Origin of the sequence: Halorubrum sp. C191, assembly GCF_002727095.1 — an archaeon.
GTDB classification, from domain to species: Archaea; Halobacteriota; Halobacteria; order Halobacteriales; family Haloferacaceae; genus Halorubrum; species Halorubrum ezzemoulense.
Genome location: NZ_NHNZ01000133.1, coordinates 1 through 53,285 on the forward strand (window position 1 = coordinate 1; position 53,285 = coordinate 53,285).

Genomic DNA, 53,285 nt, shown 5'->3' on the forward strand with positions numbered 1-53,285 from the left:
GCGGCTTCCTCGCGTACGCCGGGCTCTCCTTCGCGGTGCTCGGCATCGGCGCGGTCGTCGGCGGGTTCGCCGGGCGGTTCGCCGTCGGCCCCTTCTACGCGGCGGACGCCGCAGGGGTCGAGGGGACGGCGCTGCTCGTCGGCGCGACGCTGGCGGGCGTCGCCGTCGGCGCGCTGTTCGGGTTCGTCCTCACCCGGACGACGCTCGTGGTCTCGACGGCGCTCATCGGCGCGGCGTTCGCCTCGCGGTCGCTGACGCCCGCGAGCTTCGAGACGGCCGCCGCGGAGACGACCGTCCAACCCCTCCTCTTCGACCTCTCGGCGCCCGCGTTCCTCGCGGTGTTCGTCCTCGGGGCGCTCTCGCAGCTGGGGCTGTTCCGGTTCGGCTACGTGACGAAGCTCGTCGGGCTGCTGCCCGGCGCGCGCCGGTGGACGGCGGACGACGACCGCGACGCGGACGCGGCCTGACCGCCTCTCAGACGCCCCGACGCGGTCACTCGTACTCGTAGAACCCGCGACCGGTCTTCTTGCCGAGGTCGCCCGCCTCCACCTTGCGCTTGAGGAGGTACGCCGGCTTGTAGCGGTCGCCGAGTTCGTCGTGGAGCGTCTCGCTTGCGTCGAGCGCCACGTCGAGGCCGATGTGGTCGGCGAGTTCGAGCGGCCCCATCGGGACGTTCGTGCCGAGCTTCATCCCGCGGTCGATGTCGGCCTTGTCGGCGACGCCCTCGTCGTACGCGCGGATCCCCTCGTTTATCCACGGCATCAGGATCCGGTTGGTGACGAACCCGGGCTTGTCGTCGGACTCCCACGTCTCCTTGCCCAAGTCCTCGGCGAAGGCGTGCGCGAAGTCGACGACCGCCGGGTCGGTGCGCTCGCCCACCACGACCTCGACGCCGTCCATGATCGGGACGGGGTTCATGAAGTGGAGGCCGACCACGTCGCTCGCGCGCTCCGTCGCGCTCGCGATGGTCGTGATAGACAGCGTGGAGGTGTTCGTCGCGAGGACGACGTCGTCGTCGGTGACGCGGTCGAGGTCGCCGAACACGTCGCGTTTTACCTCGAGGTCCTCGATCACGGCCTCGACGACGAGGTCGGCGTCCGCGAGGTCGTCGAGGGCCGTCGTCCCCGTGATCCGGTCGCGGACCGCTTCGGGGTCCTCGTCGAGCGCGCCCTTTCCGGCCAGCCGGTCGAGGCTGTCCTCGACGCTGTCGAGGCCGCGCTCGACGTACTCGCGCTCCACGTCCCGCATCACCACGTCGTATCCCGCCGACGCCGCGACCTGCGCGATCCCGTTGCCCATCGTCCCGGCGCCGACGACGCCGACGACCTCGATTTCGGAAAGCGTTCGCATGTGACTCGCTGCCGCGCCGCGGCTGGTAAGTATTGCGAAAGCCGGTCCCGAACGCGTTCGCACCGGAGAAATTAACAATTCGAGTAGTAACGCGTTTCGAAGCCGATCGCGCAAAAACGACCCGAGGCGCCGCTCAATCGGCCGCTAAGTTTCTTTACGTCCGCCGACTTCACCACAGCCCTTTTTACGTATGTAACGGAACTACGAACTGATGCTTCCTCACGCCGCCGACGACATTTCGCGCGACGGTAAGTCGCTCATCCTCGCGTACGACCACGGGCTCGAACACGGGCCGGTCGACTTCGAGCCGAACCCGGACACGGCGGACCCGGAACGGATCTTCGAGCTCGCCACCCACGAGGCGGTCACCTCGCTCGCCGTCCAGAAGGGGCTCGCCGAGGCGTACTACCCCGACTACGAGGACGAGGTCAACCTCCTGTTGAAGCTCAACGGGACCTCCAACCTCTGGCGGGGAGAGCCGAACAGCGCCGTCAACTGTACGGCCGAGTACGCGGCCGAACTGGGGGCCGACGCGGTCGGGTTCACGGTCTACGGCGGGTCGAACCACGAGGTAGAGATGGCCGAGGAATTCCGCGACGCGCAGGAGGGCGCCCGCGAACACGACATGGCCGTCGTCATGTGGTCGTACCCGCGCGGGCAGGGGCTCCGCAACGACGCGAGCCCGGACGTCATCTCGTACGGCGCGCGGCTCGGCCTGGAGCTCGGCGCCGACGTGGTGAAGGTGAAGTACCCCGGCTCCGCCGAGGCGATGGGCGACGCCGTCGAGATGGCCGGCCCCGCCGACGTCGTCATGTCCGGCGGGACGATGCGCGACGACGAGGCGTTCCTCCGGAACGTCTCGAACGCCATCGACGCGGGGGCCACCGGCATCGCCGTCGGCCGAAACGTCTTCCAGCGCGACGAGCCCGAGCGCATCCTCGACGCCTTGGAGGCCGTGATCTTCCAAGAGTCCGACCCGGCCGAGGCGCTGGCCGTCGCCGAGAGCGACGACTGATGTCCTCACCGGACTCGACCGTCGACGCGGTGTTCGACGCGGTCGCGGCGACGGCCCCCGAGATCCGCGCCGCGCTCCCCGGCCGCCGCGTCGAGAGCGGGACGGAGAACGAATCCGGCGAGTCGGTGCTCGCGGGCGACCTGTACGCCGACGAGCTCCTCGGCGACGCGATAACCGCGGTCGACGGCGTCGGCTCGTTCGTCAGCGAGGAGCGTGAATCGGCGGTCGACGCGGGCGGCGCCGTCGGGAGCGGCGCGGGCGACGCGCTCGCCGTCGCGATCGACCCCCTCGACGGCTCCTCGAACCTCCGGTCGAACAACGCGATGGGCACCGTCGTCGGCGTGTACGACGCGCCGCTGCCCGCGAGCGGCCGCGACCTCGTCGCCGCCGGCTACGTCCTCTACGGCCCGATCACGACGATGGTCGTCGCCGACGAGACGGGCGTCCGCGAGGAAGTGGTCACCGCCGACGGCGACGGCGTCGAGAGGTCCGTCGTCGAGGCCGACCTCTCGCTGCCGGCGACCCCGACTGTCTACGGGTTCGGCGGCCGGGTCCCCGACTGGCCCGCGGACTTCCGCGCGTACGCCCGATCGATCGAAGACGAGCTGAAGCTCCGGTACGGCGGCGCGATGGTCGGCGACGTGAACCAGGTGCTCACCTACGGCGGCGTGTTCGCCTACCCCGCCCTCCGGAGCGCGTCCGAGGGGAAGCTCCGGCTACAGTTCGAGGCGAACCCGATCGCCTACATCGTCGAGCGCGCGGGCGGCGCGTCCTCGGACGGAACCGGCTCGATCCTCGACGTGGAGCCCGAGGCGGTTCACCAGCGCACGCCGGTTTACGTGGGCAACGAGGCGCTGATCGAGCGGCTGGAAGCCGCCGTCGACGCGGAGTAGCAGCGGGGTACCGCTCCGGACGAGCGGCGCGCCGCCCCGGGCCGCCGGCCGACGCGGGCCCGTCGAATCCCGCATGGAAAACTGTTTAGGATCTACCGCAAATCTTGCGTCCATGAAAGTCCACGTCGGCGCGGCGGCGACGCCCGAGGAGGCTGCGGCGATCGCGAAGTCGCTCGCCGAACACCTCGGCGTCGACGTCGACGTCCACGTCGAGGGCGAGGAGACGCCGGTCGCCAGCGCCGAGCCGTCCGAGCCGAGCTACCCGCTCGACGACGACCTCGGACCGACCGACCGCGAGCGCGACCTCCGCGCCGAGATAGCCGACATCCGCGAGGGCGGCCCGGAGAAGTACCGCGACCGGCTCTCGGAGCAGGGGAAGCTGTTCGTCCGCGACCGCCTCGACCTCTGGTTCGGCGGCGAGGGCGGGACCCGCGGGACCGGCGACGCCGGCGCCGCGGACGGCGACCCCGCGGGGGTGAAGTTCGAGGACGGGAAGTTCGCCGCGTTCGACGACTGGCACCCCGACGCGCCCGCCGGCGAGGACGAAGCGGGGAACGAGCGCGGCGGCGACCGCCTCCCGGGCGACGGCCTGCTGACGGGCGCGGCCGAGTTCGAGGGGCGCGACGTCCACTTCATGGCCAACGACTTCACCGTGAAGGCGGGGTCGATGGCGTCGAAGGGCGTCGAGAAGTTCCTTCGGATGCAACAGCGGGCGCTGAAGACGGGGAACCCGGTGCTCTACCTGATGGACTCCTCCGGTGGTCGGATCGACCAGCAGACCGGCTTCTTCGCCAACCGCGAGGGGATCGGGAAGTACTACTACAACCACTCGATGCTCTCCGGCGCGGTGCCGCAGATCTGCGTCCTCTACGGCCCCTGTATCGCCGGGGCCGCCTACACGCCCGTCTTCGCGGACTTCACTGTGATGGTGGAGGACATGTCCGCGATGGCGATCGCCTCCCCGCGAATGGTGGAGATGGTCACCGGCGAGGAAATCGATCTGGACGATCTCGGCGGGCCCCGCGTCCACGCCGAGGAGTCGGGGTCGGCGGACCTGATCGCCCGCGACGAGGAGCACGCCCGCGAGCTGGTCGCCGACCTGATCGGCTACCTCCCCGACCGGGCCGGCGAGAAGCCCCCGCGGCGCGAGACGAAGCCGCCGAAGCTCTCGCCCGACGGGATCGACGAGCTGATCCCCGAGTCGCCGAACCGCCCGTACGACGCCCACGACCTGATCGACCGGATCGCCGACGCCGAGTCGGTGTTCGAGCTGAAGGAGGGGTACGGTCCGGAGATCGTCACGGCGTTCTGCCGGATCGACGGGCGGCCGGTCGGCGTCGTCGCCAACCAGCCGACGGAGCGGTCGGGCGCGATCTTCCCGGACGCCGCGGAGAAGGCCGCGGAGTTCATCTGGACCTGCGACGCCTACGAGATCCCCCTGCTGTACCTCTGTGACACGCCCGGCTTCATGGCGGGCTCGCAGGTGGAGAAGGACGCCATCTTAGAGAAGGGGAAGAAGATGATCTACGCCACCTCCTCGGCGACGGTGCCGAAACAGACCGTCGTCGTGCGGAAGGCGTACGGCGCGGGCATCTACGCGATGGGCGGGCCGGCCTACGACCCTGAGAGCGTCATCGGCCTTCCCTCCGGCGAGATCGGCATCATGGGCCCCGAGGCCGCGATCAACGCGGTCTACGCCCGGAAGCTCGCCGAGATCGACGACCCCGAGGAGCGCGCCGCCGAGGAGGAGCGCCTCCGCGAGGAGTACCGCGAGGGGATCGACGTCCACCGCATGGCGAGCGAGGTCGTCATCGACGAAATCGTGCCGCCCTCGGACCTCCGCGCCGAGCTCGCCGCGCGGTTCGACTTCTACGAGGACGTTCAGAAGGACCTGCCGGACAAGAAGCACGGGACGATCCTCTGACCGGGTGAAACGGGCGGAGCCGGGCTACAGCGCCGCGACGAGGTCGCCGCCGAACAGCTCGACTGCGCTCTCGACGCCGAGCGCGACGGCCAGCCCGATTCCCAGGAGCGCGCCGGCGTAGGCGGCCGACCCGAGTAGCGACGCGGCGGCGAACCGCGGCGCGGACACCGACGACGCGCTCGCGCTGGGCACCGCGAGCCACCCGCGCGTCCCGGGGACGGCGTTCGAGGCGGCGACCGCCGGGAGCCCCCACCGGTCGAGCCAGCGCGTCGCGCCGTCCAGTCGCCCCGCGTCGACCGGGACGGCCCTCGACGCCGTCGGATCCAGGTCGAACCGACGGACGACGACGAAGAGCAGCGACTGGCCGGTCGTCGCCCCGACGACGGCCGCCGCGAACACCGGGACGACCGCCACAGCGTCGACCCCCGCGGCGACCACCGCTGCGACAAAGAGCGTCCGCGCTGGCAGCACCTTCCCGACGAGGGCGCCTTCGAGCGCGAAGACGACGAAGACCGCGACGGCGCCGTAGGTGCCGACGAGGGCGAGCGCCGTCTCAGCGTGGGCTCCGATCACGACCGCCCTCCGGGCCCCACAGCTAAAACACCCCCCGAGCCGGCTGTTCGCACGCGTCAGGCCGCTCCGCGGACCCGGTCGCGGTCGCCGCCCCCGCCTCGGGTGGCTATTTATCGGCCGCGGGCCTCGTGGACGCATGGTCACCGTCGGCGACACCGCCCCCGACTTCGCCGCGCCCGCGGTCGGCGGGGCTCCGGACGGCGACGCGGAGCGCACCGCAACCGAACTGGCGCTGTTCCGGTTGGTCGAGGCGCACGACGCCGTCGCTCTCTGTCTCGCGCCCGCGACGTTCGTGCCGCCCTGTACCGCGGCGCTCGCCGCGGTCCGCGACGCCGGCTGGTACGACCGCGACGGCCTCGCCGTCGTTGCGCTCACGGGCGACTCGCTGTACGCGGCGTTCGCGTACGCCGACCGGTTCGGACTCCCCTTCCCGGTCGTCGCCGACTTCCACGGCGGCGTCGCCGAGTCGTACGACCTGCTCGCCGACTCGTGGGAGGGGCATTCAGGCATCCCGCGGCGCGCGACGGTCGTGATCGACGGGGACTGGACGGTCCGGTTCGCCGAGGCGACCGACGATCCCCTCGACCGCGCCGACCCGGCGCCGGTCCGGCGCGCGGCCGAGACGCTCCGCGAGATCGGGATCGACGTGGACCGGCCGCGGGTGAACTACGACGGGCCGTGGTGAGCGCGGCGCGGACGAGCGCGACGGCGGCGCGGTCCGTGACTCGCCCGGTCGCGTCACGCGTCGGCGTCGCCGTGGTTATTTGACGCCCCCGCGCGGAGGGGGCGACATGGACGCCGCCTTCGCGGAGTACCTCGACGAGTTCACGCGCCGCGACTGGGAGACGCTCGACCCGGCCGCCGTCGCCGACCCAGTCAGGGTCGCGGTCGTCGGCCTCGGCTGGTTCGCCCGGGAGTGGGCGCTGCCCGGCATCGCGCGGTCGGCGTACACCGAGGCCACCGTCGTCAGCGACGTCGACCCCGCGGCGGTCGAAGCGGTCGCCGCCCAGCGCGACCTGACGGGCCTCACGCCCGAGGAACTGCGATCGGGGGCCGCCGCGGACGCGTACGACGCCGTCTACGTCGCGACGCCGAACGCGACCCACCTGGAGTACGTCGAGGCCGCCGCACAGCAGGGGAAGGCGGTCCTCTGCGAGAAGCCGCTGGAGGTGACGCCGGAGCGCGCGCGGAAGCTGGTGGCGGCCTGCCGCGACGCCGGGGTGCCCCTGATGGTCGGCTACCGGATGCAGACCGACCCCGCCGTCCGGCGGCTCCGCGACCTCCTCGACGCGGGCGTCGCCGGCAAGGTGATCCACGTCCACGCGACGATGTCGCAGACGATGCTCGGCGAACTCGGAAGCGACACGGACCAGTGGCGGCTCGACCCCTCGCTGTCGGGCGGCTGCGCGGTGATGGATCTGGGCGTCTACCCGCTCAACACGACGCGGTTCGCACTCGGCGAGGACCCGGTCCGGGTGTCCGGCCGGACCCGGTCGGAGCACGAGGCGTTCGCCGACGTGGACGAGCACGCCTCGTTCCGACTCGAGTTCCCGGACGACGTCGACGCGTTCTGTACGGTGAGCCAGAACGCCCAGCACGCGAGCCGGCTGGAGGTCACCGGGACAGACGCCAGACTCGTCCTCGACCCGGCGTTCTACGAGCGCGAGGACCGCGGATTCGCCGTGGTTCGCGGCGGGACGCGGGTCGATGTCGACTTCGAGCAGGTCCACCAGATCGAAGAGGAGTTCGCCTACTTCGGTCACCAGCTGCTGGCCGACGAACCGTTCCACCCCGACGGCGAGCACGCGCTCACGGACATGCGCGCGCTCGCCGGCGTCTACGAGTCGGCCGAGACCGGGCGGCCGGTCGAACTCGGAGACTGAGCCGCGACCGCGGCTGCGAGCCCACTACTGTTCGATCCCGTACACGTCGCTCGTCCAGTCGCGGGCCGGGGTGTCGTACACCGGGGCGTCGCGGTCGCACCCGTCGAGCCGTCGCCGATCGGCCTCGTCGAGCTCCCAGTCGAGGTCGGCGTTGGCCCGGACGTGCTCCGGGGTCGACGAGCGCGGTAGCGGGACGACGCCGCGGTCGATCGCCCACCGGATGATCACCTGCGCCGGGTGCTTGTCGTACTGCTCCGCCAGCTCGGCGACGACCTCGTCGCCGAACACGTCGGTCCGCGCGAGCGGGGCCGCGGCCTCGATCACGGTGTCGGTCTCGCGGCAGTAGTCGACGAGGTCGGGCCGCTGGAACCACGGGTGAAACTCGATCTGGTTGACCGCGATCGGCACGTCGGAAATGTGGTGCGCGCAGCTGAGCTGGTACGCGCTGAAGTTCGAGACGCCGATATCGCGGACGAGCCCCCGCTCGCGCAGCTCCGCCATCGCCTGGAGCGTCTCGCGCAGAGAGATGGCGGGGTTCGGCCAGTGGATCAGGTACAAGTCGAGGTAGTCGGTGCCGAGCCGGTCGAGCGACGCCTCGCACGATTCGATCACCGACTCGTAGTTGAGGTTCTTCGCGAGCACCTTCGAGGTGAGGAAGACGTCGTCGCGGTCGACGTCGCTCGCCGCGAGCGCCTCCCCGATGACCGCCTCGTTGCGGTACCCCTCCGCGGTGTCGATGTGCGCGTAATCGGCGTCGAGCGCCGCCCGAACGCTGTCGGCCGTCTCGTCGTCGTCGAGGTCGTACGTGCCCAGCCCGAGCGCCGGCAGCTCCGCGCCGCTCGGGAGCGTCTTCGTTGGTACGGTCACGCGAGGGGGGTTCGCCGGATCACCGATTGAAACTACCGGTCGGGGAATCTCGTGCGGCGGCGCGTGCCTGCGAGGCCGCCACGCGGCCGAGCAGCACGCGCGAGGGAGTCGCGAGCGAAGCGAGCGGAAGTCAGGCCGGTACATGACCGCAGGGAGTACACCGGCCGAGATTCGAACTCAGAATCAGACGTGCCCGCTCACGGCTCGCTCTGCTCGCCGTTCGCTGCGCGCGACTGATAGCGCTCAAGTCTCTCTCGGTCATTCTGCTCACTTCGTTCGCAAGTCCGCTGAGCGGAGTGAAGCGGACGCTGGCTGGCGCAGTCAGTCGGAAAATGCACCGGCCGAGACTCCCGCAAGCAGAGCGAGCGGGAGTCAGGTCGGGGCACGACCGCAGGGAGTGCACCGGCCGAGATTTGAACTCGGGTTGCAACCATGGCAAGGTTGCGTGATACCACTACACTACCGGTGCGTGCTTCGCATCCGATCGTAGCCCGGGTCGGAGATATAAGGGTTCCGAACGACGGTCGGCGGAAGGGTCATCGGTGCCGCGCCCCCACACGGATCCGTACCCGAACGATGACCGACCTGCCCGACCGCGCCGACCGACGCACCGTCCTCCGCGCGACCGCCGGGCTCGCCGGCATCGCCGCGTTTCCCGCCGTCGCCGGCTGTCTCGGGGGCGGCGGCTCTCCCGGCGGCGACGAGGCCGGAGGCTCCGGCGACGACGGCGGCGACGCCCCGCCGGACGACGGCGCGGGCGTCGCGTACGACGTCGAGACCGTCGCGGAGGGGTTCGAGAACCCGTGGGCGCTCGCCTTCCTACCCGACGACGGTCGCCTGCTGGTCACAGAGCGACCGGGACGGCTCTCGCTTGTCGACCCCGCGGACGGGGCCGTCGAGGCGGTCGCGGGCGCGCCAGAAGTGTTCGCGGAGGGGCAGGGCGGCCTGCTCGACGTTGCGGTCCACCCGGACTACCCGGCCGACCCGCGCGTCTACCTCACGTACGCGGCGGCGAACGACGCGGGCGAGGCGACGACGCACGTCGGGACCGGACGGCTCTCACTCGACGGCGGCGACGCGCCGGTGCTCGACGAGTTCGAGCCAATCCGGGTCGCCGAGCCGTTCCGCGGCGGCGCGAACCACTTCGGCTCCCGGGCGACGTTCGGCCCCGAGGGGTCGCTGTTCGTCACGGTCGGCGACCGGCGCGACACGGACTTCGGACCCGACCACGTCTCGCAGGACCGTTCGAACGAGCTGGGCGCGACGCTGCGGCTGACCCCGGACGGCAACGCCCACCCCGACAACCCGTTCGTCGACGACCCGGACGCGGCCGACGCGCTGTACAGCTACGGGCACCGGAACCCGCAGGCGATGGCGGTGCGGTCCGAGACGGGCCGGATCTGGCAGTGCGAGCACGGCGAAGAAGACGGCGACGAGATCAACGTGATCGAGCGCGGCGGCGACTACGGCTGGCCGGTCGCCAGCGAGGCGTGCCGCTACGGGACCGACGACCCCTTCGCGCCGGGCCACGAGGACCGCGACGGCGTGATCGCGCCGGTCCACCACTGGCCGTGCGGGTCCGGCGGCTTCCCGCCGAGCGGCGCGGTCTTCTACGACGGCGACGCGTTCCCCGAGTGGCGGGGCGACCTGTTCGCGGGCACGCTCGCGGCGCGGTACCTCGGGCGGTTCACGGTCGACGGCGACGGCCTCGACGCGACCGTGACCGAGCGCGAGCCCCTGCTCGCCGACCGCGGGTGGCGCATGCGCGCGGTCGCGGTCGAACCGGACACGGGGAACCTCTACGTCGCGGTCGATGACGGCGACGCGCCGGTGGCGCGGGTCGTTCCGGCGTGAGGGGTTGCCTCCGCGGCGACGCGGATCCGTGTGACGAGTTGGCTCGGATTCGCGGGCGGAATCCCCGCGCAGACCCCGTGTGAACGCGGCACAGCCGGATATCGGGACCGCTATCCTTTTACCGTGCCGTCCGGAATCGAAGGTTACAGTCTCGCCACGATGCGTACCGAAGACGGACTCACGATCTGTGTTCCGTCTTCGCTCGTCCGGGAAGCCGAGGACGACCGCGAGGCGACTCGCAAACTCGGCTACGTCGCCCGTGCGGCGGCGGTGTTCCGGGCGGATCGGCTCGTGGTCTTCCCCGACCGGGAAGGCGACGGGCGACGGGGCGGGGAGTACGTCCGCACCGTGCTGGGGTACGCCGCGACGCCGCCGGAGCTCCGAAAGGACCTCTGGGGGCAGCGCGACGAACTCCGGTACGTCGGTGTGCTTCCCCCGCTCCGCGTGCCGTGGCGGACCGGCTCGACCCCTAGCGGGGAAGAGTCGAAAACACAGGGACTCGTGACCGAGGTCGGACCTGAAGGCCGCGTCCGGGTCAATTCCCCGCTGCGGGAACACCCGATCTCCCTGCTCGTCCCCTCCGGAATGGAGGTCGAGCGGGGGGAGCGCGTCACCATCAGGGTCTCTTCGAGAGAACCGGTCCGCGCCCGCATCACCGGGAAGCCGGAGGTCGGCTTCCAGGTCGCGGCCGCGGACCTGTCGGAAGCGCTCGCCGGCGACGGACTGGCCGTCGCGACGTCGCGACACGGAGCGGAACTCTCCGTCTCGCGGCTCGGCGACCTCGTCTCGGACGCCCGCGAGGCCGGCGGTTACACCGTCGCCTTCGGCGCGCCCGAGCGGGGGCTTCCGGAGATGCTCGGGCTTTCGCCCGACCGCATTCGGGCGGCCGTCGCCGACGGCCGCTCGGTCGAACCCGATCCGGGGTTCGACCTCTGGCTGAACACGATCCCGGCACAGGCGAGCGAGGTCGTCCGGACGGAGGAGGCTCTGTTCGCGACCCTCGGCTCGCTCACACTCACGGAGTAAACACATGCCACAACCAAGCCGACCACGAAAAGGCTCGCTGGGCTACGGCCCGCGCACCCGCGCAGACAGCGAGGTGCCGCGCATCCGTTCGTGGCCAGAAGACGACGGGGCCCCTGCGCTGCAGGGATTCGCCGGCTACAAGGCCGGGATGACCCACGTCATGATGGTCAACGACGAGGCGAACTCGCCGCGTGAAGGGATGGAAGAGGCCGTCCCCGTCACCGTCGTCGAGACGCCGCAGATGCACGCCGTCGCCGTGCGCGCCTACGAGAACACGCCGTACGGACAGAAGCCGGTCGAAGAGGTCTGGGCGACCGAGTTCCACGAGGAACTCGACCGCGCGCTCGACCTCCCGGCGGAAGACACCTTCGAGGAAGACGCCGACGAGCTCCGCGCGCTGCTCGACGACGACGTCGTCGACGACGTGCGCGTCATCACGCACACGGCGCCCTCGGAGCTCTCGAACGTCCCGAAGAAGAAGCCCGACATCATGGAGACGCGCGTCGGCGGCGGCTCCCTCGAGGAGCGCGCCGACTTCGCGCTGGACCTCGTCGCGGAGGGCGGCGCCCACGAGTTCGGCGACGTCTTCCGCGCGGGCCAGTACACCGACGTCTCCGGCATCACGAAGGGGAAGGGGACGCAGGGTCCCGTCAAACGCTGGGGCGTTCAGAAGCGGAAGGGCAAACACGCCCGCCAGGGATGGCGGCGTCGGATCGGCAACCTCGGTCCGTGGAACCCCTCCCGCGTCCGCTCCACCGTCCCCCAGCAGGGGCAGACCGGCTATCACCAGCGCACCGAGCTCAACAAGCGCCTCATCGACTTCGGCGAGGGCGACGACGCCTCCGTCGACGGCGGCTTCGTCAACTACGGCGAGGTCGACGGTGAGTACGCGCTCATCAAGGGCTCGCTGCCCGGTCCGGACCAGCGCCTGCTGCGGTTCCGCCCGGCCATCCGGCCGAACGACCAGCCGCGCCTCGACCCCGAGGTCCGGTACGTTTCCACCGAATCCAACCAGGGATAACCAATGAACGCAACAGTACACGACCTGGACGGCGAGGAGGCGGGCAGCGTCGAGCTGCCGGCCGTCTTCGAGACCGCGTTCCGACCGGACCTCATCGGTCGCGCGGTCGACGCCGCTCAGGCCAACCGGAAGCAGGCCTACGGGGCCGACGAGTTCGCCGGGCTGCGGACGCCCGCAGAATCGTTCGGCTCCGGCCGCGGGCTCGCGCACGTGCCACGTTCCGAGAACGTCGCCCGTCGCGTCCCGCACGCCGTGTCGGGGCGCGCCGCGCACCCGCCGAAGGCCGAGAAGGACCAGTCGAAGCAACTGAACGACAAGGAGCGACAGCTCGCGATCCGGTCGGCCATCGCGGCCACGACCGACGCCGAGCTCGTCGCCGAGCGCGGCCACGCGTTCGACGAGGACCTCGACCTCCCGCTCGTCGTGAGCGACGAGTTCGAGGACCTCGAGAAGACGCAGGACGCCCTTGGCGTGCTCGAAGCCGTCGGCGCCGACGCCGACATCGAGCGCGCCGAGGAGGGTCGCTCCGTCCGCGCCGGACAGGGCAAGGCCCGCGGCCGCAAGTACCGCCAGCCCAAGTCCGTCCTCGTCGTCACCAGCGAGGAGCCGTCCCGCGCCGCCCGCAACCTCGCGGGCGTCGACGTCGCGACCGCTCGCGAGGTCAACGCGGAGGACCTCGCGCCCGGCGCGCACCCGGGCCGACTCACGCTGTGGACCGAGAGCGCCGTCTCGGAGGTGGCCGACCGATGAACTCGATCATCGAGCATCCGATCGTCACCGAGCAGGCGATGAACGAGATGGACTTCAACAACAAGCTGCTGTTCCTCGTCGACGTGGACGCGACCAAACCGGAGATCGAGTCCGAGGTCGCCGAGCGCTACGACGTGGGCGTCGTCAACGTGAACACGCAGGTGACGCCGCAGGGCGAGAAGAAGGCGGTCGTCACCCTGTCCGCGGACGACGACGCGACCGAAATCGCCTCGCGTATCGGGGTGTTCTGAGATGGGACGACGAATCCAAGGACAACGGCGCGGACGCGGCGGCCCGACGTTCCGGGCCCCCTCCCACCGTTACAAGGCGGAACTGTCGCACAAGAAGCTCGAAGACGTGGACACGGTCACCGGCGAGATCGTCGGGATCGAACACGACCCGGCCCGCTCGGCCCCCCTCGCGGAGGTCGAGTTCGAGGACGACGACCGTCGGCTCGTGCTCGCGCCGGAAGGCGTACGCGTGGGCGAGACGATTCAGGTCGGCGTCTCGGCCGAGATCAAGCCGGGCAACACGCTCCCGCTGGCGGAGATCCCCGAGGGCGTCCCGGTGTGTAACGTCGAGAGCAACCGCGGGGACGGCGGGAAGTTCGCGCGCGCCTCTGGCGTGTCGGCGACACTCCTCACCCACGACCGCGACGTCGCGGTCGTCCAGCTCCCCAGCGGCGAAGTGAAGCGACTCGACCCGCAGTGCCGCGCCACGATCGGCGTGGTCGCGGGCGGCGGCCGGACGGAGAAACCCTTCGTCAAGGCCGGCAACAAACACCACAAGATGAAGGCGCGCGGCACGAAATACCCGCGCGTCCGCGGCGTCGCGATGAACGCCGTCGACCACCCCTTCGGTGGCGGTGGTCGCCAACACCCCGGCCAGCCGAAGTCCGTCTCGCGGGACGCCCCGCCGGGACGCAAGGTCGGTGACATCGCATCCAAGCGCACCGGACGAGGTGGCAACAAATGAGTTCAGACTACCGAACCGGCCGCGAGGGCGAGGAGTTCGCCTACCGCGGTCACTCGCTCGACGAGCTGCAGGAGATGGACGTAGACGAGGTCGCGGAACTGCTCCCCGCACGCCAGCGGCGAAGCATCGTTCGCGGACTCGGCACCGAACAGCAGAAGCTGCTGGAGACGGTCCGGAGCCGCGACAAGGAGACGACGGCGGACGACCCGATCCGGACGCACCTGCGCGACATGCCGATCCTGCCGGAGTTCGTCGGCGTCACCTTCGCCGTGTACAACGGCCACAGCTTCGAGCGCGTTCAGGTTGAGCCCGAGATGATCGGGCACTACCTCGGTGAGTTCCACCTCACGCGAAGCACCGTCGAACACGGTCAGGCCGGCATCGGCGCGACCCGGTCCTCGAAGTTCGTGCCCCTCAAGTAACCCATGGGAATCAACTACAGCGTCGAGGCCGACCCGGAGACCACCGCCAAGGGGATGCTCCGCGACCGGCCCATCAGCGTGAAGGACAGCAAGGAGATCTCCCGAGAGATCAAAGGCGAGACGGTCGCCGACGCGGAGGAGTTCCTCCAGGAGGTCATCGACGAGGAGACGTCGGTGCCGATGCGCCAGCACAACGCCGGCGCGGGCCACCGCTCCGACATCGACGGCTGGGACGCGGGACGGTACCCCGAGAAGGCCGCCAAGGACTTCCTCAAGCTCTTGGAGAACGTCAAGAACAACGCCGACGAGCAGGGGTTCGACGGCGAGGCGATGGTCATCAAACACGTCGCCCCTCACAAGGTCGGCGAGCGACCCGGTCGGAACCCCCGCGCCGCGGGCGCGACCGAGTGGAACACCACGCTCGCGGACGTCGAACTGATCATCGAGGAGCTGGAGGCTGACAACTAATGGCTGACGAACACCAATTCATCGAGGACGGCCTGCGCCGTTCCCAGATCAACGAGTTCTTCGCGGACGAGCTCGGCCGCGCCGGCTACGGCGGGATGGACGTCGCCCAGACGCCGATGGGCACGCAGATCGTCCTGAAGGCCGAAAAGCCCGGGATGGTGATCGGGAAGGGCGGGAAGAACATCCGCAAGATCACCACCGAGCTCGAGGACCGCTTCGACATGGACGACCCGCAGATCGACGTTCAGGAGGTCGACGAGCCCGACCTGAACGCACAGATCGTCGCGGACCGTCTGGCGAACGCCCTCGAACGCGGCTGGTACTTCCGGAAGGCCGGTCACACGACGATCGACCGCATCATGGACGCGGGCGCGCTGGGCGCCGAGATCGTCCTGTCCGGCAAGGTCACCGGCGCGCGCTCGCGCGTCGAGAAGTTCAACCGCGGCTACATCAAGCACAACGGCGAACCCGCCGAGGAGGTCGTCGACCACGGCCAGGGCGTCGCCGTCATGAAGCTCGGGACGATCGGCGTCAACGTGAAGATCATTCCGCCGGGGGCGACGCTCCCGGACGACTTCCAGATCCGCGAGGACGCCGAGGTCCCCGAGGTCGAGCAGGCGGCCGCCGGCGCCGGCGACGACGAGGGCGTCGAGGCGCTGCTCGAAGAGGATCCGGAGGAGGTTCCCGACGTGGGCGCCGACGAGGATGTCGATGTCCCCGACGAGGACCCCGCGGATGTCATCGACGAGGAGGTCGTCGAGGAGGTCGTCGAGGAGACGCAGGACACGGCCACCGAGGCGACCGACGTCGCCGCGGAGGAGCCGGTCGGCGACGCGGACGCCGACGAGCTCGACGAACTGGACGAAGAGATCGAGTCCGAGGCGGCCGACCTCGTCGCGGAGATGGAGGCGGCCGACGAGGAGGAGGAGGACGAATAATGGCGATCCTCTACACCGACGAGATCCGCGACATGACCGCGGCGGAGCGCCAGGTCGAACTCGAGGAGCTCGAGACCGAGCTGCTCAACTCGAAGGCGCAGCGGGCGGCCGGCGGCATGCCGGAGAGCCCGGGCCGCGTCAACGAGCTCAAGAAGACGATCGCCCGGATCAAGACGATCCAGGCGGAAGAAGGCGACTTCGACGAGGACGAAGCGTAAGATGATCTCCCCCGACACACTCGTCCGGCACGAGCTCGTCGGCCTCCCGGTTCGGGTGGCCGACGCCGACAGCGACGCCCACGTGGGTATCGCCGGTCGCGTGCTCGACGAGACGTTCGGTACCCTCGTGGTCCGAACGGCGTCGGGGGACAAACGCGTGCCCAAGTCGGGCGCGACGTTCGAGTTCGGCGTCGCCGAGACGCCGACCGCTCGCACAGATGAAGCCGCCGGCGACGGACAGTCGCCGGGGTCCGCGTCCCAACTCGGGTCGGATACTACGGGGGTCCGCCCCCGTCAGTCTGGCCCGTCCGGATCCGCAAGCGTCGTCGACGGTGACGGCGCGGGTCCGGCGAGCCGCCGAGGCGAGTGCAAAGACGCGGTCTACGCGACGGTGGATGGCGATCGGTTGCGATATCGGCCCGCCGAACGCACCGAACGAGGTGCCACACAATGGCGATAGGAATCGACGTACCCACGCCTCCGGAGCCAGACAACCCGGAGGATTACGACTACGAGAAATGCCCGTTCTACGGGCAGCTCTCCGTCCGCGGCCAGACCCGCGAGGGGACGGTCGTGTCGACGGATATGGAAAAGACCGTCATCGTCGAGCGAGAGTACGACGTGTTCGTACCGAAATACGATCGGTACATGAAGCGTCGCTCGCGCATCCCGGCCCACGTGCCGGGCGTGCTCGACTCGCTCGAAGTCGGTGACGAAGTGACGATCGCGGAGACGCGACCGCTCTCGAAGACGAAGTCCCACGTCGTCGTCGAGATCCGCTCGGGTGATCAGTGATGGAGGCGCTCAAGGCCGACGTCACGCAGGGGCTCTCGAAGGGCTCGCTGATCACGTGCGCCGACAACACCGGCGCCCGTGAGCTGAAGGTCATCTCCGTGTCGGGCTACTCCGGCACGAAGAACCGCCACCCGAAGGCGGGGATCGGCGACAAGGTGACCGTCTCGGTCACCAAAGGGACCCCGGAGATGCGGCGGCAGGTGCTGGAGGCGGTCGTCGTCCGCCAGCGCAAGCCGATCCGCCGTCCGGACGGCACGCGCGTGAAGTTCGAGGACAACGCGGCCGTCATCATCGACGACCTCGAGGAGCCGCGGGGCACGGAGATCAAAGGCCCCGTCGCCCGCGAGGTCGCCGAACGGTTCGGGAGCATCGCCTCGACCGCGACGATGATCGTCTAACTATGACGAAACAGCCACGCAAACAACGAAAACGGTCGGAGACCGCGCCGCTCCACGAGCGGCAGAATCAGGTCCGGGCCACCCTCACCGACGAGCTCCGCGAGGAGTACGGACAGCGCAACGTCCGCGTCAACGCCGGCGACACCGTCGAGGTGCTTCGCGGCGACGCGGCCGGCACGGAGGCGGAGGTCGTCTCCGTCGACCTGTCCGCCGAGCGGATCACGGTCGAGGACGTCACCGTCGAGAAGGCGGACGGGGAGGAGGTTCCCCGCCCGATTCCGGCGAGCAACGTCCGGGTGACCGAGCTGGACCTCGAGGACGAGCGCCGCGAGGCGCGGCTCCAGGAGGATAACGAATGACGCGACACCAGAAGCGACTGTCAGTACCGAACTCCTGGCCGGTCGAGCGCAAGACGAACACGTTCACCGTGAAGGCGGGCGCGGGCCCGCACGGCGAGGCGGGCGTTCCGCTCGTCGTCCTGCTGCGGGACGTGCTCGGCTACGTCGACTCGACGAAGGAGGCGCGCTACGCGCTGAACAACGACTCGATCCTCGTCAACGGGGACGCCGTCTCGGACGAACAGCGTCCGATCGGGATGTTCGACATCCTGGCGTTCCCCGAGCGCGGGGAGTACTTCCGCGTCTTCCCCGACGAGGGCGGTCGGCTCGCGCTGACTCCCGTCGACGAGGACGCCGCGGGCAGCCGGCTCGGGAAGATCACGAACAAGACCGTCGTCCCCGGCGGCGTCACGCAGCTGACGCTCCACGACGGGACGAACGTCCGCGTCGACGACGACGCGGACTACGAGACGAACGACTCGATCGTCGTCGACAACGAGACGAAGGAGATCGTCGCCCACTTCGAGTACGAGGAGGGCGCCTTGGTGACCGCCGTCGCCGGCCAGCACGCCGGCCAGATCGGCGAGATCGAGGACATCGACGTGACCCTCGGCTCCGGCGACAACACCGTGACCGTCGCCAGCGAGGACGGCGGCTACGAGACGGTCGAGGAGTACGTCGTCGTCATCGACGAGAACTTCACCGACGACGAGGGTGATGCGGATGAGTGAAGCCGAGAGCGCCGACCACGAGATGCGCGAGCCGTCCCTCGAGAAGGTCGTCGTCCACATGGGCGTCGGGCAGGGCGGTGAGCCGCTCGCGGACGCCGAGGAGATCATCGAGGAGATCACGGGCCAGCAGTCGGTCCGGACCACCTCGAAGCGCACCATCGCCGAGTTCGGGATCCGCAAGGGCGACCCGATCGGCGTCAAGGTGACGCTGCGGGGCGAGGACGCGCACGCGTTCCTCGAGACCGCGCTCGATCTCGTCGATGTCTCGCGGAGCCAGTTCGACGACACGGGTAACCTCAGCTTCGGGGTCGAGGACCACACCGACTTTCCGAGCCAGGAGTACGACCCCAACATCGGGATCTACGGCCTCGACGTGACGACGACGATCGTCCGTCCCGGCTACCGCGTCTCGAAACGCGACAAGGCGACGGGGACCATTCCCTCCCGCCACCGGATGACAGCCGAGGACGCGGCCGCGTTCCTCGAAACGAACTTCGACGTCGAGGTAACCGAATGAGCGAAGCGAACAACGACACGGGCGAGCACGCCGCGAAGCGCACCGACTCCCGGCACACGTGCCGGCGGTGCGACCGCGAGCAGGGACTCGTCGGCAAGTACGACATCAACCTCTGCCGGCAGTGCTTCCGCGAGGTCGCCCGAGACATGGGATTCGAGAAGTACAGCTGATCATGACGGGAAACGATCCATTCACCAACGCGCTCGCCGGCATGGACAACGCCGAGAGCGTTGGCCACCTGTCGTACACGGTAGAGCCCGCTTCGAACATCATCGGCTCCGTCCTCGAGGTCCTCTACGACCGCGGGTACGTCGACGGCTTCGAGTACGTCGACGACGGGAAAGCCGGGAAGTTCGAGGTCGAACTGAAAGGCGCGATCAACGAGTGTGGCGCCGTCAAGCCCCGCTACTCCGCGGGTGCGGACGAGTTCGAGAAGTGGGAGAAGCGGTACCTCCCCGCCCGTGACTACGGGACGCTCATCGTCACGACGAGCCACGGCGTCATGAGCCACTACGAGGCCCGCGAGGAGGGCATCGGCGGCCAAGTGATCGCATACGTCTACTAACAATGAACAGAGTCGAAATCGAGATTCCGGACGACGTCTCCGCCGAGACCGACCACCTCGAACTCACCGTCGAAGGACCCAACGGGAGCGTCACGCGACGCCTCTGGTACCCCGACGTCGACGTGACGATCGAGGACGGCGCGGTGGTCATCGCGACCGAGAACGAGGACGCGAAGACCAACGCCACCGTCGGCACCTTCGAGAGCCACGTCGCCAACATGATCCACGGCGTCACCGAGGGCTGGGAGTACGCCATGGAAGTGTACTACGCCCACTTCCCGATGCAGGTGAACGTGGAGGGCGACGAGGTCGTCATCGAGAACTTCCTCGGAGAGAGCGCCGCGCGGCGCACCCCCATCCGCGGAGACACGGACGTACAGATCGACGGCGAGACGGTCACGCTCTCGGGCTCCGACAAGGAGGCCGTCGGCCAGACCGCCGCCGACATCGAACAGCTGACGAAGGTGACCGACAAGGACACGCGCGTCTTCCAGGACGGCGTGTACATCGTCGAGAAACCCACCGGAGGTGCCTAACCGATGGCAGACGAACTGGAAGACATCAGCGGTGTCGGTCCCTCGAAGGCGGACGCGCTTCGCGAGGCCGGCTACGAGACGGTCGAGGACGTGAAGGCCGCCTCCCAGTCGGAGCTCTCCGAGGTCGACGGCGTCGGCAACGCGCTCGCAGCGCGTGTCAAGGCCGACGTCGGCGGGCTGGAGGTCGACGAGGAGGCGGACGCGGAGATTGAAGACGAGACCGACGAGGAGGAGCCGGTCGACGAGGCCGAGGAGTCCGAGACGGTCGAGACGGAGCTTCGGCCCCGCGGTCACGCCGACAAGACGCCGGAACTGGACGACGAGACCGCTCGCGCGCTCGCACAGAAGCACCGCGAGGGGAAACCGCAGTTCAACCGGCAGGACTACCACAAGAAAAAGCGGATCCCGACGTCGTGGCGCAAGCCGCGCGGCGGGCTCTCCAAGCAGCGCCGCCGCATGAAGTCGAAGGGGCCGGTCGTCGAGGCCGGCTTCCGTTCGCCGACGGCGTCGCGCGACCTCCACCCGAGCGGCTTCGAGGAGGTCCGCGTCCACAACACGGACGACCTCGAGGGCGTCGACGGCGACACGCAGGCGGTGCGGATCGCTTCGAAGGTCGGCGGTCGCAAGCGCGAACGGATCGAAGACGAGGCGGAGGAGCGCGAGATCCGCGTGCTGAACCCGACCTACGTCGAAGTGGAGGTGGACGATGAGTGATCTGAAGGCGCAGAAACGGCTCGCAGCGGACGAGCTCGACGTCGGCAAGGGCCGCGTCTGGCTCGACCCCGAGGCACAGGAAGAGATCGAGGACGCCATCACCCGCGAGGACGTCCGCGAGCTCATCGAACAGGGAACGATCCGCGCGAAGGACGCGAAGACGAACTCGCGCGGTCGCGCCCGCGAGCGCGCCGACAAGCGCTCGTACGGGCATCAGTCGGGCGCCGGCTCCCGCAAGGGTCGCTCCGGCGCGCGACAGGACACGAAAGACGACTGGAAGGCGCGCATCCGCGCACAGCGGGCCCGCCTGAAGGAGCTTCGCGACGACGAAGACGTGCTCGACGCCTCCGAGTACCGCACGCTGTACAACAAAGCGAGCGGGGGAGACTTCGAGGACGTCGCCCGTCTCGAGGCGTTCATCGAGACGCAGTACGGTTACGAGGTGACGGACTAATGGCGACAGGACCACGATACAAGGTGCCGATGCGGCGCCGCCGCGAGGTCCGGACGGATTACCATCAGAGGTTGCGCCTGCTGAAATCGGGCAAGCCTCGCCTGGTCGCTCGGGTGAGCAACGCTCACGTCAGGGCGCAGCTGGTGACCCCCGGATCCGACGGCGACGAGACCCACGCGGCCGCCTCCAGCGAGGAGCTCGGCGAGTACGGCTGGGACGCCCCCACGGGCAACCTCCCCAGCGCGTACCTCACCGGGTACCTCGCGGGCGCTCGCGCCGTCGACGCCGGCCTCGACGAGGCCGTCCTCGACATCGGGCTCAACACGGCGACGCCCGGCAACAAGACGTTCGCGGTACAGGAAGGAGCGATTGACGCGGGCCTCGAGATCCCGCACAACGACGACGTGCTGGCCGACTGGTCGCGCACGCGCGGCGAACACATCGCCGACTACGCCGAGCAGCTCGACGAGCCGCTGTACAGCGGCGCGTTCGACGCCAGCGAGCTACCCGAGCACTTCGACGACGTGCTCGCGACAATCCAGGAGGACCATGAGTAGACACAACGACGGCTGGGAACCGCGGACGCGACTCGGCCGCAAGGTACAGGACGGCGACATCACGTCGATGGAACAGGCGCTCCAGTCCGGGCTCCCGCTGAAGGAGGCCGAGATCGTCGACCAGCTCCTCCCGGGGCTCGAAGACGAGGTGCTGGACATCAACATGGTCCAGCGCATGACCGACTCCGGCCGCCGCGTGAAGTTCCGTTGCGTGGTCGCCGTGGGCAACCGCGACGGCTACCTCGGCTACGCGCAGGCCCGCGACGACCAGGTCGGCGGCGCGATCCAGAAGGCGATCGACGTCGCGAAGCTGAATATCATCTCGGTGGACCGCGGCTCCGGGTCCTGGGAGGACCAGCCCGGCGGCACCAACTCCTTGACCCGCACGGCGAAGGGGAAGGCCGGCTCCGTCACCGTCGAGATCAAGCCCGCCCCGCAGGGGCTGGGCCTCGCGGCCGCGGAGACGGTCCGCAACATCCTAGAGCTCGCCGGCGTCGAGGACGCCTGGACGAACTCCGACGGCAACACGCGCACGACGGTGAACCTCGCGAAGGCGACGTTCAACGCGCTGGAGAACGCGGCGCAGTCCCGTACGCCCCAGCACGCGCGCGAAGTCCACTACGACGAGGTGAGCGAGTGATGCAGGCGATCGTTCAGCTCCGCGGCGAGGTTAATCTCGGGTCCGGCGTCGAGGACACGCTCGACATGCTGAACGTCGGGCGCGTCAACCACGCGACGCTCGTCCCCGAGACGGACTCGTACAGCGGCATGATCGCGAAGGTCAACGATGTCGTCGCGTTCGGGGAACCGAGCGTCGAGGCCGTCGCGCGAACGATCGCGCGGCGCGGCGAGCCGCTCGAAGGCTCGGCCGACGTCGACGACGAGTGGATCGACGACAACACCGACTACGCCGACCTGGAGGCGCTGGCCGAGGCGCTCGTCGACGAGGAGACCACGCTGCGCGAGCAGGGTCTCTCGCCGACGCTGCGACTCCACGCCCCCCGCGGCGGTCACGAGGGCATCAAACACCCCGTGATCGAGGGCGGCGAACTCGGGAAACACACCACCGAGGAGATCGACAGTCTCCTGGAGGCGATGCGATGACGAGCAAGAAACGACGACAGCGCGGCTCTCGGACGCACGGCGGCGGCACGCACAAGAACCGGCGCGGCGCCGGGCATCGCGGCGGTCGCGGCGCGGCCGGTCGCGCGAAACACGAGTACCACAACTACGGTCCGCTCGGCAAGCACGGGTTCAAGCGCCCCGAGGACGCTCAGACGGAGGTCCTCGAAGTGAAGATCCAGAAGCTCGACGAGGACGCGGCGCTGTACGCCGCGGACGGTCTCGCCGAGGAGGACGGCGACGCGTACGTCTTCGACGCGCGCGACGTCGTTGAGGACGGCCACGAGGCTGACGTGGTGAAGGTGCTCGGCGGCGGGCAGGTCCGCCGCGAGCTCCGCGTCACGGCCGACGCGTTCACCGTCGGTGCGGTCGAGCTCATCGAGGAGGCGGGCGGCGAGGCGACGCTCTCCGAGCGCGCCGAAGAGCCCGCTGACGAACCGGAAAACACTTCCGACGACGAGAACGACGAGGCGTAACATGAGCTGGAAGGAGGCCGCCGAACCGGTGCTCTCGCGGATGCCCGTCGTGGAGCGGCCCGCGGGACACGTCCCGTTCAGACGGAAGCTTACGTGGACGGCCGGAATCCTGATCGTCTACTTCTTCTTGACCAACATCAACCCGTTCGGGTTGGCGGTCGGGCAGGGGTCGGACTTCTTCGGGCAGTTCCGGTCGGTGCTCGCCGGGTCGTCCGGGTCGCTGCTACAGGTCGGTATCGGACCGATCGTCACGGCGTCCATCGTCCTCCAGCTGTTGGGCGGTGCGAACCTCCTCGGGCTCGACACCGAGAACGACCCGCGCGACCAGGTCCTCTATCAGGGCCTCCAGAAGCTGCTGGTGATCATCGTCTCCGCCCTCACGGCGGCGCCGATGGTGTTCACCGGGGGGTTCCTCCCCGCGGACGACGCGGTCGCGAGCGCGCTCGGCATCGGGACGTTCGGCGTTCAGGTGCTGATCTTCGCGCAGATCTTCGTCGGCGGCATCCTCATCCTGTTCATGGACGAGATCGTGAGCAAGTGGGGCGTCGGCTCCGGCGTCGGGCTGTTCATCATCGCGTCGGTGAGCCAGCAGATCGTCGGCGGCTTCTTCAGCTTCTCCGCACTCGGCGCCTCCGGCTTCTTCGCGAGCTGGTACGGCGTCATCTTCGGCGACGTACCGGTGTCGATGTCGCCGTTCACGGCGGAGGGGCTCCAGAATCTCCTCTTCGATCCGGGGAACATTCTGGCGCTTTTCACCACGGTGTTCATCTTCGGGATCGTCGTGTACGCGGAGTCGGTCCGCGTCGAGATCCCGCTGTCGCACGCCCGCGTGAAGGGCGCCCGTGGACGCTTCCCGGTGAAGCTCATCTACGCGTCCGTCCTCCCGATGATCCTCGTTCGCGCGCTACAGGCGAACATCCAGTTCCTCGGCCAGATCCTCTCCTCGCAGTGGGCGGGGATGCCGGCGATACTCGGGACCTACAGCGAGCAGGGGCAGCCTATCGGCGGGCTGTTCTACTACCTGAACCCGATTCAGAGCCGGGGGCAGTGGATGTGGTTCCTCGGTGAGATACCGGCGTCCGTCGAGCCGTGGATGATCGCGATCCGGCTCGCGATCGACCTCGCGTTCATGATCGTCGGCGGCGCTATCTTCGCGATCTTCTGGGTCGAGACTACCGGCATGGGGCCGGAGGCGACCGCGAAACAGATCCAGAACTCCGGGATGCAGATCCCCGGGTTCCGCCGGAACCCGCAGGTCGTCGAGAAGGTCATGGAGCGGTACATCCCGCAGGTGACCGTCATCGGCGGCGCCCTCGTCGGGCTGCTCGCCGTGATGGCGAACCTGCTCGGCACCATCGGGCAGGTCTCCGGCACCGGGCTACTGCTTGCGGTCTCTATCACGTACAAGCTGTACGAGGAGATCGCCGAAGAGCAGCTCATGGAGATGCACCCGATGATGCGCCAGATGTTCGGCAACGAGTAGCGAACATCCACTCCTTTCCGTTCTTCTTCGTCCCTGAGCGACTGCGTCGTACTCAGCAGTCTCCTACCGGTGGGAGTCGAAGTGACCGACTCGGACGGCTTCTTCGAGCAACTCGACGAGACCGAGGCGATCGCCGACGATTAACCGGAATCTATCGAAACACCGGTCGAACAGACGGAAGCGGACGCCCCCCGCGCGGATGCGGATACAACGGCCGGCTCAACGTTCACCGAGCCACGACGACGTACTGGTACCTCCGGTACATCGCCAGCTGTCGATTCCGTCGGTGTAAATTCAAACGACACAGTATCGCGCCGAGTCGGTTCCTGACGCTTCGCGTCGACAACGGATCGAGAACTCGGCATTAGGGGAGCGACCGGTCGGGTTCGGCCGCTATCGCCCGCGACTTCCGAGGTGTGACCAGATCGGGTTGTTCCGGCTGGTCGCCTTTCGCTCGGAGACGCACCGCTCGGCTCGATACCACCGAGGCCGCCGACCGCGGTCGCCCCGGCTATACGGCGTCGGACCGATCGCTCGCAGCGGCTTCGTCCGCCGCGCCCTCTTCGTCGTCGCTCATCTCCTCGGCAGCTTCTTCGACCTTTTCTTCGACGGTTTTCTCCACCGTCTCTTCGACCTTCTCGCCGACGGTTTCTTCGACGGTTTTCTCCACCGTCTCTTCGACTTTCTCGCCGACGGTCTCCTCGACGGTCTTCTCTACCGTCTCTTCGACTTTCTCGCCGACGGTCTCCTCGACGGTCTTCTCTACCGTCTCGCCCACGGTCTCTTCGACCTTGCCCGAGACCTCCTCGCTGACCGTGTCGCTGACGTCGTCGGCGACCTCGCCGACCTCCTTGTTGACGGTCTCGCCGACGCTCTTCTCGACCTCCTTGCTCACGGTCTCCTCCACCTTCTCGCCGACCGTCTCCTCGACGGTCTTCTCGACCTCCTTGCTCACCGTTTCGCCGACGGTCTTCTCGACCTCCTTGTTGACCGTCTCACCGACGGTCTTCTCGACCTCCTTGTCGACGGTCTCGCCGACGCTCTCTTCGACCTGTCTCCCGACCTGGTCGGCGACCTCGCGCGTCATCCAGTCCGGATCGAAGCGGGCCATCTTCCACACGACGTGGATCACGTACGACGCGAACACCCCGATCCCGAACGCGATCGCGACGTTGTTCACCTGCGTCGTCGCGATCAACACGATCGACAGGACGATCAGCGCGCCGTACGCGATGTCGGTCGCCGCGTCTACCCGCGCCGGGCTTACCATTCCCGGCCCTCCGTCTCCTCGTCGACCGCGCTCGCCCGCCGCGTGGGATATCCGTTCATACGGCTACCTTGCGAGCCCGCGGCGTAAAAGCCTCCCTCGTTGGGCGTCCGCGCCCCGCGCCCGGAGATCCGGAGCGCACCCCCGGACCCGGAGCGCGACCCTTTTAGGCCGGATGGTCGAATCGAGCGTATGGACATCGAAGAGGGCGGACTCACCGTCTCCGTCCCGGAGGCTCGCGACGGCGCCAGCAAGGGCACCGGCGGCGGCGTCTTCTTCAACCCGACACAGGAGCTGAACCGCGACGTGACGGTCGCGACGCTGCGCGCCTACCGCGACCGCGAACCGCGCGTCGCCTCGTACCTCGACGCGATGGCCGCCTCCGGGGTCAGGGGGGTCCGCGCCGCCGCGGAGGGGTATCGGGTCACCTGCGCCGACGTCGACGCGGACGCGGTCGAGCTCGCCGCCACGAACCTCGACGCCAACGGCCTCGACGGCGAGGCGGTCCACCGCGACGTCAACGCCCTCCTGTACGACGAGGGGCCGTTCGACGTCGTCGATCTGGACCCGTACGGCACACCGATCCCCTTCGCGGACGCCGCGTTCGCGAACGGGCGCAACCTGGTCTGCGTCACCGCCACCGACACCGCGCCGCTGTGCGGCGCCCACCTCAACAGCGGGATCCGGAAGTACGGCGCGGTCCCGCGCAACACCGACTATCACCCCGAGATGGGGCTCCGAACGCTGATATCCGCCTTGGTGCGGACTGCCGCGCGCTACGACAAGGCGGCGACGCCGATCCTCTCGCACGTCTCCCGTCACTACGCGCGGACCTACCTCGAACTGGAGTCGGGCGCCCGCGCGGCCGACGACTGCCTCGACGGCGTGGGGTACGTCGACCACTGCGAGGACTGCCTCTGGCGCTCGGCGACGCCGGGGCACGTCGCCGACCCGGTCGACGCCTGCCCGGAGTGCGGGAGCGACCGCGTCCTCACGGCCGGTCCGATCTGGCTCGGCCCGGTCGCGGACGCCGACTTCGCGCGCGCTGTCCGCCGCGAGGTGACGGACGACATGGGCGAGGCGAAGCGTGCGCGCAAGCTGCTCGGGACGGTCGCTCGCGAACTCGACACCCCCACGCACTACGACCAGCACCGGCTGTACAAGGAGTGGGGTGAGCCCGCGATCGGGATGGACGAGTTCGTCGAGCGCGTCCGCGGGGCCGGCCACGAGGCGAGCCGCGCGCACTACCGTGGCACGGCGGTGAAGAGCACGGCGTCGATCCCCGAGATGCGCGAGGCGGTCCTCGGCGACAACGCGGACTGACGGGGCCGCGGCCGCGTTCGCTCCCGCCGCGAATTCCACCCCACGAGCGCCCGCCCGCGCCGCGCCCGGCACCCTCCCGCTTTTGTCGCGGTCGGTCGAAACGCGTGACGTGTCTCGACACTCGCGCACCGCGTTCGGGACGGTTCGACGCGTCGCCGACCTCGCGGTCGACAGGCAGGTGACGTTCCTCGCGGCCGCCATCGCCTACTACGCGTTCGTCTCGCTCGTCCCCGCGCTCCTGCTGCTGGTCGTCGTCGCCACCGCCGTCTTCGGCGAGACCATCGCCGCCGAGCTGGTGGCGTCCACGGGCGAGTTCCTCACGCCGGCCGGCGAGGAGGCGGTCGTCGGGGCCGTCTCCTCGGCCGGCGGGCGGACCGGCGCGAGCCTGCTCGGGGTCGGGCTGCTGATCTGGTCGACGCTGAAGGTGTTCCGCGGGCTCGACACGGCGTTCGTCTCGCTGTACGGCGGCGAGGAGGCGCCCGGCCTCCTCAAGCAGGTCGCCGACGCCGCCTCGGTCGTCGTCGGCGTCGGCGTCGGCCTCGGCGTGATGGTCGCCGTGGGCGCGTTCGTCGCGGCCGCGGACGCGCTTCCCCTGATCGAGGCGGCGAGCGTCCTCGCCCTGCCCGCTCTCCTCGCGGTCGTGTTCCTCCCGATGTACTACCTCCTGCCGCAGCCGGCGATCGCCGTCCGCGAGGCGCTGCCGGGCGCGGCGTTCGCGGCGGTCTGCTGGACGCTGCTTCAGGCCGGGTTTCAGGTGTACGCCGCGGGCGCTGCGCAGTACGAGGTGTACGGCGTCATCGGCGGCATCCTCCTGCTGGTCACGTGGCTGTACCTCGCCGCCGTCGTCGTCGTCCTCGGTGGCGTGGTCAACGTGGTGCTCGCCGGGCGGGGGACTGGCGGCGACGACTTCGGGGAGGCCGGGGCCGGCGGTCCCGCCGCCGCGTTCGACGGCACCGACGACGCCGCGGACCGGCAGTTACAACAGGACCGCGACCGACCCACGGGTATGAACGGCGAGTCGGATCCCGAGGGGGACGACGGCGAACGGCCGCGCGGCGCGCCGGACGTCGCCGCCCTCGAAGCGGAGGTCCGGGAGCTGCGGTCGCAGCTCGACGAGTTCGAGGACGACGTGGAACGCCGGACGGTCGACAAACCGGAGGTCGAGTCGGAGCTGAAGCGGTACGTCCGCTCGCGGATGCGCCGCGGCCACGCCCGCGGCTGGGGCCCGTACCTCGTGCTGCTGTACGGGACCGTGCTGACGCTCGCCGCGTTGACCTCCCTCGACGGGATCTACGCGGTCGGCGCCATCGTCGTCCTCGGACTCTCGACGCTCGGCCTGTACACGATCTTCGTCGTCGTCGGTATCGGCCTCAACCTGATCGAAACGCCGGGGAAGGCGCTCGACTACGCCCGCCGCCGCGGCGATGACTGACCGGACGACGGACGCGTGACGGGACTCGTCGCCGCCGAGCGTGGGATCGGCGAGTTCGCCGTCGTCGACGCCCTCCCGGAGGCCGTTGTCGTGGTCTTCGCGGCAGTCACCCACCTCGCGGACCCGTGGCTGCTCTTCGCCATGCTCGCCGTCGGCTACTGGTTCGCGAGCGAGGGGGTCGCGGGCTCGCCGCGCCGCGCCGGCGCCACGGCCATCGCGGCCGTCACCTGCGCGTACGCCGCGACGGCGCTCGGCAAGGCGTGGTTCGCGGCTCCCCGCCCGCCCGGCGCGATGCCCCCGGCGGACGTGCCGACGTGGCTCCCCGCGCTCCTGTCGGGCTGGTACGAGGCGCAGGTACTCTCGGACGGGTTCGGCTTCCCGAGCGGGCACGCCACCGGCGGCGCGGCGGCGTACCTCGCGCTCGCGCTGCTGTACGACCGGCTCTGGACCGACCGCGCCCGCTACCTCGCGGCCGGGGCGGTCGCCGTCGCCGTCGCGGCCTCGCGGGTCGTCATCGAAGTCCACTACCTCGTCGACGTGCTCGCCGGCCTGCTCGTCGGCGCGGGGACCGTCGCCGTTGCCCTGCGGCTCGCCGGCGACCCGCGGGTCCGCGGCTCGCCCGGCACGGACGCGGCGGCCGGACCGACCGCCGATCTGAACCCCGCACCGGCGTTCGCCCTCGCGGCGGTCGTCTCCGCGGGCGCGCTGGCCGTCGCCGTCGCCGGCGGGCACACGGGGGAAGTCGTCGAGGCGGGGATCGGGATCGCCACCGGTGCCGGGGGCGCGATCGGCTGGCGGTTCGTCGACGGCGAGGAGCCGTCGGTCCCGCCCCGCGTCGCCGTCCCCGCGCTCGCGGTCACCGGCGGCCTCTGGGTCGGCGCGTACGCCCTCGCGGGGACGCTGCCGGTGACGCTGGTCGCGACGACCGCCGCCGTGGTCGCCGTCGTCGCGCTCCCGGCGCTGTCCGGGCGGATCGAGCGGTCGCTCGCCGAGTGACGCGGCGTCGGAAAAAGTCCCGTCGCGGACCGCGGTCAGGGGCTACTCGACTCGGACCGGGCTCAGAACGTCTCCAGGTAGCGGTCCTCCTCCCACTGCGACACCTGGGTGAGGTACTCGCTGAACTCCTGAGACTTCGCCTCGGCGAACTTCTCGGAGGTGTGCGGGCCGAGCGCCTCCTGGAGCACCTCGTCGGTCTCCAGCTCCTCGACCGCGGCGCCGAGGTTCGGGGGCAGCGTCTCGATGCCGTACTCCTCGCGCTTCGCGTCGTCGAACTCGTAGATGTCCTCGCGGACCGGGTCGCCCGGGTCGGCGCCGGTCTTGATCCCGTCGAGGCCGGCGGCGATGAGCGACGCCATGCCGAGGTAGGGGTTACAGGACGGGTCGGGGCTGCGGACCTCGAAGCGCGCGGAGACGCCCGCGGCGTCCGGGACGCGGACGAGCGCCGAGCGGTTCGTGTCGGACCACGCGACGTAGATCGGGGCCTCGTAGCCGGGCACCAGCCGCTTGTAGGAGTTCACGGTCGGGTTCGTGACCGCCGTGAACCCGGGGGCGTGGTTCAGGATGCCGCCCATGAACTGGTAGGCCGTCTCGCTCAGGTTGAACTCGTCGGAGTCGTCGGCGAAGGCGTTGCCGTCCTCGTCGAACAGCGAGATGTGGCTGTGCATGCCCGAGCCGTTGATGTCGGCGATGGGCTTGGGCATGAACGTCGCGTGGAGGTCGTGCTGCTCGGCGACCGCGCGAACGACGGCGCGGAACGTCGCGATGTTGTCCGCGGTCGTGAGCGCGTCGGCGTACTTGAAGTTGATCTCGTGTTGGCCCTCCGCGACCTCGTGGTGGGAGGCCTCGATCTCGAAGCCCATCTCCTCTAAGGTGAAGATGATCTCCTTGCGCACGTCGGACGCGAGGTCCTTCGGGGCGAGATCGAAGTAGCCGCCGTTGTCGTGCGGGATGGTCGTCGCGTTGCCGTCGTCGTCCTTCTCGAACAGGAAGAACTCCGGCTCCGGCCCGATCGAGACGGAGTAGCCCATCTCCTCGGCCTCGGCGAGGACCGACTTCAGGACCTGCCGCGGCCCGCCGACGAACGGCTCGCCGTCGGTGTCGACGATGTCACAGATGAGCCGCGCCGCGCCCGAGTCGCCGTCGTTGCGCCACGGGAGCACCGCGAACGTGTCGGGGTCGGGGACGAGCCGCATGTCCGACTCCTGGATGCGCACGAACCCCTCGATTGAGGAGCCGTCGAAGTAGATGCCTTCGGTGAACGCCTTCTCCGCCTGGTGGGCGGGGACGGAGACGTTCTTCACGACGCCGAGGATGTCAGTGAACTGAAGCCGCAGGAAATCGACGTTCTGCTCCTCGATCTCGTCGAGTACCGCCTGTTCCTCGGCCGTGAGGCCGCCGTCCGGTTTCGCGTGTTCGTCCGTCATGTTCTGGACGTTTGATTCGTTATCTGCCAGTATAAAGGCCTTATCGCTTGGCGCATGAACCGCCGGACAGGCAAAACTGCTGGACGTTCGTAAAATTCTAAACCCCCGAAAGCGTGGTTAGGTGTGATGACGTACGAAAACCTCGACGCGAAGCTCATCAACTCGCTGCTCAGCAACGGCCGCGCGAGTCTCCGGAGCTTGGGCGACGAACTCGACGTATCGGTGACGACCGTTTCGAACCACCTGCGCGACCTCGAAGAGGAAGGCGTCATTCGGGGGTACACGCCCGTCGTCGACTACGACAAGCTCGGCTACGACGTGACCGCCGTGCTCCAGCTCAAGGTCGAAGGGAGCGCGCTGCCGGACGTGACCGAGAAGCTGCGGCAGGAGAAACAGATGGTGAGCGTCTACGAGGTCACCGGGGATTACGACGTGATCGCCATCGGGAAGTTTACCGACACGGACGGGATGAACGACCAGATCAAGTCGATCCTCACGGACGCGGACATCAGGGAGTCGAACACGAGCGTCGTCCTCAACGCGGTCACGGAGAACGAGCAGTTCGACCTCGACGTCAAGGAGTAGTTCGGCCGCCGCCGGGGCCCTCTCCGCGCCGCCGACACCTCTCTTCGTACCGGCGCGAGCCGTCCCCGCGCTGCCCGCTGCCGGCTCAGTCTCTCCGCCGCTCCGCCGCCGCCTCCAGCGTCTCCACCGCCGGGAGCGGCTCGCCCGTCAGCGCGCGGATGTACGCGCCGCCCGCGATGGAGACGTGCGAGAAGTCCGCCTCGCTCAGCCCGTACATCTCGATGGCCCGCGAGGTGTCGCCCCCGCCGACGACCGAGAAGCAGTCCGTCTCCGCGATGGCGTCGAGGACGCCCACGGTGCCGTCGGCGAACCGCTCGTCCTCGAAGACGCCGAGCGCGCCCTTCACGAAGACCGCGTCGGACTCGCGGATCGCCGGCTCGTAGTCGGCGACCGTCGTCGCCCCCACGTCGAGGTACCCCGTCTCCTTCTCGCCGATGTCGTCGACGGGGACCTCAGCGCGCTCGCCGTCGGGACCCTCGTACGCAAGGTCGCTCGCGAGGCGGATCGCGTCGCCGCGCTCGTCGAGGACCGACTCGATCAGCTCGCGGTTCCGCTCCCACTGCTCGTCGAAGAGGTCCATCTCGCCCACGTCGCGGCCGACGGGGTGACCCGCGGCGCGGAGGAATAGCTCGCCGGCGACGCCGCCGAGGAGGAAGCGGTCGACGCGGTCGTCGAGGGCGTCCATTACGCCGATCACGTCGGTCGCCTTCGTCCCCCCGACGACCATCGTGACCGGGCCGTCGAACTCGCGGGTCGCGATCGCGGTGTTCGCCTCGTACTCCGTCTCCATCACGCGGCCCGCGTACGCGGGGAGGACGAGCGGGAAGCCGACGAGCGAGGCGTGCTTCCGGTGGGCCGCCGAGTAGGCGTCGTTGACGTACGCGTCGAACAGCGGCGCGAGCGTCCGGACGAACTCCGTCTCGGCCTTCTCTTCGGGCGACGCCTCCGGAAGCTCGTCGTCGCACATCCGCGTGTTCTCCAGCAGGAGGATCTCTCCCGCGTCGAGCGCGTCGATCGCCTCCAGCGCCTCGTCGCCGTACGTGTCGGCCACGAACCCAACGTCGCGGCCGACGCGGTCGGCGAGGATCTCGGCGTGGCCGCCGAGGGACGTGAAGTCGTCGCGACCGGGTCGGCCCTGATGGGCCAGCAGGACGACGCGGTGTCCCGCCTCGGCCAGCTCGCGGACGGTCTCCGCGTGGCGCTCGAAGCGGCGGTTGTCCTGCGGTGTTCCGTCCTCGATGGGCGAGTTGAGGTCCAGTCGGACGAGGACGCGCGAGTCTGCCGAGAGGTCGTCGAGGGTGTTGAACGCGGGCATGGGTGAGGAGTCGTCGATGAGCTCGTTAAGCGGTTGCGCTCCGGGGGAACGTTGCCGTCCGAAGGTCCGTCCCGTCGAACGGGCGGTGCGTGTCGAGCGCGTCGGTCCCGACGCGCCAGACGAACCAGCCGTCTACGCCTCGTCGTGGACGTACGCGGCCATGTCGAGCAGCCGGTTCGAGAAGCCGTACTCGTTGTCGTACCAGGTGAGGATCTTCAGCAGCTTCCCGCCGGCGATGACGTTCGTCGACTGGAGGTCGACGTAGCTGGAGAACGGGAGGCCGACGATGTCGGAGGAGACGACCTCGTCGTCGGTGTAGCCGAGAACGCCCGCGAGCGGACCGGAGTCGGCGGCTTCGCGGAAGGCGGCGTTGACCTCCTCCTCGGTGACGGTCTCGTCGAGGCTGACGACGAACTCGGTGAGGGAGCCGGTCGGGACCGGGACGCGCATCGCCATGCCGTCGATCTTCCCCTCCAGCTGCGGGAGGACCTTCTGCGCCGCGCCCGCGGCGCCCGTCGAGGTGGGAACGATGTTCTCGGCAGCCGCGCGGCCGCGGCGACGCTTGCTCATCGGGCCGTCGATGAGGCTCTGCGAGCCCGTGTAGGCGTGGACGGTGGTGAGGGTACCGGCGTCGATGCCGAACTCCGCGTCGAGCACCTTCGCGACCGGCGTGATGGAGTTCGTCGTACAGGAGGCGTTTGAGATCACGTCGTCGCCCTCGTACTCGTCGTGGTTGACGCCGTAGACGAGCTGTTTGACCGGCTTGTCGCCCTTCGGGGGCGCCGAGATGATCACGGTGTCGGCGCCGCCGTCGAGGTGCGCGCTCGCGTCGTCGCGGGTGCGGAAGACGCCCGTACACTCTAGGGCGACGTCGACGTCGAGCTCGTCCCACGGGAGGTCGGCGGGGTCCTGAACGTTGAACAGCGGGACGGCCGTGTCGCCGACCGTCAGCTCATCGCCGTCGCGCTCGACGCCGTCGAGACGACCCATGACGGTGTCGTACTTCGCGAGATACCCCATGTCGTCGAAGTCCATCACGTCGTTGATCCCGACGAGTTCGATCCGCGGGCTCTCTAACACCGCGCGGAACACGTTGCGCCCGATGCGACCGAAGCCGTTGAGCCCCACCCGCACGACCTCGTCGTCGCTCACGTCGTCACCGGCCGCCAGATTCGATTTACTCATATTCGAAAAAGCCGAGCCGCAACTACTTAAATCCGGCCCAGTCGCGGCGAGACCGTCATAATCGTTGGAATTTGTTACGGCCGGTGTCGCGTTTCGCGGCCGAGGGCCCGCGACGGCGGCCGCTCGTCGTCCGCCGGATCGCTGCTTTCCCGCGGCGGATAGCGGCCGATACGGCGACCGACAGAAGGCTTATCGGGGTCACCGACCTCACGGAAGGTATGGACAGAGACGACCGCGACGATCCGTTCGGAGACTTCTTCGAGGAGATCGAGCGGATGATGAACGAGATGGCCACCGGCGACGCTCCGTCGGCCGACGACGCCGGGTTCGGCTCCGACACCCACGTCGACGCGTACACCACCGAGGAGTCGGTGCGTCTCGTCGCCGACCTCCCCGCCGTCTCGAAGGAGGACCTCTCGCTCCGCTGTGACGGCGACGCGCTCACCATCTCCGCGGTCTCCGACCGGCGCGAGTACGACGAGACGGTCGACCTCCCCGCGCCCGTCGACGAGCACTCCGCCGACGCGACGTTCAACAACGGCGTCCTCGAGGTCTCGTTCGACCGCGACGAGGACAGCGCGTCGATCGACCTCGTCTGAGCCGGCCCGCCTCCCGGGGCTCGCTCGCTCTCCTCACTCCTCCTCGGCGGTCCGCCGGACGAGCGCCGCGAACCGGTCGTAGAAGCCGTCCTCGTACTTCGTCGCGGCGTCGACCGTCGGCCGCGCGTTCGTCTCGTTGACGACGAGCCGGTCGTCGGTCGCGAGCAGGTCGACGCCGAGGTAGTCGATCCCCAGCGCCGCGGCCGCGCGCTCCGCGAGGTCGCGCGCTCGCGGATCGAGGTCGACGCCGCGAGCGGTCGCACCGCGGTGGACGTTGTGTTTCCACCGGCCGGCCGCGAGCGCGTCGGCGTCGAGTTCGCGTTCCACCGCCCCGGCGTACGCGCCGTCGACGACCATCGCGCGGTAGTCGCGCGCGTCGGGAAGGTACTCCTGAAGCAGGAACGACTTGTCGCCGGTCGCGCGGTAGTCGTGGATCAGGTTCAGGTAGTCGACGACGCCCAGCAGCGAGTCGAGGTCGGTCGCGGTCGCGACGCCCACCCCGCGGGTCGCGGAGTTCGGCTTCACGACGACCGGGTAGGAGAACTCGCTCGCGGCGTCGACGACGACCGACTCGTCGACGGGGTTCGACACGAGCGTCGTCTTCGGCGTCGGGAGGCCGGCGGCGGAGAGCGTCGCCAGCACGCCAGCCTTGTTGCGCGAAGTCACGACCGCGTCGCGGCCGTTCACCCACGGCACGCCCAGCCGCTCGTCGACGACCGCGCCCTCCATGAGCCGGGTGGGGTAGACGAGGCCGACGTCGAAGTCGGCGAACTCGTCGGGGTCGCCCGCGCCGTCTCGCGCCGCCGCGTCGCCCGAGACGCGCAGCGCTCGCTCTTTCGCTCGGACGTGACCGACGTCGATGCCGCGGTCCGCGAGGGGCCCGCGCACGCGCTCGAACGTCTCCGCGTCGGTGGTCATCGCGAGCCGGAGCATAACCGTGTTGGGGGCCGTTCGGACTTAAAAACGGCGCGAGCGGAACGACGGCAGCGACGCGTTCCGACGGCCGGTAGCGCGTGCCTCGCGGCCGGGGACTCGGAGGCGTTCACCGTCGATTCGCAGTCTGATACGTACGAATAAGCGGTCGAGGTGTCGGCGAGGTCTCCCGTCGATACGCGCGAAGCGACCTATTGGAGGTGGCCTTCCTCGCGGAGCTGTTCGGCCTCGCTCTTCTCGTAGCGCCACGAGATGTCGGCCTTCTCGTCCTGCCAGTCCCACGGCTCGACGAGGACGATGTCGTCTTCGCGGATCCACACGCGCTTTTGCATCCGGCCGGGGATGCGCGCGGTCCGCTGTTTCCCGTCCGCGCAGCGCACCTTGACGCGGTTCGCGCCGAGCATCTCGACGACCTCCGCGAACACCTCGTCGTCGTCGGGCATCCGGAGGTCGTTCCGACCGCCGCCGTCTCCGTTGCTCATGCGTACGCGGTGATACGCGCTCGCGGAAATAAAAGGGCCGCTCTCCGCCGGGACCGAAACGGCCCTTTTACCTCCGGGGACCGCCGAGGCGACGACATGCGTGACACGCTCGGACTCGAAGGCATCGCCGGCGTCCTCGTCGTCCTCGTCGGTATCGGTATCCTGACCCTCCGCGATCCGGTCGTCGCCGGCGCCCTGATGGTCGTGCTCGCCGGTCTCGCGCTGATCGCGAAGGGGCTCGTCGACACCGCCATGCGATCGTTCGGGCTGAAGTGAACCCTCGGCGGCGGTCCGACCGACTCCGGACGAGCGGCCGTCCGCTCGACGCGGCGTTCACCGTGGTCCCGAAAGAGTCATAATCGCCGACCGTCCCTCACCGGGTATGGTCGAAGTACCTGCCGTCGCGGTCGAACTCGTCGAACTCCTCGCCGCTGCCGTCGGCGCCGGCGCGGCCGCCGCGGTCGGCGTCGTGCTCGAACAGTTCGGGCTCTCCGCCGTCTCCGGCGGCGATCTCGTCCTCGGCGCGTGGGCCGTCGGCATGGGACTGATCGCGCTGTACGTCGGCCTCGTCGGTCTCGGCTACGAGCAGGCGCTCCCGCGGCTGCGCCGCCTCGCGAGCGGCGAGTAACTCACAGGTCCCCATCCGCGGCGAGTTCGCGCACTCGGTCGGCGCGCTCGCGGATCGCCGCCCACTCCTCGTCGTCCTTCTTGTCGACGTGCGAGTACATCAGCCCCATTCGCCCGGTGCCGCGGAGCGTCTCCTCGTTCTCCTTCAGGAAGTCCCAGTAGAGCGCGTTGAACGGGCAGGCCCCGTCGCCCGTGGTCCGCGAGACGGCGTACGGGCAGTCGGCGCAGTGGTCGCTCATCCGGTTGACGTAGCTCCCCGAGGAGGCGTACGGCTTCGAGGAGAGCACGTCCGTGCCGAACGACCCCATCGCGACGACGTTCGGCGTCGTCACCCAGTGGTAGGCGTCGACGAAGCCGAGGTGGAACCACTCGTTCACGTCGGCGGGGTCGGCGCCGTACACGAGCGCGAAGTTCGACAGCACCATCAGCCGCTCGATGTGGTGGGCGTAGCCGAACTCGCGGACGTGCCCGACCGCCTCCGAGAGACACCGCATGTCCGTCTCGCCGTCCCAGTAGGCGGGGGGAAGCTCCCGGTCCTGTTCCAACTGATTCGCCTCCGCGAGCTCCGGCATCGCCTCGCGGTAGACGTGGCGCATGAACTCCCGCCAGCCGATCACCTGCCTCACGAACCCTTCTACGGCGTTGAGCGGGACGGGGGCGGGCTCGTTGCCCCCGGCCGCTCTGCCCCCGGTCGCTCCGTCCTCGCCGTCCGCCGCGTCCCCACCGAACTCGCTGAGCGAGGTCGCCGTCCCGCCCGCGTCGCCGTGGTCGTCTGGGTCGTACGCGCCGGGCTCGACCCCCCGCTCCTCGTAGGCGCGCTCGACCGCCCGCACCGGCTCGCGCGGGTCGAGCAGCCCGAGGTTGATCGCCGGCGACAGCAGCGAGTGCGAGAGGAACGGCTCGCCGCCGACCATCGCGTCCTCGTACCGTCCGAACGCGGGCAGCCCGTCGCGGACGAACCGGTCGAGCGCCTCGCGGGCCTCTGCCCGCGTGACCGGCCACGCGAACCCGTCGAGCGCGTCGTTCCCCCACGTGTCGAACCGGTCGCACACCCACGCGTGGGTCTCGCGGGTCAGCTCGTCCGGCTCGAACGTCGGCCGCCCCGGCGGTTCCCAGTCCTCCGGCGGCGTCTCCTGATTCAGGTCGTCGTAGTTCCACTCCCCGCCGACCGGCTCGCCGTCGTCCATCAGCACGCCCGTCTCGCGACGGACGTGCCGGTACCAGTGCTCCTGCCGGTAGGTGCGCTCCGCGGCCCCGTCGGCGCCGATCTCGGTCCCCTCGTCGCCGGCCCACTCGCGCCAGTCCGCCGGTGTCGTCCAGAACAGCTCGTTGTCGACGAGTTCGAGGGTGCCGCCGCGCTCGGCGACCAGCCCGCGGAGCCGCTCGCCGGCGCCGTGGCTCGCGGGGCGCATGAGCCGCAGGCGCGGCCCGTCGTCGTCCTCGCCGTCGTTCGCCTCGGCCGCCCGACCAGCGAAGAACTCGTCGAGCCCCTCGCCGAACGACTCCGCCTGAACGTACGTCACGTCGTGGCCGCGATCGCGGAGGTCGTCGCGGAAGTGCCGCATCGCCGAGAACACGAGCGTCAGCTTGTGGGCGTGGTACGGCTTCCGGTCGGCGAACCCGTGCGCTTCGATCAGGAGGACCTCGTCGGCCGCGTCGAGGGCGTCGAGGTCGGGGTTGAGCTGGTCACCGAGCAGCCAGCAGGTCGTCCGGTCGCTCACGGGACGAATAACGCTCCCGAGTCTCATAGCTCCGGCGGCGTCGCTCGACCGCGACCTCCCGGAACGACGCGTCACCCGCGGACTTTTGTCGGCCCCCCGTGTCGGGCGAGCCATGGACGAGATCCTCACGAACTGGCTGCTCGGCCTCATCGCCGCCCTCCTCGCCGTGCTGGTGCTCGACTCGACCGGACAGTCCTTCCTCGCGCCGCTCTCGCCGGTCGCGAACGTGCTCGCGCTCGTGACGTTCCTCGCGTTCGTCATCCTCACCGGGGCGTTCCTCGTGTACACGGCGTCGTTCCGGGACCTCTGATCCCCGCCTCGGGCCGAGCCCGTCGCTGCCGCCGCGCGTAGCTTTTTGTTCCGCCTCGAACTGGTGCGCGTATGGAGTACACCACGCTCGGCTCCACCGGCACCACCGTCTCGAAGATCTGTCTCGGCTGTATGAGCTTCGGCGACCCGGACTGGCGCGAGTGGGTGCTCGACGAGGAGGCGGGCCGCGAGCTCGTCGACCGCGCCGTCGAACTCGGCGTGAACTTCTTCGACACCGCCAACATGTACTCGAACGGCGCGAGCGAGCGCGTCCTCGGTGACGCCCTCGGCGAATACGACCGCGAGGAGTTCGTCGTGGCCACGAAGGGGTACTTCCAGATGGACGAGTCGAACCCGAACTCGGGCGGCCTCTCCCGGAAGGCCATCGAGCAGGAGCTGTCGAACTCCCTCGACCGGCTCGGCATGGAGACGGTCGACCTCTATCAGATCCACCGCTGGGACGACGACACGCCGATCGAGGAGACGCTCGCCGCGCTCGACGACGCGGTGCGACGGGGCGACGTGCGACACGTCGGCGCCTCCTCGATGTGGGCCCACCAGTTCGCCGAGGCGCTCCACGCGAGCGACCGCGAGGGGTACGAGCGGTTCGCCACGATGCAGAACCACTACAACCTCGCCTACCGCGAGGAGGAGCGCGAGATGCTCCCGCTGTGCGAGAAGGAGGGAATCGGCGTGATGCCGTGGAGCCCCCTCGCGCGCGGCTACCTGACGCGCCCGCACGAGGAGGTCGACGCCACCCGCCGCGGCGAGACCGAGGAGCACCTCTACGCGCACCCCTACCGCGAGGGCGGCGGGCGGGCGGTCAACGAGCGAGTCGAGGAACTCGCCGCGGAGGAGGGCGTGAAGATGGCGCAGATCGCGCTCGCGTGGCTGTTCCACAAGGAGTGGGTCGACACGCCCATCGTCGGCACGACGAGCGTCGAACACCTCGAAGACGCGGTCGAGGCGCTCGACGTCAACCTCTCCGATTCCGACGTGGAGTGGCTCGAAGAGCCGTACGAGCCGGTCCGCGTCTCCGGTCACGAGTGACGGCGGAGCGCGACTCCGGCTGCGCGCTCGGCGACCTAAATCGTGTTTTAGGAATATGTCGATAAGCCATTTGTATGCTAGTGAATGTCTCACTCATATGGCCGACGACACCGACCGAACCCCGACCCGGTCGAGGACGGAGTACGCTCGCACCCGGATCCGGTGTCCGAACTGCGGCGACCGCGTGCCTGCGGCCGGCCGGGACACGGACTCGGCGGAGTGCCCGAACTGCCACCGGCTGATTCGGACCTGACGCCGGCTCGGGGCCGCCGGCGGAGCGCCGGTCCGACACCGCCGCCCGCCGGCTATTTATAAACACACCGTCGCGGGCGCCACGACAACCCTTTTCGGCGGCGCCGCCGAACCGTGGCGCATGGCAGACGACGACGCCACCGACCCCGAGAACGGCGAGGGCGGCGAACAGAGCGACGGCGACGACGGCGAGGAGAAGTCGTTCCGCGAGCGCGTCGAGGAGATCCGGGAGCGACGCGAGCAGGAGCGCGAGGAGGGCGACCGGCCCGACCCGGAGGAGATGATGGGCGGCGGCGGCCCGCCGGGGATGGGCGGTGGCGGCGGCGGCAACCCCTTCGCGCAGATGATGTCCGGCATGATGGGCGGCGGCGGCCCCGGCGGCGCGGGCGGCCCGCCCGGCATGGGCGGCGGTCCAGGCGCGGGCGCAGAACAGGGCGCCCGCGGCGACGACGGCGGCAACGAGGAGCTCGTCCGCGAGGTGCGCCAGCTCCGCGACGAGGTCCGCGACGCCACCCGCCAGCTCCAGCGCATCGCGCAGGCGCTCGAAGACGACTGAGCCGACGGTAATCTCTTTTCGGTCCCGACCGCTTCACCTGACCCGAACAGCGTCACGCTCGTCTATCGACCGGTAGTGAACGCGCGCGGGAGCGTCAACGACCCGCAGAAAACCGCGCCGTCGACCGCCCGCTACCGACGTTCGCGCCGCCCGGCTAACACTCCGACCAGCCGCACGACTCGCACGTCTTACAGCCCTCGGAGTAGTAGAGGTTCATCCCGCCGCACTCGGGACACTCGGGCGACTCGCCCGCCGCGATGAGCTGCTGGGTCGAGTCGTCGGCGCCGGCCGCGTCGTCCTCGCCCGTCGGAGCGGTCCCGCTCGGGGCGCCGGTCGCCGCGCCGGCGTCGACCGCGCCGCCGTCGGTCTGGCTCGGCGGGCTCGCGCTCGACGCGGCCTCCTCGACGTCGTCGAGGCTCTGCTGTTGAGGGATCCCCTTGTCGACGTCGTCGTCGAGGTAGCGCCGCAGCGCGGTGCCGATGGCGTCCGGGATCGACTGGATCTGCTCGCCCTTGTCCCAGGCGACCTTCGGGCTCCGAGTGCCCTGGAGCTCGTCGACGATCTCCTCGGGGTCGACGCCGGAGCGCAGCGCCGTCGAGATGACCTTCGCGAGCGCCTCGGTGAAGGAGTTGGTGTAGCCGCCGGAGTGGCCGATGTTCGCGAACAGCTCGAACGGTCGACCGTTCTCGTCCTCGTTGATGGTGACGTACAGCTTGCCGTAGCCCGTCTCGACCCGCTGGGTGACGCCCGACAGCGAGTCGGGGCGCGGGCTGCGCTCGCTGTAGTCGATCCGGGGCTGCTCGGTCGCTTCGAGCAGGTCTGCGACCTCCGCGTCGATCGCCGCGCGGACGTCCTCGTTGTCGAGGAACGCCTCGACGCCGCCGAAGACCTCGTTGATCTGCTCGACGATGGTCTCCGCGGCCTCGCTCTCGTCGGCGAACTCCGTGTTCTGCGCCCGCGTCGTGAGCACCTGCTTCGAGCGGGTGCCGTCGCGGTAGTAGGTGACGCCCTTCCCGCCGTTCTCGTAGATGTACTCGAAGACCTCCTTGGCGTCGCCCAGCGTCGAGTCGTTGGGCGCGTTCACGGTCTTCGAGATGGCGGAGTCGACGCCCTTCTGACAGGCGACCTGGACGCCGGCGTGGTCCTTCGCCGAGAGGTCGCCGGTGACGACGAACAGCTCGCCGATGGCGTCCGGGACGGTGTCGAGCCCCTCGACGCCGTCGAACGCGTTTTCGGCCATCTGCGCCTGCGCCTCGCGCTTGACGGCCTCGACGTCGACGTCGTTGGCCTCCAGCGTGCGCAGGAAGTAGTCGTCGAACTCGACGAGCATCTCGTCGCCCTGGACGTCGTCGGAGACGTTCTTGTAGTAGGCGACGTTGTAGATCGGCTCGCAGCCGCCGGTCGTGTTGCCGATCATCGACGTCGTGCCCGTGGGGGCGATCGTCGTCGTGTTGTGGTTCCGGATCGGGAAGCCGTCCGCCCACTCGTCGGCGTCGAGCCCGGTGAAGTGCTCGAACCAGTCGCGGTGCTCGGTCGGGTTCGCGTACTTCGAGTCCGCCCAGTCGTTGAACGTCCCGCGCTCCTCGGCGAGATCGTGGGAGGCGAGCTTCGACTCGTGGTTGATGTGGGTCATCAGCTGCCGGGCGATCTCGTTGCCCGACTCGGAGCCGTAGCGGACGCCGAGCTGGACGTACAGCTGCGCGAGCCCCATGATTCCGAGCCCGATCTTCCGCATGTCGCGGACCTTCTCCTCGATCTCGTCGACCGGGAAGTCGGACATCGTGACGACGTTCTCGAGGAAGCGGGTGCCGTACGCGATCCGCTCTTCGAACTCCTCGAAGTCGATCGCCTCTTCGAGGAACGCCTCGACTGCGGCCGCCTCGGAGTCGTACTCGTCGGCGTGCTCGTCCGACCAGACGCGCCAGTCGGGCGCGTCGAGGTCCGCGAGCGTCGAGAGGTTGATGTGGCCGAGGTTACAGGCCTCGTACTCCTCTAACGGCTGCTCGCCGCAGGGGTTCGTCGCGAGGATCTGGTGCTCCGGGTGCTCCTCCACGTCGAAGGAGTGCTCCTTGTTGATCCGTTCGAGGTAGACGACGCCCGGCTCCCCGTTCTCGTGTGCGCCCTGGATCATGTGATCCCAGATCTCCGCCGCCGGGACGGAGAGCTCCTCGCCGACCTCGACGTGCTCGCCGAGCCCGAACATGTCGTAGAGCTCCTTCGTCTCCGGGGTGGCGACGTGGGGCTCCTCGGTGCGGGGGTTGGTGAAGGTGAACTCCTCGTCGTTCGCCAGCGCCTCCATGAAGTCGTCGGTGACGCCGACGCTGATGTTGAAGTTCGAGAGGTGTCCCTCGACCGCGTTCCGGAGGTGCTCGGGCACCTTGCCGTCCTCGTCGATGAGCTCGCGGGCCTCCTCCAGCGCGTCCGCGAAGGAGTTGTGCGTGAAGTCGTCGGGGTCGTTGAGCCGCAGCGAGTGGGCCAGCGAGACGTCCTTGTTCTTCGCGTGGATGAACTGGATCACGTCCGGGTGCGAGATGCGCATGACGCCCATCTGGGCGCCGCGGCGCGCGCCGCCCTGCGCGATCGTCTCGCACATCTGGTCGAACGTCCGCATGAACGTGATCGGCCCGGAGGCAATGCCGCCGGTGGAGCCGACGGAGTCGCCGTACGGCCGGAGCTTCCAGAACGCGTACCCCATGCCGCCGCCGGACTGGAACACCTCGGCCGCCTCCTTGGCGGTCTGGTGGATGTCGGTGATGTCGTCGCCCGGCGAGTCGACGAAGCAGGCGGAGAGCTGCTGGAGCTCGTCGCCGGCGTTCATCAGCGTCGGGGAGTTCGGCATGAAGGAAAGCGACTCCATCCCCTGTCGGAACGTCTCGGCGGTCGCCTCGACGTGGTCGCGCACCCCGTCGGGGAGCTCGGGAACGACCGTCTCGTACGCGAACTTGTTGACGTTGTGGGCCGTGAGCGTCGCCTCCGCGTCGTCGTCGGCCGTCGTGCCCGCGCCGAACACGTCCTCGGCGAGCTCGTCGCGCCGCGGGTGGTCGGGCTTCAGCTGGTCGGGCGTGACGGTGACCTCGACGCCCTGGTTTTCAGCCTCGAAGACGGCCTCCGCGAGCGCGACGTTTCGCGCGACGCGGTCGAAGAGTTCCTCCTGGTCTTCGATCGGTTCGCCGTCCGCGTTCTTCCGGAGGTAGCGCGCGGGCAGGATGTTCTGGTAGGCGTTGCCCGTGAGGCGCTCCTCCATCGTCTCGCCCGTGGTTCGTTTGATCGGCAGTTCGACTCCGTCGGCGGAGACGCCGTCGCTGCTCATTCGGCGGCCACCCCGCTGGCTTTGCGTGGAATATGGATCATCTGTAGTGTTGGTGTACTGGCGAGGCGGGCCCTTGTACGTTCGGATGTTCGGCCCCGCCCGGCTTCTACATGTCCGATTCGGTATGTAACGTCTCTCCGGCGCGCCTGACGCTGAATTCGGTACGTCGGTAACGAATGGGCTCTGGACACATAAGCATAGGTAGACCGGAGTGAAACTGGTCGTCGATCGAAAAAACCACACGATGTGAGCGGTCTCCCACGGGAACAGAAGGGGGGTCGATCGAGGCGGCAACCGCCGGCCCAGCCGGCGCCCGATACCGCCGTGTCGGCCGATGTCGGGCGGATCCACGCTCGGCCCCATCACCGGAATGCCTGAAGACCTATCAGAACTAGTAAACGACTTCCGGCTCCTCCCACAAGCTTATGCCCGGCGTCGCCGTGGTCCGGGACATGACCGCAACGTCGCTCGCGCTCGCGGGGCTCGCCGCGCCGGCACAGGCCGCGCTGCTCGGCAGTCAGGTCGGGCAGCTCCTGGTCGCCCTCGTCGCCGTCGCGCTCGTCATCGTCGTCGGCAAGTTCGTATTGAAGCTCGCGTGGCGGCTCGTCACGATCGGCATCGTCGTCGTCGCGGCGTTCTACCTGCTGTCGACGCTGGGACTTGTCTAAAAACCGCCGCGGGCCGGCCGCCGGTTCGGGTCGAAGCGCCCGGCTTACTGGAACGCCGCGCCCGGTTCGGCCTCGGTGCGGTCGACCTCCGACCGCTTGAACTGCTTTTCTATCTCCTCGTAGCGCTCGCGCGTCTCGGGGGTGACGCTCGGGTTCACCTCGCTCAGCGCGTCCTCGAAGTGCTCCATCGTCACGCGGACGTTGCCGACGGACTCGCCGACCTCCTCGCGCGTGACGCTGCCGATGAACTCCCGAGAGGCGTTCATCGACGCCTCGCGGGCGACCGCCTCGATGTCGGCCCCCACGTACCCCTCGGTCTTGCGGGCGAGGGCGTCGAGGTCGACGTCGTCCGCCAGCGGCTTATCCCGCGTGTGGACCTCGAAGATCCGGCGGCGCGCCGCCTCGTCGGGGACTGGCACGTGGACGTGCCGGTCTAAGCGACCGGGGCGGAGCAGCGCCGAGTCGATGAGGTCGGGGCGGTTCGTCGTCGCGACGACGACGACGTCCTCCAGCGACTCGAGGCCGTCGAGCTCCGTCAGCAGCTGGGAGACGACGCGCTCGCCCACGCCGGAGTCGCCGGAGTTCTTCCCGCGCTCGGTGGCGATCGAGTCGATCTCGTCGAAGAACACGATCGTCGGCGCGTTCTCGCGGGCCTTGCTGAACACCTCGCGGACGCCCTTCTCGGACTCGCCCACGTACTTGTTCAGCAGCTCGGGCCCCTTGATCGAGATGAAGTTGGACTCGCTCTCGTTGGCGACGGCCTTCGCGAGCAGGGTCTTCCCCGTGCCCGGCGGGCCGTACATCAGGACGCCCTTCGCGGCCTGCATGTCGAGCTCGTCGAACACCTCGGGGTACTCGAGCGGCCACTGGATCGTCTCGCGGAGCCGCTCTTTCGTGTCGCCGAGGCCGCCGACGTCGTCCCAGGTGGTGTCGGGGACCTCCACGAACACCTCCCGCAGCGCGGAGGGTTCGATCCCCTTGATCGCCTCCTTGAAGTCCGACTCGGTCACCTGGATGCTGTTCAGCACGTCGGCGTCGATCTCGTCCGATTCGAGGTCGATCTCCGGGCGGATGCGCCGCAGCGCGTGCATCGCGGACTCCTTCGCCAGCGATTCGAGGTCGGCCCCGACGAAGCCGTGCGTGTTTTCGGCGTACTCGTCGAGGTCGATCCCGTCGGTCAGCGGCATGTTCCGCGTGTGGACCTGAAGGATCTCCTTGCGACCGTCCCGGTCGGGGACGCCCACCTCGATCTCGCGGTCGAAGCGGCCGCCCCGTCGGAGCGCCTGATCGATGGCGTCGACGCGGTTCGTCGCCCCGATGACGACGACCTCGCCGCGCTCTTCGAGCCCGTCCATCAGCGAGAGCAGCTGCGCCACGACGCGGCGCTCCACGTCGCCGCCCGCCTCCTCGCGCTTGGGCGCGATGGAGTCGAGCTCGTCCATGAAGATGATCGACGGCGACTCCTCGGACGCCTCCTCGAACACTTCGCGGAGCTGCTCCTCGCTCTCGCCGTAGTACTTCGACATGATCTCCGGGCCGGAGATCGTGTGGAAGTTCGCGTCGATCTCGTTGGCGACCGCCTTCGCGATCAGTGTCTTCCCAGTGCCCGGCGGGCCGTGGAGCAGGACGCCCTTCGGCGGGTCGATGCCGAGGCGCTTGAACAGCTCCGGGTGCCGCATCGGGAGCTCGATCATCTCGCGGACCTGTTCGAGCTCGTCGTCGAGCCCGCCGATGTCCTCGTAGGTCACGTCCGGCCCCTCGCCGGTGCCGCCCGCGGCCTCGCCGCGGTCGGCGATCTCCTCGGCGGAGATCTCGGAGATGCTGATCTCCGTCTCGTCGGTGATGACGACCGTGCCGCCGGGGCTCGTCTCGGCGATCTTCATCGGGACCGCCTGCGACTGGCCGCCCATCAGCCCGAAGCCGAGCGAGGTCCGGATCGTCTGCCCCTCGGTCACCGGCTGACCGGAGAGCTTGTCCCGGATGAACGGGGCGATCTGCCCCCGCACCCGCAGCTGGCTGGGGAAGGCGATCGTCACCGCGTCCGCCCGCGAGACGTCGACGTCCTCGACGGTGACGCGGTCGTCGATCCCCACGTCGGCCTCTTGGCGGAGGCGCCCGTCGATGCGGATCACGCCCGTCCCGTCGTCCTCGGGGTAGCCGGGCCAGACGCGGGCGATCGCCGCCCCGTCGGCGCTCTCGACGCGGACGATGTCCCCGCCGGAGAGCCCGAGCTCGTCGGCCGCGACGCGGTCGATTGCCGCCAGGCGACGGCCGGCGTCCTTCTGTTTCAGCGGCTTGACAGTGAGCTTCATCGGTCGCCCTCCACGGTGAGCACGCCGTTGTTCACCGCCACGTCGGCGGCCGTCCCGGGCAGCTCGAACTCCGATTCGACCGGCCCGTCCGGTCCCTCTACGACGACGATCGCCGTCTCGCCGACGGTGTCGACGGTGACGGCCTCGTCGTCGACGTCGAGGTCGGCGGCGACGGTCCAGCCGTCGTCGTACTCGTACCGGCGCAGCAGCGCGCCGTCGCCGGTCGATCGGGTCTGTATGTGATTCATCCTAACTACGAGTTAGTCGCGTAAGTATTTAAACTTGACGCTCAAAATCGCATGACGTGAGTGCTTCTTTGTACTAACGGTAGTGTAGCGGTTCGAGCGATTCCACCGCCGACCGTCCGCCGTCGTGCGGTCGGACCCGCGGCGCCGATCGAGTCGCCGAGCGCGCGTCGGCTCCCTCGGGCGCTTATACCGTTCGGCGCCGAACCGCCCGGACATGGAACGGGTCACCCACGACGGTCGCGCGACGGCGTACCGCCGCTTCGACCGCGGCGGCGACGGGCCGACGGTCTGCTTCGTTCACGGCAGCGGCGGCATGAAAGACATCTGGAAGTCGCAGGCCAGGCTGGCCGACCTGGTTCCGAGCGTCGCCGTCGACCTCTCCGGGCACGGCGACAGCGACGACGTCGCGACGCCCGCCGGCCCCGAGACGCTCGACGCGTACGCGGACGACGTAGTCGCGGTCGCGGAGGAGACGGGGGCGACAGTCCTCTGCGGCAACTCCCTCGGCGGCGCGGTCGCGCTGCGGGTCGCCTTAGAGCGCGACCTCGCGCTCGACGGCCTCGTCCTCGCGGGCACGGGCGCGAAGCTCGCGGTGGCCGAGCCCCTCCGCGGCGCGCTCGCCGACGATTTCGAGCGGGCCGTCTCGCTGCTCCACGAGCCGGACCGCCTCTTCCACGACGCGCCGCCCGAGTACGTCGAGCTCTCCGAGGCGGCCATGCGCGAGTGCGGGCGAGCGGTCACCGAACGCGACTTCCTCACCTGCCACCGGTTCGACGTCCGGGAGCGACTCGACGAGATCGGCGTCCCGGCGCTCGCGCTCGTCGGCGCGCACGACGAGCTCACGCCGCCCGCGTACCATGAGTACCTCGCGGACGGGATCCCGGCCGGAGAGCTCGCGGAGGTCCCCGACGCCGCGCACCTCGCGATGCTCGAAGCGCCGACCGCGTTCAACGACGCGCTCTCCGCGTTCCTCGGTCGGCTGTAGGCCGCCCGTCCCGCCGGTCGTCGGCTCGCGACCGCGTGGACCAGCCGACCGCCGCGAGATTTAGGTCGGTCGCGCGTCCCGTGGGCACATGGTCGACAGCGACGACGGCGATACCGGCCGTGCCGACGGGTCCGGAGCGCCGGCGGGCGCCGAACAGCCTCCGGCCGAACCGCCCCCGGGCGACCCCGACATCGACGACCTGCTCGCGAAGCTCGACGCCCTGCGCGACACGGTCGACGAGGGCCACGAGCGCGAGGAGGTTCGACAGACGATCTCGCTCGTCGAGCGGATGCCCGGGAGCGGCGCGCTCGCGGAGCGGATCACGAAGTACACATCCAGAGACCTCGCCGAGTCGTTCGTCGGGGCGGTGCTGTTCGCGCTCCCGCTGCTCGTCGAGGGCGGCGTCTTCGAGATCGCGGCCTGGTTCGCGGCGACGACCGTCGCGGGCGTCCCGGTCCTCCTGATCGGCCACGTCGGCTTCGTCTTCGTCGCGACCGCCGGGCTCCTCTACTACGCCGACTTCCGGCAGATCGCGATCCACCACCCGATCCTCGGCGTCATCCCGCGCCGCTACGCCGGGGTCCTCCTCGTCTCGCTCGCCACGTCGGCGGCCATGCTGCTGTTCTGGGGGCGCCTCCACGAGGGCGACCCCACCGCGCTCGAACGGGTCAGCCGGGTCGCGGTCGTCTGGGCCGCGGCGGCGTTCGGCGCGGGCCTCGGCGACATCCTCCCCGGCGAGTCGCAGGGGGACGACCTCGGGAAGTTCGACCTCGACATCGGCGACCGCGACTGAGCCGCCTCCCCGGGAGCCCCACTCGCTCCGCGCCACCCGTGGCACTCGCTCCGCGCCACCAGCGGCACTCGCTCCGCGTCACCCGCGGTGGATCTCCCGCCCCGATCCGCCTTTTCCACAGGTTTTTCGCCGCGGCGATCCTACCGACCCCTATGTCAGCGCTACGCGACGCGCTCCGGGACCTCCCGGACGCGGTGTTTGCGGACCTACTCGAGTCCGACGACGGGTACGTCCTCGTCGTCGACCTCCCGGGCGCGACCGCAGCGACGACCGAGGTGCTCGTCGAGGACGGTCGTATCGACATCGAGGGTCGCCGCGAGAAGGCCGTCCCCGACGGGTTCGAGTACGTCCGGGAGGACCGCCCGCTGTTCCTCGACGCGGAACTCCCCCTCCCGAACGACGCCGACGGCGCGGGCGCCGACGCCGAGATCGACCGCGGCGTCCTCGAAATCTCCCTCCCCAAGCGAGAGCGCGACGTCTCCCGGACCATCCCCGTCGACGACGCGGACGGCGAGGGCGACGCCTGACGGGTGGTCACGCTGGTCAACCTTCGCGCCTACTGGCGGTTCGTCGTCGTTCTGCGGCAGTTCTCGCCGCTCATCGTCGCCTACTGGCGTGACCGCCGCCGGTACTTCCTGTTCGGCGGGAGCCGAGAGGTCGACGCCGAGACCCAGCGCGAGCGCGCCGCGGTGCTGCTCGACATCCTGCTCACGCTCGGGCCGACGTTCATCAAACTCGGACAGATCCTCTCGACGCGTCCCGACATCCTTCCCCCGGCGTACATCGAGGTCTTGGAGGGACTCCAAGACGACGTTCCCCCCGCGCCGTGGGAGGAGTCGCGGGTCGTCCTCGAAGACGAGTTCGGGCCGGTCGACGAGACGTTCGACGACTTCGACCGCGACCCGATAAGCGGCGCGAGCCTCGGACAGGTGTACACCGCCACCTACGAGGGCGACGAGGTCGCGGTGAAGGTGCGTCGGCCCGGCATCGAGTCGCTCGTCGAGGCCGACCTCCGCACGATCCGCTGGTCGATCCCGCTGGTCAAGCGGTTCACCGGCGCCGGCCGGTCGTTCTCCCTGGAGAACCTCGCCGACGAGTTCGCCAAGACGATCCGCGAGGAGATGGACTACGCCCGCGAGCGGACGATGCTCGAGGAGATCCGCGGCAACTTCGCAGACAACGATCGGATCCGGATCCCGGAGACGTACGAGTCGGTGTCGGGGCCGCGGGTGCTCACCATGGAGTACGTCCCGGGCACGAAGATCAGCGACATCGACGCGCTCGACGAGGCTGGTCACGACCGGACGGCGATCGCGGAGATCCTCCAGGAAGTGTACCTCCAGATGATCATCGACGACGGCGTGTTCCACGCCGACCCGCACCCGGGGAACCTCGCGGTCGCGGACGACGGGTCCGTGATCTTCTACGACTTCGGCATGGCGGGGCGGGTGGACCCGTTCGTCCAGGAGAAGATCGTCGAGTTCTACGTCGCGGTCGCGCGGCAGGACATCGACGCCATCCTCGACACGCTCATCTCGATGGGGACCCTCTCGCCGGAGGCCGACCGCGAGGTGATGGGGAACGTGATGGAGCTCGCCATCGCCGACGTCCGGGGCGAGGACGTCGAGCAGTACCAGGTGAACCAGATCATCGAGCAGGTGGAGTCGTCCATCTACGAGTTCCCGCTCCGGCTCCCGCCGAACCTCGCCTTGGTCCTCCGGGTCGCCACCGTCGTCGAGGGGGTCTGTGTCACCTTAGACCCCGAATTCGACTTCATCTCGACGGCGACCGACTACCTCCGCGAAGAGGGGTACTACGAGCAGACCGCCCGTGACCTCGCCGAAGACGCCGGCCGACAGGTACAACAGACCACCGAGGCGCTGTTCACGGTCCCGCCGAAGGCCGACGAGTTCCTCGACCGCGCCAACCGCGACGACCTGACGGTCAACGTCGTCTTAGAGGACGACACGAAGGTCTTAGAGAAGCTGGCGATGCGGATCGCCTACTCGGTGCTACTCGCCGTCGGCGTCCTCTCGGCGACGATCCTCTACTCGTTCGCGAACAACTGGCGGCTCGCGCTCGTCGTCCTCGCGCTGGCCTCGCCGCTCGCGATCGCCTTGTACCGGTCGTTCCGGAAGAAGCGGGGACTCCGCACCACGCCGCAGTTCACCCGCCAGGGGATGAAACAGCGGCGCGACGACTGACTCGGCGACGGGGCGCCACTCAACGGCACAGCGACCGGACCGGCGGCGCGGCGACCGACTCAGCGGCCTTTTGCCGACTCTCCTGTCGCCCGACAGATCCACACGTCTTCCGCTTCCTCGACCGCGTACTCCCGCGCCGTTAGCCACTCGCGGAGGGCGGCGGGGTCCGGGCTCATCGTCCCCTCGTCCGCCGCGCCTCCCTCCGCTGACCCCGACTCGTGGACCTCCACGACGAGCAGCGGACGGTACGTCGCGAGCGTCTCCGCCGCGCCCCGGAGGACCGCCCCCTCGCGCCCCTCGACGTCGACCTTCACGGCGTCCGGCGGCGGGACTGTCCCGCCCCCGTCGGCTCTCTCGTCGCCGACGCCCTCGACGAGTTCGTCGAGCCGTCGGACCGGAACCGACTCCGTCCCGGCGACGCTCGCGCCCCACCTCGTCGCCAGATCGCGGTCGAACGCCGAGCACTTCGAGAACGTCGACCGATAGAAGGTAAGCGTCGCGTTCGCGTCGCCCGCGCCCGCCCGCCTGAGGTCGAGCCGATCGCCGAGCCCGTTCCGCTCGGCGTTCCGCGCCAGCCGGTCCGCGCTCTCGCCGTTCGGCTCGAACGCCACTACGCGACGGTCGGTCCCGCGGGTCAGCGGGATCGCGTGTTCGCCGACGTGCGCGCCCACGTCGAGGATCACCGCGTCCTCCGGGAGACGGTCGAGCGCGGCCAGTCCGGGGTCGTCGCCGTGGGGGTTCGTCGGCTCGTAGCTCCAGTACGTGCCGGCGACGGTCCGCTTCGGCGTCGCGACGCCGAGCGCGTACGTCAGGTCGGCGAGCCGGTACAGGGTTCGAAAGCCGAGCCGCTCGACGCGCGACCGAACCAGCGACGGCAGCCGTGCTATCGAGGGCATCGCGGTGTCACGCGCCGATGACCTGAATCGGGACGAGGAGGAAACAGAGCGCGCCGACGGCGAACGTGACGGCCCCGACCGCGATCCGCGGCAGCCCCAGTCCGTCCTCGTCGGCCGGATTCGCGGGTCCGTTGAACGCGATGACCGTCGCGAACACGCCCCAGAACGCCCACAACCCCACCGACTCGTTCAGGCCGAGCCCCCGCCAGAAGTAGAGGTAGGCGGCGATGGCGAACAGCGCGCCGGGGACGAGCGCCGCCACCGTCTCCTGTCGCGGCCCGAGCATCGCCCGGACCATGTGGCCGCCGTCGAGTTGGCCGACCGGGAGGAGGTTCAGGACGGTGAAGAACATCCCGACCCACCCGCCGATCACCACGGGGTGGGCGGTGAGCCGCGGGTCGCTGTAGCTCGTCGGCTGGCCGAGGGCGCCGGCGATGAAGTCCAAGAGCGGCGGGTTGTTGAACCGGATCACCGCGCCCGACGAGTTCGCGAGCTCCGCCGGCACCTGGATCGGGTCGAGCGAGAGGCCGATCGCGGTCACGACGACGGTCGCGAACAGCCCCGCGATCGGTCCCGCCGCGCCGATATCGAAGAGGACCTTCCGCGACGGCATCCGGCCGCGGATGCGGATCACCGCGCCGAGCGTGCCGAACGGGAAGATGAAGGGGATAACGTACGGCAACGAGACGGGGACGCCGTGGTAGCGACCGGCGGCGTAGTGGCCGAGTTCGTGGGTCATCAACACCCCGAGAACGGCGGCCGTGAACGGCCACGCCCGGAGCAGCGTCAGGGGGTTCGACTGGATCTCCGCGAGCGGCACGTAGTACCAGCCGTACGCGCCGACGAACAGCGTCGACAGCAGCGTGGCCGCGAACATGGCGACGTTCACCCACGGGATCCCGTCCCGGCCGCGGTCGAACGGCGTCGCGACGACGACGTGGCCGCCG

At 69.5% G+C, this 53,285-nt stretch carries 63 protein-coding genes and 1 tRNA gene (1 of these 64 running past the window's edge); 48 read left to right on the plus strand and 16 right to left on the minus strand.

Annotation, left to right across the window (positions count from 1 at the left end; all coding sequences use genetic code 11):
* Positions 1–467 (plus strand): phosphate ABC transporter permease (locus Z052_RS12790; RefSeq protein ID WP_099289102.1); only part of this gene is annotated, 467 nt, incomplete at its 5' end.
* A 25-nt stretch (positions 468–492) separates the two neighbouring features.
* Here the strand turns inward: Z052_RS12790 and Z052_RS12795 are convergent.
* Entirely contained in the window at positions 493–1,350 is an 858-nt protein-coding gene (locus tag Z052_RS12795; protein ID WP_049930162.1) for a 3-hydroxyacyl-CoA dehydrogenase family protein, read from the minus strand.
* 211 nt (positions 1,351–1,561) lie between these two features.
* Between Z052_RS12795 and Z052_RS12800 the strand changes: the two genes are divergently transcribed.
* The 3 genes from Z052_RS12800 (at position 1,562) to Z052_RS12810 (ending at position 5,182) form a co-directional block, all read left to right on the plus strand.
* The gene (locus tag Z052_RS12800; RefSeq protein ID WP_086219875.1) at positions 1,562–2,365 is read left to right on the plus strand and encodes a class I fructose-bisphosphate aldolase; all 804 of its coding nucleotides are present in this window, start codon (positions 1,562–1,564) and stop codon (positions 2,363–2,365) included.
* Complete coding sequence (locus Z052_RS12805) at positions 2,365–3,258, plus strand: class 1 fructose-bisphosphatase (protein WP_049930165.1); 894 nt, start codon at positions 2,365–2,367, stop codon at positions 3,256–3,258. The genes Z052_RS12800 and Z052_RS12805 overlap by 1 nt, the downstream gene beginning before the upstream one ends.
* A 112-nt stretch (positions 3,259–3,370) precedes the next feature.
* Positions 3,371–5,182, plus strand: a complete 1,812-nt coding sequence (locus Z052_RS12810; protein ID WP_094521456.1) for an acyl-CoA carboxylase subunit beta — start codon at positions 3,371–3,373, stop codon at positions 5,180–5,182.
* 24 nt (positions 5,183–5,206) lie between these two features.
* On the opposite strand, the gene Z052_RS12815 is transcribed toward Z052_RS12810, so the two are convergent.
* A complete protein-coding gene (locus Z052_RS12815) occupies positions 5,207–5,755 on the minus strand; it encodes a VTT domain-containing protein (RefSeq protein ID WP_094521455.1) in 549 nt (182 codons plus the stop codon).
* A 136-nt stretch (positions 5,756–5,891) separates the two neighbouring features.
* Here Z052_RS12815 and Z052_RS12820 point away from each other — a divergent pair, with 136 nt between their 5' ends.
* A complete protein-coding gene (locus Z052_RS12820; RefSeq protein ID WP_094521454.1) occupies positions 5,892–6,440 on the plus strand; it encodes a redoxin domain-containing protein in 549 nt (182 codons plus the stop codon).
* A gap of 106 nt (positions 6,441–6,546) precedes the next feature.
* Positions 6,547–7,638 carry a D-xylose 1-dehydrogenase Gfo6 gene (gfo6, locus tag Z052_RS12825; protein WP_099289103.1) on the plus strand — a complete coding sequence of 364 codons (1,092 nt, stop codon included), beginning with the start codon at positions 6,547–6,549 and terminating at the stop codon, positions 7,636–7,638.
* Positions 7,639–7,662: 24 nt separating this feature from the next.
* Here gfo6 and Z052_RS12830 read toward each other — a convergent pair whose 3' ends face one another.
* Both Z052_RS12830 and Z052_RS12835 read right to left on the minus strand, forming a co-directional pair.
* Entirely contained in the window at positions 7,663–8,505 is an 843-nt protein-coding gene (locus Z052_RS12830) for an aldo/keto reductase (protein ID WP_099289104.1), read from the minus strand.
* A 398-nt stretch (positions 8,506–8,903) separates the two neighbouring features.
* Positions 8,904–8,974, minus strand: a tRNA-Gly gene (locus tag Z052_RS12835).
* Positions 8,975–9,081: 107 nt separating this feature from the next.
* On the opposite strand from Z052_RS12835, the gene Z052_RS12840 reads away from it, so the two are divergent.
* The 26 genes from Z052_RS12840 (at position 9,082) to secY (ending at position 24,863) form a co-directional block, all read left to right on the plus strand.
* A complete protein-coding gene (locus tag Z052_RS12840) occupies positions 9,082–10,359 on the plus strand; it encodes a PQQ-dependent sugar dehydrogenase (RefSeq protein ID WP_094579883.1) in 1,278 nt (425 codons plus the stop codon).
* Between the two features lie 159 nt (positions 10,360–10,518).
* Entirely contained in the window at positions 10,519–11,385 is an 867-nt protein-coding gene (locus tag Z052_RS12845) for a putative RNA uridine N3 methyltransferase (protein ID WP_086216126.1), read from the plus strand.
* A gap of 4 nt (positions 11,386–11,389) precedes the next feature.
* Positions 11,390–12,406: a 50S ribosomal protein L3 gene (locus tag Z052_RS12850; RefSeq protein WP_049930179.1), complete on the plus strand. Its 1,017-nt coding sequence runs from the start codon at positions 11,390–11,392 to the stop codon at positions 12,404–12,406.
* A 3-nt stretch (positions 12,407–12,409) separates the two neighbouring features.
* Positions 12,410–13,156, plus strand: coding sequence for a 50S ribosomal protein L4 (gene rpl4p / locus Z052_RS12855; protein WP_086216128.1), 747 nt, complete (start codon positions 12,410–12,412; stop codon positions 13,154–13,156).
* Positions 13,153–13,407, plus strand: coding sequence for a 50S ribosomal protein L23 (locus Z052_RS12860; protein ID WP_049930182.1), 255 nt, complete (start codon positions 13,153–13,155; stop codon positions 13,405–13,407). Before rpl4p ends, Z052_RS12860 begins: the two co-directional genes overlap by 4 nt.
* A 1-nt stretch (position 13,408) precedes the next feature.
* Complete coding sequence (locus tag Z052_RS12865) at positions 13,409–14,131, plus strand: 50S ribosomal protein L2 (RefSeq protein WP_049930183.1); 723 nt, start codon at positions 13,409–13,411, stop codon at positions 14,129–14,131.
* Positions 14,128–14,553 carry a 30S ribosomal protein S19 gene (locus Z052_RS12870; RefSeq protein WP_049930185.1) on the plus strand — a complete coding sequence of 142 codons (426 nt, stop codon included), beginning with the start codon at positions 14,128–14,130 and terminating at the stop codon, positions 14,551–14,553. Before Z052_RS12865 ends, Z052_RS12870 begins: the two co-directional genes overlap by 4 nt.
* 3 nt (positions 14,554–14,556) lie before the next feature.
* On the plus strand, positions 14,557–15,021 hold the full coding sequence (locus tag Z052_RS12875; protein ID WP_099289105.1) for a 50S ribosomal protein L22: 465 nt from the start codon (positions 14,557–14,559) through the stop codon (positions 15,019–15,021).
* The gene (locus tag Z052_RS12880; RefSeq protein WP_049930186.1) at positions 15,021–15,959 is read left to right on the plus strand and encodes a 30S ribosomal protein S3; all 939 of its coding nucleotides are present in this window, start codon (positions 15,021–15,023) and stop codon (positions 15,957–15,959) included. Before Z052_RS12875 ends, Z052_RS12880 begins: the two co-directional genes overlap by 1 nt.
* Positions 15,959–16,177: a 50S ribosomal protein L29 gene (rpmC, locus tag Z052_RS12885; protein WP_006114466.1), complete on the plus strand. Its 219-nt coding sequence runs from the start codon at positions 15,959–15,961 to the stop codon at positions 16,175–16,177. The genes Z052_RS12880 and rpmC overlap by 1 nt, the downstream gene beginning before the upstream one ends.
* Before the next feature lies 1 nt (position 16,178).
* Positions 16,179–16,637: a ribonuclease P protein component 1 gene (locus tag Z052_RS12890; RefSeq protein WP_086216132.1), complete on the plus strand. Its 459-nt coding sequence runs from the start codon at positions 16,179–16,181 to the stop codon at positions 16,635–16,637.
* Positions 16,628–16,972, plus strand: coding sequence for a 30S ribosomal protein S17 (locus tag Z052_RS12895; RefSeq protein ID WP_006114464.1), 345 nt, complete (start codon positions 16,628–16,630; stop codon positions 16,970–16,972). Before Z052_RS12890 ends, Z052_RS12895 begins: the two co-directional genes overlap by 10 nt.
* Entirely contained in the window at positions 16,972–17,370 is a 399-nt protein-coding gene (locus Z052_RS12900) for a 50S ribosomal protein L14 (RefSeq protein ID WP_004597429.1), read from the plus strand. The genes Z052_RS12895 and Z052_RS12900 overlap by 1 nt, the downstream gene beginning before the upstream one ends.
* Positions 17,371–17,372: 2 nt before the next feature.
* Positions 17,373–17,729 carry a 50S ribosomal protein L24 gene (gene rplX / locus Z052_RS12905; RefSeq protein WP_049930190.1) on the plus strand — a complete coding sequence of 119 codons (357 nt, stop codon included), beginning with the start codon at positions 17,373–17,375 and terminating at the stop codon, positions 17,727–17,729.
* Positions 17,726–18,439, plus strand: coding sequence for a 30S ribosomal protein S4e (locus Z052_RS12910; RefSeq protein WP_049930192.1), 714 nt, complete (start codon positions 17,726–17,728; stop codon positions 18,437–18,439). Before rplX ends, Z052_RS12910 begins: the two co-directional genes overlap by 4 nt.
* On the plus strand, positions 18,432–18,956 hold the full coding sequence (locus Z052_RS12915; RefSeq protein WP_049930678.1) for a 50S ribosomal protein L5: 525 nt from the start codon (positions 18,432–18,434) through the stop codon (positions 18,954–18,956). Before Z052_RS12910 ends, Z052_RS12915 begins: the two co-directional genes overlap by 8 nt.
* Positions 18,953–19,126 carry a 30S ribosomal protein S14 gene (locus Z052_RS12920; protein ID WP_004597423.1) on the plus strand — a complete coding sequence of 58 codons (174 nt, stop codon included), beginning with the start codon at positions 18,953–18,955 and terminating at the stop codon, positions 19,124–19,126. The genes Z052_RS12915 and Z052_RS12920 overlap by 4 nt, the downstream gene beginning before the upstream one ends.
* A gap of 2 nt (positions 19,127–19,128) precedes the next feature.
* Positions 19,129–19,521 carry a 30S ribosomal protein S8 gene (locus Z052_RS12925; RefSeq protein ID WP_004047215.1) on the plus strand — a complete coding sequence of 131 codons (393 nt, stop codon included), beginning with the start codon at positions 19,129–19,131 and terminating at the stop codon, positions 19,519–19,521.
* Between the two features lie 2 nt (positions 19,522–19,523).
* A complete protein-coding gene (locus Z052_RS12930) occupies positions 19,524–20,057 on the plus strand; it encodes a 50S ribosomal protein L6 (RefSeq protein ID WP_049930194.1) in 534 nt (177 codons plus the stop codon).
* A 3-nt stretch (positions 20,058–20,060) separates the two neighbouring features.
* A complete protein-coding gene (locus Z052_RS12935; protein ID WP_094521451.1) occupies positions 20,061–20,771 on the plus strand; it encodes a 50S ribosomal protein L32e in 711 nt (236 codons plus the stop codon).
* Positions 20,764–21,225, plus strand: a complete 462-nt coding sequence (locus Z052_RS12940) for a 50S ribosomal protein L19e (RefSeq protein ID WP_049930197.1) — start codon at positions 20,764–20,766, stop codon at positions 21,223–21,225. The genes Z052_RS12935 and Z052_RS12940 overlap by 8 nt, the downstream gene beginning before the upstream one ends.
* Complete coding sequence (locus tag Z052_RS12945; RefSeq protein ID WP_049930198.1) at positions 21,225–21,782, plus strand: 50S ribosomal protein L18; 558 nt, start codon at positions 21,225–21,227, stop codon at positions 21,780–21,782. Before Z052_RS12940 ends, Z052_RS12945 begins: the two co-directional genes overlap by 1 nt.
* Positions 21,775–22,422, plus strand: coding sequence for a 30S ribosomal protein S5 (locus Z052_RS12950; RefSeq protein ID WP_049930200.1), 648 nt, complete (start codon positions 21,775–21,777; stop codon positions 22,420–22,422). The genes Z052_RS12945 and Z052_RS12950 overlap by 8 nt, the downstream gene beginning before the upstream one ends.
* On the plus strand, positions 22,422–22,886 hold the full coding sequence (locus Z052_RS12955) for a 50S ribosomal protein L30 (RefSeq protein ID WP_049930202.1): 465 nt from the start codon (positions 22,422–22,424) through the stop codon (positions 22,884–22,886). The genes Z052_RS12950 and Z052_RS12955 overlap by 1 nt, the downstream gene beginning before the upstream one ends.
* Positions 22,883–23,380 carry an uL15m family ribosomal protein gene (locus Z052_RS12960; RefSeq protein ID WP_099289106.1) on the plus strand — a complete coding sequence of 166 codons (498 nt, stop codon included), beginning with the start codon at positions 22,883–22,885 and terminating at the stop codon, positions 23,378–23,380. Before Z052_RS12955 ends, Z052_RS12960 begins: the two co-directional genes overlap by 4 nt.
* A gap of 1 nt (position 23,381) precedes the next feature.
* Entirely contained in the window at positions 23,382–24,863 is a 1,482-nt protein-coding gene (gene secY, locus Z052_RS12965; protein ID WP_049930205.1) for a preprotein translocase subunit SecY, read from the plus strand.
* 511 nt (positions 24,864–25,374) lie between these two features.
* Here the strand turns inward: secY and Z052_RS12970 are convergent.
* Positions 25,375–26,133, minus strand: a complete 759-nt coding sequence (locus Z052_RS12970; protein ID WP_099289107.1) for a hypothetical protein — start codon at positions 26,131–26,133, stop codon at positions 25,375–25,377.
* Positions 26,134–26,322: 189 nt separating this feature from the next.
* Here Z052_RS12970 and Z052_RS12975 point away from each other — a divergent pair, with 189 nt between their 5' ends.
* The 3 genes from Z052_RS12975 to Z052_RS12985 all read left to right on the plus strand — a co-directional run bounded on the left by Z052_RS12975 (position 26,323) and on the right by Z052_RS12985 (position 29,881).
* Positions 26,323–27,453 carry a tRNA (guanine(26)-N(2))-dimethyltransferase gene (locus Z052_RS12975; RefSeq protein WP_049930208.1) on the plus strand — a complete coding sequence of 377 codons (1,131 nt, stop codon included), beginning with the start codon at positions 26,323–26,325 and terminating at the stop codon, positions 27,451–27,453.
* Between the two features lie 109 nt (positions 27,454–27,562).
* Complete coding sequence (locus Z052_RS12980; RefSeq protein WP_099289108.1) at positions 27,563–28,885, plus strand: YihY/virulence factor BrkB family protein; 1,323 nt, start codon at positions 27,563–27,565, stop codon at positions 28,883–28,885.
* Between the two features lie 15 nt (positions 28,886–28,900).
* On the plus strand, positions 28,901–29,881 hold the full coding sequence (locus Z052_RS12985) for a phosphatase PAP2 family protein (protein ID WP_049930211.1): 981 nt from the start codon (positions 28,901–28,903) through the stop codon (positions 29,879–29,881).
* Between the two features lie 62 nt (positions 29,882–29,943).
* On the opposite strand, the gene glnA is transcribed toward Z052_RS12985, so the two are convergent.
* Positions 29,944–31,308, minus strand: a complete 1,365-nt coding sequence (gene glnA / locus Z052_RS12990) for a type I glutamate--ammonia ligase (protein ID WP_099289109.1) — start codon at positions 31,306–31,308, stop codon at positions 29,944–29,946.
* A gap of 126 nt (positions 31,309–31,434) precedes the next feature.
* Here glnA and lrp point away from each other — a divergent pair, with 126 nt between their 5' ends.
* Positions 31,435–31,893, plus strand: coding sequence for an HTH-type transcriptional regulator Lrp (lrp, locus tag Z052_RS12995; RefSeq protein WP_008441157.1), 459 nt, complete (start codon positions 31,435–31,437; stop codon positions 31,891–31,893).
* An 85-nt stretch (positions 31,894–31,978) separates the two neighbouring features.
* On the opposite strand, the gene Z052_RS13000 is transcribed toward lrp, so the two are convergent.
* Positions 31,979–33,208: a phosphoglycerate kinase gene (locus Z052_RS13000; protein ID WP_089308355.1), complete on the minus strand. Its 1,230-nt coding sequence runs from the start codon at positions 33,206–33,208 to the stop codon at positions 31,979–31,981.
* Between the two features lie 132 nt (positions 33,209–33,340).
* The gene (gene gap / locus Z052_RS13005) at positions 33,341–34,393 is read right to left on the minus strand and encodes a type I glyceraldehyde-3-phosphate dehydrogenase (protein ID WP_049930217.1); all 1,053 of its coding nucleotides are present in this window, start codon (positions 34,391–34,393) and stop codon (positions 33,341–33,343) included.
* 218 nt (positions 34,394–34,611) lie between these two features.
* Here gap and Z052_RS13010 point away from each other — a divergent pair, with 218 nt between their 5' ends.
* Positions 34,612–34,992 (plus strand): Hsp20/alpha crystallin family protein, encoded by a 381-nt coding sequence (locus Z052_RS13010; protein ID WP_049930219.1) that lies wholly within the window; start codon positions 34,612–34,614, stop codon positions 34,990–34,992.
* A gap of 33 nt (positions 34,993–35,025) precedes the next feature.
* Here the strand turns inward: Z052_RS13010 and Z052_RS13015 are convergent, their stop codons facing one another.
* Both Z052_RS13015 and eif1A read right to left on the minus strand, forming a co-directional pair.
* Entirely contained in the window at positions 35,026–35,925 is a 900-nt protein-coding gene (locus Z052_RS13015) for a RimK family alpha-L-glutamate ligase (protein WP_099289110.1), read from the minus strand.
* A gap of 191 nt (positions 35,926–36,116) precedes the next feature.
* Entirely contained in the window at positions 36,117–36,407 is a 291-nt protein-coding gene (eif1A, locus tag Z052_RS13020) for a translation initiation factor eIF-1A (RefSeq protein ID WP_004597376.1), read from the minus strand.
* Positions 36,408–36,503: 96 nt separating this feature from the next.
* Between eif1A and Z052_RS13025 the strand changes: the two genes are divergently transcribed.
* Positions 36,504–36,683: a hypothetical protein gene (locus Z052_RS13025; RefSeq protein WP_049930222.1), complete on the plus strand. Its 180-nt coding sequence runs from the start codon at positions 36,504–36,506 to the stop codon at positions 36,681–36,683.
* A gap of 106 nt (positions 36,684–36,789) precedes the next feature.
* Complete coding sequence (locus tag Z052_RS13030; RefSeq protein ID WP_089308354.1) at positions 36,790–37,035, plus strand: hypothetical protein; 246 nt, start codon at positions 36,790–36,792, stop codon at positions 37,033–37,035.
* A 1-nt stretch (position 37,036) separates the two neighbouring features.
* On the opposite strand, the gene Z052_RS13035 is transcribed toward Z052_RS13030, so the two are convergent.
* A complete protein-coding gene (locus Z052_RS13035) occupies positions 37,037–38,755 on the minus strand; it encodes a cryptochrome/photolyase family protein (RefSeq protein WP_049930225.1) in 1,719 nt (572 codons plus the stop codon).
* A gap of 112 nt (positions 38,756–38,867) precedes the next feature.
* On the opposite strand from Z052_RS13035, the gene Z052_RS13040 reads away from it, so the two are divergent.
* The 4 genes from Z052_RS13040 (at position 38,868) to Z052_RS13050 (ending at position 40,922) form a co-directional block, all read left to right on the plus strand.
* A complete protein-coding gene (locus Z052_RS13040; RefSeq protein ID WP_049930226.1) occupies positions 38,868–39,065 on the plus strand; it encodes a hypothetical protein in 198 nt (65 codons plus the stop codon).
* 71 nt (positions 39,066–39,136) lie between these two features.
* Positions 39,137–40,114 (plus strand): aldo/keto reductase, encoded by a 978-nt coding sequence (locus tag Z052_RS13045; protein ID WP_099289111.1) that lies wholly within the window; start codon positions 39,137–39,139, stop codon positions 40,112–40,114.
* 97 nt (positions 40,115–40,211) lie between these two features.
* The gene (locus tag Z052_RS20560; protein ID WP_176450687.1) at positions 40,212–40,367 is read left to right on the plus strand and encodes a hypothetical protein; all 156 of its coding nucleotides are present in this window, start codon (positions 40,212–40,214) and stop codon (positions 40,365–40,367) included.
* Positions 40,368–40,487: 120 nt separating this feature from the next.
* Positions 40,488–40,922: a hypothetical protein gene (locus Z052_RS13050; RefSeq protein WP_049930229.1), complete on the plus strand. Its 435-nt coding sequence runs from the start codon at positions 40,488–40,490 to the stop codon at positions 40,920–40,922.
* Positions 40,923–41,076: 154 nt separating this feature from the next.
* Here Z052_RS13050 and Z052_RS13055 read toward each other — a convergent pair whose 3' ends face one another.
* Positions 41,077–44,232, minus strand: a complete 3,156-nt coding sequence (locus tag Z052_RS13055) for an adenosylcobalamin-dependent ribonucleoside-diphosphate reductase (protein WP_089308351.1) — start codon at positions 44,230–44,232, stop codon at positions 41,077–41,079.
* A 425-nt stretch (positions 44,233–44,657) separates the two neighbouring features.
* Between Z052_RS13055 and Z052_RS13060 the strand changes: the two genes are divergently transcribed.
* A complete protein-coding gene (locus Z052_RS13060; RefSeq protein ID WP_049930233.1) occupies positions 44,658–44,900 on the plus strand; it encodes a hypothetical protein in 243 nt (80 codons plus the stop codon).
* Between the two features lie 44 nt (positions 44,901–44,944).
* Here the strand turns inward: Z052_RS13060 and Z052_RS13065 are convergent, their stop codons facing one another.
* Positions 44,945–47,212, minus strand: coding sequence for a CDC48 family AAA ATPase (locus Z052_RS13065; protein ID WP_049930234.1), 2,268 nt, complete (start codon positions 47,210–47,212; stop codon positions 44,945–44,947).
* A complete protein-coding gene (locus Z052_RS13070) occupies positions 47,209–47,460 on the minus strand; it encodes a hypothetical protein (protein WP_049930235.1) in 252 nt (83 codons plus the stop codon). The genes Z052_RS13065 and Z052_RS13070 overlap by 4 nt, the downstream gene beginning before the upstream one ends.
* A 214-nt stretch (positions 47,461–47,674) precedes the next feature.
* Here Z052_RS13070 and Z052_RS13075 point away from each other — a divergent pair, with 214 nt between their 5' ends.
* From Z052_RS13075 to Z052_RS13090, 4 genes are all read left to right on the plus strand, one after another.
* Positions 47,675–48,445, plus strand: coding sequence for an alpha/beta fold hydrolase (locus Z052_RS13075; RefSeq protein WP_094521441.1), 771 nt, complete (start codon positions 47,675–47,677; stop codon positions 48,443–48,445).
* Positions 48,446–48,533: 88 nt separating this feature from the next.
* Positions 48,534–49,238, plus strand: a complete 705-nt coding sequence (locus Z052_RS13080) for a hypothetical protein (RefSeq protein WP_049930238.1) — start codon at positions 48,534–48,536, stop codon at positions 49,236–49,238.
* Positions 49,239–49,390: 152 nt separating this feature from the next.
* Positions 49,391–49,765, plus strand: a complete 375-nt coding sequence (locus Z052_RS13085; RefSeq protein WP_086219246.1) for an Hsp20/alpha crystallin family protein — start codon at positions 49,391–49,393, stop codon at positions 49,763–49,765.
* Between the two features lie 3 nt (positions 49,766–49,768).
* Positions 49,769–51,442 carry an AarF/ABC1/UbiB kinase family protein gene (locus Z052_RS13090; RefSeq protein ID WP_049930241.1) on the plus strand — a complete coding sequence of 558 codons (1,674 nt, stop codon included), beginning with the start codon at positions 49,769–49,771 and terminating at the stop codon, positions 51,440–51,442.
* Positions 51,443–51,501: 59 nt separating this feature from the next.
* Here the strand turns inward: Z052_RS13090 and Z052_RS13095 are convergent, their stop codons facing one another.
* Together Z052_RS13095 and Z052_RS13100 are read right to left on the minus strand one after the other, a co-directional pair.
* Entirely contained in the window at positions 51,502–52,338 is an 837-nt protein-coding gene (locus Z052_RS13095; protein ID WP_099289112.1) for an FkbM family methyltransferase, read from the minus strand.
* Between the two features lie 7 nt (positions 52,339–52,345).
* A protein-coding gene (locus Z052_RS13100; RefSeq protein ID WP_099289113.1) for a site-2 protease family protein crosses the window boundary here: on the minus strand, positions 52,346–53,285 show its 3' portion. The gene runs 209 nt beyond the window's last position; 940 of the gene's 1,149 nt are visible here — the last part of the coding sequence; its start codon lies beyond the right edge, outside the window; its stop codon occupies positions 52,346–52,348.

Excerpts from the sequence above, each read along its gene's own strand:
- Z052_RS12795 (WP_049930162.1), bottom strand. The coding sequence starts at position 1,350 with ATGCGAACGCTTTCCGAAATCGAGGTCGTCGGCGTCGTCGGCGCCGGG.
- Z052_RS12800 (WP_086219875.1), top strand. The coding sequence starts at position 1,562 with ATGCTTCCTCACGCCGCCGACGACATTTCGCGCGACGGTAAGTCGCTC.
- Z052_RS12805 (WP_049930165.1), top strand. The coding sequence starts at position 2,365 with ATGTCCTCACCGGACTCGACCGTCGACGCGGTGTTCGACGCGGTCGCG.
- Z052_RS12810 (WP_094521456.1), top strand. The coding sequence starts at position 3,371 with ATGAAAGTCCACGTCGGCGCGGCGGCGACGCCCGAGGAGGCTGCGGCG.
- Z052_RS12820 (WP_094521454.1), top strand. The coding sequence starts at position 5,892 with ATGGTCACCGTCGGCGACACCGCCCCCGACTTCGCCGCGCCCGCGGTC.
- gfo6 (WP_099289103.1), top strand. The coding sequence starts at position 6,547 with ATGGACGCCGCCTTCGCGGAGTACCTCGACGAGTTCACGCGCCGCGAC.
- Z052_RS12840 (WP_094579883.1), top strand. The coding sequence starts at position 9,082 with ATGACCGACCTGCCCGACCGCGCCGACCGACGCACCGTCCTCCGCGCG.
- Z052_RS12845 (WP_086216126.1), top strand. The coding sequence starts at position 10,519 with ATGCGTACCGAAGACGGACTCACGATCTGTGTTCCGTCTTCGCTCGTC.
- Z052_RS12850 (WP_049930179.1), top strand. The coding sequence starts at position 11,390 with ATGCCACAACCAAGCCGACCACGAAAAGGCTCGCTGGGCTACGGCCCG.
- rpl4p (WP_086216128.1), top strand. The coding sequence starts at position 12,410 with ATGAACGCAACAGTACACGACCTGGACGGCGAGGAGGCGGGCAGCGTC.
- Z052_RS12860 (WP_049930182.1), top strand. The coding sequence starts at position 13,153 with ATGAACTCGATCATCGAGCATCCGATCGTCACCGAGCAGGCGATGAAC.
- Z052_RS12865 (WP_049930183.1), top strand. The coding sequence starts at position 13,409 with ATGGGACGACGAATCCAAGGACAACGGCGCGGACGCGGCGGCCCGACG.
- Z052_RS12870 (WP_049930185.1), top strand. The coding sequence starts at position 14,128 with ATGAGTTCAGACTACCGAACCGGCCGCGAGGGCGAGGAGTTCGCCTAC.
- Z052_RS12875 (WP_099289105.1), top strand. The coding sequence starts at position 14,557 with ATGGGAATCAACTACAGCGTCGAGGCCGACCCGGAGACCACCGCCAAG.
- Z052_RS12880 (WP_049930186.1), top strand. The coding sequence starts at position 15,021 with ATGGCTGACGAACACCAATTCATCGAGGACGGCCTGCGCCGTTCCCAG.
- rpmC (WP_006114466.1), top strand. The coding sequence starts at position 15,959 with ATGGCGATCCTCTACACCGACGAGATCCGCGACATGACCGCGGCGGAG.
- Z052_RS12890 (WP_086216132.1), top strand. The coding sequence starts at position 16,179 with ATGATCTCCCCCGACACACTCGTCCGGCACGAGCTCGTCGGCCTCCCG.
- Z052_RS12895 (WP_006114464.1), top strand. The coding sequence starts at position 16,628 with ATGGCGATAGGAATCGACGTACCCACGCCTCCGGAGCCAGACAACCCG.
- Z052_RS12900 (WP_004597429.1), top strand. The coding sequence starts at position 16,972 with ATGGAGGCGCTCAAGGCCGACGTCACGCAGGGGCTCTCGAAGGGCTCG.
- rplX (WP_049930190.1), top strand. The coding sequence starts at position 17,373 with ATGACGAAACAGCCACGCAAACAACGAAAACGGTCGGAGACCGCGCCG.
- Z052_RS12910 (WP_049930192.1), top strand. The coding sequence starts at position 17,726 with ATGACGCGACACCAGAAGCGACTGTCAGTACCGAACTCCTGGCCGGTC.
- Z052_RS12915 (WP_049930678.1), top strand. The coding sequence starts at position 18,432 with ATGAGTGAAGCCGAGAGCGCCGACCACGAGATGCGCGAGCCGTCCCTC.
- Z052_RS12920 (WP_004597423.1), top strand. The coding sequence starts at position 18,953 with ATGAGCGAAGCGAACAACGACACGGGCGAGCACGCCGCGAAGCGCACC.
- Z052_RS12925 (WP_004047215.1), top strand. The coding sequence starts at position 19,129 with ATGACGGGAAACGATCCATTCACCAACGCGCTCGCCGGCATGGACAAC.
- Z052_RS12930 (WP_049930194.1), top strand. The coding sequence starts at position 19,524 with ATGAACAGAGTCGAAATCGAGATTCCGGACGACGTCTCCGCCGAGACC.
- Z052_RS12935 (WP_094521451.1), top strand. The coding sequence starts at position 20,061 with ATGGCAGACGAACTGGAAGACATCAGCGGTGTCGGTCCCTCGAAGGCG.
- Z052_RS12940 (WP_049930197.1), top strand. The coding sequence starts at position 20,764 with ATGAGTGATCTGAAGGCGCAGAAACGGCTCGCAGCGGACGAGCTCGAC.
- Z052_RS12945 (WP_049930198.1), top strand. The coding sequence starts at position 21,225 with ATGGCGACAGGACCACGATACAAGGTGCCGATGCGGCGCCGCCGCGAG.
- Z052_RS12950 (WP_049930200.1), top strand. The coding sequence starts at position 21,775 with ATGAGTAGACACAACGACGGCTGGGAACCGCGGACGCGACTCGGCCGC.
- Z052_RS12955 (WP_049930202.1), top strand. The coding sequence starts at position 22,422 with ATGCAGGCGATCGTTCAGCTCCGCGGCGAGGTTAATCTCGGGTCCGGC.
- Z052_RS12960 (WP_099289106.1), top strand. The coding sequence starts at position 22,883 with ATGACGAGCAAGAAACGACGACAGCGCGGCTCTCGGACGCACGGCGGC.
- secY (WP_049930205.1), top strand. The coding sequence starts at position 23,382 with ATGAGCTGGAAGGAGGCCGCCGAACCGGTGCTCTCGCGGATGCCCGTC.
- Z052_RS12970 (WP_099289107.1), bottom strand. The coding sequence starts at position 26,133 with ATGGTAAGCCCGGCGCGGGTAGACGCGGCGACCGACATCGCGTACGGC.
- Z052_RS12975 (WP_049930208.1), top strand. The coding sequence starts at position 26,323 with ATGGACATCGAAGAGGGCGGACTCACCGTCTCCGTCCCGGAGGCTCGC.
- glnA (WP_099289109.1), bottom strand. The coding sequence starts at position 31,308 with ATGACGGACGAACACGCGAAACCGGACGGCGGCCTCACGGCCGAGGAA.
- lrp (WP_008441157.1), top strand. The coding sequence starts at position 31,435 with ATGACGTACGAAAACCTCGACGCGAAGCTCATCAACTCGCTGCTCAGC.
- Z052_RS13000 (WP_089308355.1), bottom strand. The coding sequence starts at position 33,208 with ATGCCCGCGTTCAACACCCTCGACGACCTCTCGGCAGACTCGCGCGTC.
- gap (WP_049930217.1), bottom strand. The coding sequence starts at position 34,393 with ATGAGTAAATCGAATCTGGCGGCCGGTGACGACGTGAGCGACGACGAG.
- Z052_RS13010 (WP_049930219.1), top strand. The coding sequence starts at position 34,612 with ATGGACAGAGACGACCGCGACGATCCGTTCGGAGACTTCTTCGAGGAG.
- Z052_RS13015 (WP_099289110.1), bottom strand. The coding sequence starts at position 35,925 with ATGCTCCGGCTCGCGATGACCACCGACGCGGAGACGTTCGAGCGCGTG.
- eif1A (WP_004597376.1), bottom strand. The coding sequence starts at position 36,407 with ATGAGCAACGGAGACGGCGGCGGTCGGAACGACCTCCGGATGCCCGAC.
- Z052_RS13025 (WP_049930222.1), top strand. The coding sequence starts at position 36,504 with ATGCGTGACACGCTCGGACTCGAAGGCATCGCCGGCGTCCTCGTCGTC.
- Z052_RS13030 (WP_089308354.1), top strand. The coding sequence starts at position 36,790 with ATGGTCGAAGTACCTGCCGTCGCGGTCGAACTCGTCGAACTCCTCGCC.
- Z052_RS13040 (WP_049930226.1), top strand. The coding sequence starts at position 38,868 with ATGGACGAGATCCTCACGAACTGGCTGCTCGGCCTCATCGCCGCCCTC.
- Z052_RS13045 (WP_099289111.1), top strand. The coding sequence starts at position 39,137 with ATGGAGTACACCACGCTCGGCTCCACCGGCACCACCGTCTCGAAGATC.
- Z052_RS20560 (WP_176450687.1), top strand. The coding sequence starts at position 40,212 with ATGGCCGACGACACCGACCGAACCCCGACCCGGTCGAGGACGGAGTAC.
- Z052_RS13050 (WP_049930229.1), top strand. The coding sequence starts at position 40,488 with ATGGCAGACGACGACGCCACCGACCCCGAGAACGGCGAGGGCGGCGAA.
- Z052_RS13055 (WP_089308351.1), bottom strand. The coding sequence starts at position 44,232 with ATGAGCAGCGACGGCGTCTCCGCCGACGGAGTCGAACTGCCGATCAAA.
- Z052_RS13060 (WP_049930233.1), top strand. The coding sequence starts at position 44,658 with ATGCCCGGCGTCGCCGTGGTCCGGGACATGACCGCAACGTCGCTCGCG.
- Z052_RS13065 (WP_049930234.1), bottom strand. The coding sequence starts at position 47,212 with ATGAAGCTCACTGTCAAGCCGCTGAAACAGAAGGACGCCGGCCGTCGC.
- Z052_RS13070 (WP_049930235.1), bottom strand. The coding sequence starts at position 47,460 with ATGAATCACATACAGACCCGATCGACCGGCGACGGCGCGCTGCTGCGC.
- Z052_RS13075 (WP_094521441.1), top strand. The coding sequence starts at position 47,675 with ATGGAACGGGTCACCCACGACGGTCGCGCGACGGCGTACCGCCGCTTC.
- Z052_RS13080 (WP_049930238.1), top strand. The coding sequence starts at position 48,534 with ATGGTCGACAGCGACGACGGCGATACCGGCCGTGCCGACGGGTCCGGA.
- Z052_RS13085 (WP_086219246.1), top strand. The coding sequence starts at position 49,391 with ATGTCAGCGCTACGCGACGCGCTCCGGGACCTCCCGGACGCGGTGTTT.
- Z052_RS13095 (WP_099289112.1), bottom strand. The coding sequence starts at position 52,338 with ATGCCCTCGATAGCACGGCTGCCGTCGCTGGTTCGGTCGCGCGTCGAG.